Source organism: Staphylococcus durrellii, assembly GCF_015594545.1.
Lineage (GTDB): Bacteria > Bacillota > Bacilli > Staphylococcales > Staphylococcaceae > Staphylococcus > Staphylococcus durrellii.
This window is the reverse complement of record NZ_JADIIO010000001.1, coordinates 2,422,203-2,479,873: the sequence shown is the minus strand read 5'-3', so window position 1 is coordinate 2,479,873 and position 57,671 is coordinate 2,422,203. Positions and strand designations below refer to the sequence as shown.

At 32.5% G+C, this 57,671-nt stretch carries 57 protein-coding genes and 6 pseudogenes (2 of these 63 cut by a window edge); 32 read left to right on the top strand and 31 right to left on the bottom strand.

Translation table 11 applies throughout. From position 1 onward, the window contains the following. The 5 genes and pseudogenes from ISP02_RS12060 to ISP02_RS12040 form a co-directional block, all read right to left on the bottom strand. Positions 1-115, bottom strand: partial view of an Rrf2 family transcriptional regulator gene (locus ISP02_RS12060; RefSeq protein WP_031885498.1) — the beginning only. It extends 314 nt beyond the left edge of the window; the window shows 115 of its 429 coding nt (coding positions 1-115); the start codon lies at positions 113-115; its stop codon lies beyond the left edge, outside the window. Between the two features lie 113 nt (positions 116-228). Next, positions 229-720: pseudogene (gene thyA, locus ISP02_RS12055) on the bottom strand (thymidylate synthase); the annotation flags it as partial. 336 nt (positions 721-1,056) lie between these two features. Next, entirely contained in the window at positions 1,057-1,152 is a 96-nt protein-coding gene (locus ISP02_RS12050) for a type I toxin-antitoxin system Fst family toxin (RefSeq protein ID WP_011276848.1), read from the bottom strand. Positions 1,153-1,317: 165 nt separating this feature from the next. Next, positions 1,318-1,665, bottom strand: coding sequence for an ArsR/SmtB family transcription factor (locus ISP02_RS12045; protein WP_002467551.1), 348 nt, complete (start codon positions 1,663-1,665; stop codon positions 1,318-1,320). An 18-nt stretch (positions 1,666-1,683) separates the two neighbouring features. Next, a complete protein-coding gene (locus tag ISP02_RS12040) occupies positions 1,684-2,301 on the bottom strand; it encodes a CadD family cadmium resistance transporter (RefSeq protein WP_002467537.1) in 618 nt (205 codons plus the stop codon). Positions 2,302-2,789: 488 nt separating this feature from the next. Between ISP02_RS12040 and ISP02_RS13070 the strand changes: the two genes are divergently transcribed. Genes ISP02_RS13070 through ISP02_RS12025 form a run of 3 tightly spaced genes read left to right on the top strand, consistent with a single transcriptional unit; the run spans position 2,790 to position 3,552 of the window. Next, positions 2,790-2,990 carry a hypothetical protein gene (locus ISP02_RS13070; protein ID WP_073346352.1) on the top strand — a complete coding sequence of 67 codons (201 nt, stop codon included), beginning with the start codon at positions 2,790-2,792 and terminating at the stop codon, positions 2,988-2,990. Continuing rightward, positions 2,923-3,354, top strand: a complete 432-nt coding sequence (locus ISP02_RS13315; RefSeq protein WP_224725325.1) for an SHOCT domain-containing protein — start codon at positions 2,923-2,925, stop codon at positions 3,352-3,354. The genes ISP02_RS13070 and ISP02_RS13315 overlap by 68 nt, the downstream gene beginning before the upstream one ends. Positions 3,355-3,405: 51 nt before the next feature. After that, positions 3,406-3,552 carry a hypothetical protein gene (locus ISP02_RS12025; protein ID WP_173020195.1) on the top strand — a complete coding sequence of 49 codons (147 nt, stop codon included), beginning with the start codon at positions 3,406-3,408 and terminating at the stop codon, positions 3,550-3,552. A gap of 73 nt (positions 3,553-3,625) precedes the next feature. Here the strand turns inward: ISP02_RS12025 and ISP02_RS12020 are convergent, their stop codons facing one another. From ISP02_RS12020 to ISP02_RS12005, 4 genes are all read right to left on the bottom strand, one after another. Continuing rightward, positions 3,626-3,763 carry a hypothetical protein gene (locus tag ISP02_RS12020; protein ID WP_021459086.1) on the bottom strand — a complete coding sequence of 46 codons (138 nt, stop codon included), beginning with the start codon at positions 3,761-3,763 and terminating at the stop codon, positions 3,626-3,628. A 277-nt stretch (positions 3,764-4,040) separates the two neighbouring features. After that, positions 4,041-4,892 (bottom strand): SDR family oxidoreductase, encoded by an 852-nt coding sequence (locus ISP02_RS12015; protein WP_040030568.1) that lies wholly within the window; start codon positions 4,890-4,892, stop codon positions 4,041-4,043. Between the two features lie 228 nt (positions 4,893-5,120). Continuing rightward, a complete protein-coding gene (locus tag ISP02_RS12010; RefSeq protein WP_052437230.1) occupies positions 5,121-5,615 on the bottom strand; it encodes a DUF536 domain-containing protein in 495 nt (164 codons plus the stop codon). A gap of 79 nt (positions 5,616-5,694) precedes the next feature. Next, positions 5,695-6,363, bottom strand: coding sequence for a helix-turn-helix domain-containing protein (locus tag ISP02_RS12005; protein WP_052437231.1), 669 nt, complete (start codon positions 6,361-6,363; stop codon positions 5,695-5,697). A gap of 44 nt (positions 6,364-6,407) precedes the next feature. On the opposite strand from ISP02_RS12005, the gene ISP02_RS12000 reads away from it, so the two are divergent. The 4 genes and pseudogenes from ISP02_RS12000 (at position 6,408) to ISP02_RS11985 (ending at position 9,115) form a co-directional block, all read left to right on the top strand. Continuing rightward, positions 6,408-7,082, top strand: a complete 675-nt coding sequence (locus ISP02_RS12000; protein ID WP_195721754.1) for an IS6 family transposase — start codon at positions 6,408-6,410, stop codon at positions 7,080-7,082. 61 nt (positions 7,083-7,143) lie between these two features. Beyond that, positions 7,144-7,677, top strand: a pseudogene (locus ISP02_RS11995) (DUF536 domain-containing protein); the annotation flags it as partial. A 256-nt stretch (positions 7,678-7,933) separates the two neighbouring features. Further along, entirely contained in the window at positions 7,934-8,734 is an 801-nt protein-coding gene (locus ISP02_RS11990) for a hypothetical protein (protein WP_002512571.1), read from the top strand. Then, positions 8,718-9,115: pseudogene (locus ISP02_RS11985) on the top strand (YdhK family protein). The gene ISP02_RS11990 and the pseudogene ISP02_RS11985 overlap by 17 nt, the downstream one beginning before the upstream one ends. A 138-nt stretch (positions 9,116-9,253) precedes the next feature. Here ISP02_RS11985 and ISP02_RS11980 read toward each other — a convergent pair. Further along, positions 9,254-9,421 carry a hypothetical protein gene (locus tag ISP02_RS11980; RefSeq protein ID WP_193014041.1) on the bottom strand — a complete coding sequence of 56 codons (168 nt, stop codon included), beginning with the start codon at positions 9,419-9,421 and terminating at the stop codon, positions 9,254-9,256. A gap of 237 nt (positions 9,422-9,658) precedes the next feature. Here ISP02_RS11980 and ISP02_RS11975 point away from each other — a divergent pair. The 8 genes and pseudogenes from ISP02_RS11975 to ISP02_RS11945 all read left to right on the top strand — a co-directional run. Further along, a pseudogene (locus ISP02_RS11975) lies at positions 9,659-10,828 on the top strand (DDE-type integrase/transposase/recombinase); the annotation flags it as partial. A 255-nt stretch (positions 10,829-11,083) separates the two neighbouring features. Then, a complete protein-coding gene (locus ISP02_RS11970; RefSeq protein WP_195721885.1) occupies positions 11,084-11,920 on the top strand; it encodes an AAA family ATPase in 837 nt (278 codons plus the stop codon). An 18-nt stretch (positions 11,921-11,938) separates the two neighbouring features. Then, the gene (locus tag ISP02_RS11965) at positions 11,939-12,376 is read left to right on the top strand and encodes a recombinase family protein (RefSeq protein WP_328806056.1); all 438 of its coding nucleotides are present in this window, start codon (positions 11,939-11,941) and stop codon (positions 12,374-12,376) included. Next, positions 12,351-12,491, top strand: coding sequence for a helix-turn-helix domain-containing protein (locus tag ISP02_RS13060; protein WP_235980514.1), 141 nt, complete (start codon positions 12,351-12,353; stop codon positions 12,489-12,491). The genes ISP02_RS11965 and ISP02_RS13060 overlap by 26 nt, the downstream gene beginning before the upstream one ends. A gap of 391 nt (positions 12,492-12,882) precedes the next feature. Then, a pseudogene (locus tag ISP02_RS11960) lies at positions 12,883-13,377 on the top strand (recombinase family protein). 132 nt (positions 13,378-13,509) lie between these two features. Further along, positions 13,510-14,511: a LacI family DNA-binding transcriptional regulator gene (locus ISP02_RS11955; protein WP_195721753.1), complete on the top strand. Its 1,002-nt coding sequence runs from the start codon at positions 13,510-13,512 to the stop codon at positions 14,509-14,511. 80 nt (positions 14,512-14,591) lie between these two features. Continuing rightward, positions 14,592-16,271: an alpha-glucosidase gene (locus ISP02_RS11950; protein ID WP_195721752.1), complete on the top strand. Its 1,680-nt coding sequence runs from the start codon at positions 14,592-14,594 to the stop codon at positions 16,269-16,271. Positions 16,272-16,296: 25 nt separating this feature from the next. Further along, positions 16,297-18,216 (top strand): PTS beta-glucoside transporter subunit IIBCA, encoded by a 1,920-nt coding sequence (locus ISP02_RS11945; RefSeq protein ID WP_195721751.1) that lies wholly within the window; start codon positions 16,297-16,299, stop codon positions 18,214-18,216. Positions 18,217-18,347: 131 nt separating this feature from the next. Here ISP02_RS11945 and ISP02_RS11940 read toward each other — a convergent pair whose 3' ends face one another. Continuing rightward, positions 18,348-18,422: a type I toxin-antitoxin system Fst family toxin gene (locus ISP02_RS11940; protein WP_328806065.1), complete on the bottom strand. Its 75-nt coding sequence runs from the start codon at positions 18,420-18,422 to the stop codon at positions 18,348-18,350. A gap of 353 nt (positions 18,423-18,775) precedes the next feature. On the opposite strand from ISP02_RS11940, the gene ISP02_RS11935 reads away from it, so the two are divergent. Continuing rightward, positions 18,776-19,114, top strand: a complete 339-nt coding sequence (locus ISP02_RS11935) for a hypothetical protein (protein ID WP_195721750.1) — start codon at positions 18,776-18,778, stop codon at positions 19,112-19,114. Positions 19,115-19,196: 82 nt separating this feature from the next. On the opposite strand, the gene ISP02_RS11930 is transcribed toward ISP02_RS11935, so the two are convergent. Beyond that, positions 19,197-19,397: a hypothetical protein gene (locus ISP02_RS11930; RefSeq protein ID WP_195721749.1), complete on the bottom strand. Its 201-nt coding sequence runs from the start codon at positions 19,395-19,397 to the stop codon at positions 19,197-19,199. 141 nt (positions 19,398-19,538) lie between these two features. On the opposite strand from ISP02_RS11930, the gene ISP02_RS11925 reads away from it, so the two are divergent. Both ISP02_RS11925 and ISP02_RS11920 read left to right on the top strand, forming a co-directional pair. After that, positions 19,539-19,775, top strand: coding sequence for a hypothetical protein (locus ISP02_RS11925; protein ID WP_195721748.1), 237 nt, complete (start codon positions 19,539-19,541; stop codon positions 19,773-19,775). A gap of 1,043 nt (positions 19,776-20,818) precedes the next feature. Beyond that, a complete protein-coding gene (locus ISP02_RS11920; RefSeq protein WP_195721747.1) occupies positions 20,819-21,676 on the top strand; it encodes an ABC transporter substrate-binding protein in 858 nt (285 codons plus the stop codon). 129 nt (positions 21,677-21,805) lie between these two features. On the opposite strand, the gene ISP02_RS11915 is transcribed toward ISP02_RS11920, so the two are convergent. Continuing rightward, on the bottom strand, positions 21,806-22,351 hold the full coding sequence (locus ISP02_RS11915) for a helix-turn-helix domain-containing protein (protein ID WP_195721746.1): 546 nt from the start codon (positions 22,349-22,351) through the stop codon (positions 21,806-21,808). Between the two features lie 79 nt (positions 22,352-22,430). Between ISP02_RS11915 and ISP02_RS11910 the strand changes: the two genes are divergently transcribed. Further along, positions 22,431-23,618, top strand: a complete 1,188-nt coding sequence (locus tag ISP02_RS11910; RefSeq protein WP_195721745.1) for a CynX/NimT family MFS transporter — start codon at positions 22,431-22,433, stop codon at positions 23,616-23,618. A gap of 231 nt (positions 23,619-23,849) precedes the next feature. Then, positions 23,850-25,304: a carbon starvation CstA family protein gene (locus ISP02_RS11905; protein ID WP_195721744.1), complete on the top strand. Its 1,455-nt coding sequence runs from the start codon at positions 23,850-23,852 to the stop codon at positions 25,302-25,304. Between the two features lie 97 nt (positions 25,305-25,401). On the opposite strand, the gene ISP02_RS11900 is transcribed toward ISP02_RS11905, so the two are convergent. The 6 genes from ISP02_RS11900 to ISP02_RS11875 form a co-directional block, all read right to left on the bottom strand. Continuing rightward, positions 25,402-25,656, bottom strand: a complete 255-nt coding sequence (locus ISP02_RS11900) for a TM2 domain-containing protein (RefSeq protein WP_195721743.1) — start codon at positions 25,654-25,656, stop codon at positions 25,402-25,404. A 207-nt stretch (positions 25,657-25,863) separates the two neighbouring features. Next, complete coding sequence (locus ISP02_RS11895; protein WP_195721742.1) at positions 25,864-26,604, bottom strand: cyclase family protein; 741 nt, start codon at positions 26,602-26,604, stop codon at positions 25,864-25,866. Between the two features lie 26 nt (positions 26,605-26,630). After that, positions 26,631-28,874 (bottom strand): 5-methyltetrahydropteroyltriglutamate--homocysteine S-methyltransferase, encoded by a 2,244-nt coding sequence (metE, locus tag ISP02_RS11890; RefSeq protein ID WP_195721884.1) that lies wholly within the window; start codon positions 28,872-28,874, stop codon positions 26,631-26,633. Beyond that, the gene (locus ISP02_RS11885) at positions 28,868-30,709 is read right to left on the bottom strand and encodes a bifunctional homocysteine S-methyltransferase/methylenetetrahydrofolate reductase (RefSeq protein ID WP_195721741.1); all 1,842 of its coding nucleotides are present in this window, start codon (positions 30,707-30,709) and stop codon (positions 28,868-28,870) included. The genes metE and ISP02_RS11885 overlap by 7 nt, the downstream gene beginning before the upstream one ends. Next, the gene (gene metC / locus ISP02_RS11880; RefSeq protein ID WP_195721740.1) at positions 30,663-31,838 is read right to left on the bottom strand and encodes a cystathionine beta-lyase MetC; all 1,176 of its coding nucleotides are present in this window, start codon (positions 31,836-31,838) and stop codon (positions 30,663-30,665) included. Before metC ends, ISP02_RS11885 begins: the two co-directional genes overlap by 47 nt. Then, positions 31,835-32,938: a PLP-dependent transferase gene (locus ISP02_RS11875; protein ID WP_195721883.1), complete on the bottom strand. Its 1,104-nt coding sequence runs from the start codon at positions 32,936-32,938 to the stop codon at positions 31,835-31,837. Before ISP02_RS11875 ends, metC begins: the two co-directional genes overlap by 4 nt. Before the next feature lie 647 nt (positions 32,939-33,585). On the opposite strand from ISP02_RS11875, the gene ISP02_RS11870 reads away from it, so the two are divergent. From ISP02_RS11870 to ISP02_RS11845, 6 genes are all read left to right on the top strand, one after another. After that, positions 33,586-34,422, top strand: a complete 837-nt coding sequence (locus ISP02_RS11870) for a ParB/RepB/Spo0J family partition protein (protein ID WP_195721882.1) — start codon at positions 33,586-33,588, stop codon at positions 34,420-34,422. Between the two features lie 447 nt (positions 34,423-34,869). Further along, entirely contained in the window at positions 34,870-36,030 is a 1,161-nt protein-coding gene (pgsB, locus tag ISP02_RS11865) for a poly-gamma-glutamate synthase PgsB (RefSeq protein WP_195721739.1), read from the top strand. A gap of 1 nt (position 36,031) precedes the next feature. Then, positions 36,032-36,484: a poly-gamma-glutamate biosynthesis protein PgsC gene (pgsC, locus tag ISP02_RS11860; RefSeq protein ID WP_195717172.1), complete on the top strand. Its 453-nt coding sequence runs from the start codon at positions 36,032-36,034 to the stop codon at positions 36,482-36,484. 14 nt (positions 36,485-36,498) lie between these two features. Further along, the gene (locus ISP02_RS11855; RefSeq protein ID WP_195721738.1) at positions 36,499-37,569 is read left to right on the top strand and encodes a CapA family protein; all 1,071 of its coding nucleotides are present in this window, start codon (positions 36,499-36,501) and stop codon (positions 37,567-37,569) included. After that, the gene (locus ISP02_RS11850) at positions 37,559-37,735 is read left to right on the top strand and encodes a hypothetical protein (RefSeq protein WP_195721737.1); all 177 of its coding nucleotides are present in this window, start codon (positions 37,559-37,561) and stop codon (positions 37,733-37,735) included. The genes ISP02_RS11855 and ISP02_RS11850 overlap by 11 nt, the downstream gene beginning before the upstream one ends. Then, complete coding sequence (locus tag ISP02_RS11845; protein ID WP_195721736.1) at positions 37,719-39,317, top strand: gamma-glutamyltransferase; 1,599 nt, start codon at positions 37,719-37,721, stop codon at positions 39,315-39,317. Before ISP02_RS11850 ends, ISP02_RS11845 begins: the two co-directional genes overlap by 17 nt. Before the next feature lie 67 nt (positions 39,318-39,384). Here ISP02_RS11845 and ISP02_RS11840 read toward each other — a convergent pair whose 3' ends face one another. The 6 genes from ISP02_RS11840 to ISP02_RS11815 form a co-directional block, all read right to left on the bottom strand. Continuing rightward, the gene (locus tag ISP02_RS11840; RefSeq protein WP_235980512.1) at positions 39,385-41,895 is read right to left on the bottom strand and encodes a YfhO family protein; all 2,511 of its coding nucleotides are present in this window, start codon (positions 41,893-41,895) and stop codon (positions 39,385-39,387) included. 472 nt (positions 41,896-42,367) lie between these two features. Further along, positions 42,368-42,964 carry a poly-gamma-glutamate hydrolase family protein gene (locus ISP02_RS11835; RefSeq protein ID WP_208455799.1) on the bottom strand — a complete coding sequence of 199 codons (597 nt, stop codon included), beginning with the start codon at positions 42,962-42,964 and terminating at the stop codon, positions 42,368-42,370. Between the two features lie 482 nt (positions 42,965-43,446). Further along, positions 43,447-44,316: an SDR family oxidoreductase gene (locus tag ISP02_RS11830; protein WP_195721734.1), complete on the bottom strand. Its 870-nt coding sequence runs from the start codon at positions 44,314-44,316 to the stop codon at positions 43,447-43,449. A gap of 448 nt (positions 44,317-44,764) precedes the next feature. After that, entirely contained in the window at positions 44,765-45,451 is a 687-nt protein-coding gene (locus ISP02_RS11825) for an LrgB family protein (protein ID WP_195721733.1), read from the bottom strand. Continuing rightward, positions 45,448-45,825, bottom strand: coding sequence for a CidA/LrgA family protein (locus ISP02_RS11820; protein WP_195721880.1), 378 nt, complete (start codon positions 45,823-45,825; stop codon positions 45,448-45,450). The genes ISP02_RS11825 and ISP02_RS11820 overlap by 4 nt, the downstream gene beginning before the upstream one ends. Before the next feature lie 528 nt (positions 45,826-46,353). Next, positions 46,354-47,454 (bottom strand): glycerol dehydrogenase, encoded by a 1,101-nt coding sequence (locus ISP02_RS11815; RefSeq protein ID WP_195721732.1) that lies wholly within the window; start codon positions 47,452-47,454, stop codon positions 46,354-46,356. Positions 47,455-47,740: 286 nt separating this feature from the next. Here ISP02_RS11815 and ISP02_RS11810 point away from each other — a divergent pair, with 286 nt between their 5' ends. Further along, positions 47,741-48,478, top strand: coding sequence for an SDR family oxidoreductase (locus ISP02_RS11810; protein WP_195721731.1), 738 nt, complete (start codon positions 47,741-47,743; stop codon positions 48,476-48,478). 417 nt (positions 48,479-48,895) lie between these two features. Here the strand turns inward: ISP02_RS11810 and ISP02_RS11805 are convergent, their stop codons facing one another. Both ISP02_RS11805 and aldA read right to left on the bottom strand, forming a co-directional pair. Next, positions 48,896-49,813, bottom strand: coding sequence for an AEC family transporter (locus ISP02_RS11805; RefSeq protein ID WP_195721730.1), 918 nt, complete (start codon positions 49,811-49,813; stop codon positions 48,896-48,898). Between the two features lie 18 nt (positions 49,814-49,831). Then, entirely contained in the window at positions 49,832-51,256 is a 1,425-nt protein-coding gene (gene aldA / locus ISP02_RS11800) for an aldehyde dehydrogenase (RefSeq protein WP_195721729.1), read from the bottom strand. Between the two features lie 113 nt (positions 51,257-51,369). On the opposite strand from aldA, the gene ISP02_RS11795 reads away from it, so the two are divergent. Next, positions 51,370-51,711: a winged helix-turn-helix transcriptional regulator gene (locus ISP02_RS11795; protein WP_235980511.1), complete on the top strand. Its 342-nt coding sequence runs from the start codon at positions 51,370-51,372 to the stop codon at positions 51,709-51,711. A 79-nt stretch (positions 51,712-51,790) separates the two neighbouring features. Continuing rightward, positions 51,791-51,880: a type I toxin-antitoxin system Fst family toxin gene (locus ISP02_RS11790; protein WP_195721879.1), complete on the top strand. Its 90-nt coding sequence runs from the start codon at positions 51,791-51,793 to the stop codon at positions 51,878-51,880. Positions 51,881-52,054: 174 nt separating this feature from the next. Here the strand turns inward: ISP02_RS11790 and ISP02_RS11785 are convergent, their stop codons facing one another. Next, complete coding sequence (locus ISP02_RS11785) at positions 52,055-52,732, bottom strand: SDR family NAD(P)-dependent oxidoreductase (RefSeq protein WP_195721727.1); 678 nt, start codon at positions 52,730-52,732, stop codon at positions 52,055-52,057. A gap of 152 nt (positions 52,733-52,884) precedes the next feature. On the opposite strand from ISP02_RS11785, the gene ISP02_RS11780 reads away from it, so the two are divergent. Continuing rightward, positions 52,885-53,439 carry a TetR/AcrR family transcriptional regulator gene (locus tag ISP02_RS11780; RefSeq protein WP_195721726.1) on the top strand — a complete coding sequence of 185 codons (555 nt, stop codon included), beginning with the start codon at positions 52,885-52,887 and terminating at the stop codon, positions 53,437-53,439. Positions 53,440-53,453: 14 nt separating this feature from the next. Here ISP02_RS11780 and ISP02_RS13055 read toward each other — a convergent pair. The 3 genes and pseudogenes from ISP02_RS13055 to ISP02_RS11770 form a co-directional block, all read right to left on the bottom strand. Then, positions 53,454-53,670: pseudogene (locus ISP02_RS13055) on the bottom strand (recombinase family protein); the annotation flags it as partial. A 440-nt stretch (positions 53,671-54,110) separates the two neighbouring features. Then, positions 54,111-55,316: an MFS transporter gene (locus ISP02_RS11775; protein WP_195721725.1), complete on the bottom strand. Its 1,206-nt coding sequence runs from the start codon at positions 55,314-55,316 to the stop codon at positions 54,111-54,113. A gap of 42 nt (positions 55,317-55,358) precedes the next feature. Beyond that, on the bottom strand, positions 55,359-56,312 hold the full coding sequence (locus ISP02_RS11770; RefSeq protein ID WP_195721724.1) for a sugar phosphate isomerase/epimerase family protein: 954 nt from the start codon (positions 56,310-56,312) through the stop codon (positions 55,359-55,361). Positions 56,313-56,551: 239 nt separating this feature from the next. Here ISP02_RS11770 and ISP02_RS11765 point away from each other — a divergent pair, with 239 nt between their 5' ends. Both ISP02_RS11765 and ISP02_RS11760 read left to right on the top strand, forming a co-directional pair. After that, complete coding sequence (locus ISP02_RS11765) at positions 56,552-57,436, top strand: MurR/RpiR family transcriptional regulator (protein ID WP_195721723.1); 885 nt, start codon at positions 56,552-56,554, stop codon at positions 57,434-57,436. Positions 57,437-57,457: 21 nt separating this feature from the next. After that, positions 57,458-57,671 carry the beginning of a ribokinase gene (locus ISP02_RS11760; RefSeq protein WP_195721722.1) on the top strand. Its footprint extends 704 nt past the window's final position, so only the first 214 of its 918 coding nucleotides appear in the window; it begins with the start codon at positions 57,458-57,460; the stop codon falls past the right edge of the window.

The following is a 57,671-nucleotide window of genomic DNA, read 5'->3' as shown; positions in this document are numbered from 1 at the left end:
CAGGATTAGTATTCACACTTTCTGCAATTTGATTCGATGTTAAAGCATAATTTTTTTCGATTTTTATTAAAGCCAATATATGAACAGCGACCGTAAAACGACTACTTATTTTCAAATCAAGCACCTCATTGTAACTATTTTAGTTACAACGAGGAATATTGTCAAATCTTTTTTATCTTATTTATAAAAATGAATGTGATAGCTTTATAAAATCCCTTACTTTCATTATCATTCCGCTATATCATATTTAAAAATTCCATTATGTTTATAATTATTCAACTGTACTTCAGATAGTCTACGTTCAAAAAAAGATTTAAGATTACCCTTCTCATCATATTTACTAGGTAGACTTATTGTTGGTTTAGATTGATTAATAGGATTGGATAGTTGCTTCTTTAATGTATCTATATGTTTAAGATATACATGGGCATCATCTATACACCAATACAAATTTCCTAACTCATAACCACATTGGTCTGCTATTAACCTGTGTAAAACCGCATATTGAAATACATTAAATGGATGACCTAGAGCCATATCTGCCGAACGTTGTTTCACATGTAAATTTAAAGCACCGTAACTCACTTTCCAATTTGTAGCCCAAACACACGGTTCTAATGACATTTCATCTAAATCATCTACATCCCATAAACTTGTCATAATTCTACGTGATGCTGGATTTTGATTTAATTGGTGTAAAATGTACTCAACTTGATTTAATTTTTTACCTTCACCTAATAATGAAGTTTATGAACGTACAAGGTTCGAAGCAACTATAAAATCGATAAGACAAGATATTGCAAAATATGCTGATATTACTTCAGGTATAACAGTTGAAATGCACGAACCTAAACAAGTACTTAAACGTTGGAACATTGTATTACATGAATTATTAAATATTTAACATGTATAAAATACAATCATATAAAATTTTAGTTTTGCATTCCTATCTACTATGGTGTTATAATGCACTTAACAAGGAATCCAGCATGGATACACCAATCCCCTCACTACCGCAAATAGTGAGGGGATTTTTGTAGGTGTGGCTATTGTCGCCTATTTGTCTTTGCGATTACGCAGCCAATGCGTAAATAACGCAATAATACAACCACTGATGACTGTGGTCGTGATGTGAACAAGGATTTCCAACATGAATAACACCTCCTCCCTACGTCAAATTGACGCCTGAGAGATAGGCGACTCCATTATTATACCATCTGTATCTTTTGAAGCATATGTACTTCCGATAAGTCATTTTATGTTATATCTTTGCTTATTTTATAGTATCAAGACAAGAAGAAACTCGTTTCACTCGTTTCAAAAACCCTCCTGATTTTTAGAGAAAAACTCTCTTATTTCATCGTCTTTAATAAAATAATATGCCATCTTTCCCTTTTTATAAAAATCAAGCACATCATTTTTATATAAAAGTCTTAAATGATGTGAAGTTGAAGCAACACTCATTTTCAATATCAAAGAAATATCACAAACACACAACTCATCTTCTTTAATCAAAGATAATATAATTTTCAATTTCTTCTCATCACAAATCTTTTCTAAAATGTTAAGTAATTTCTTAGATTTATCATCTTCTAAAAAACTTAAGGCATTGTTAACTTTATCCTCATGTACACAGATCACATCACAAGCATTTTTATAGCTCATATAAAATCACACCCTAAATTAAAATATAAATCCTAAAATTGTTTGAATAGTGTCATTTTCTATAATGATAAATAAACCTAAAGCTATATAAATAACAGCCATAATCCAACGACCAAATTTCTCAACAATTTCTCCAACTCCTGGAATATTAGCTAATTTTTGTGCAGTAAATACCAAGAAGAAAATTAAAATTAAAAAGACAAACAAAGTAATTAATAAATTAGTAACACTTAATGTCACAAAATAGGGAACAAATACACCAATATTATCAGCGCCACAACTTGCTATCGTAATAATTGCAATCGTACCAACTAGTTTAGACAATCCTTTTTCATTCAATTCTTTTTTAGCTCTCTCTTCTCCGTCACTATCACCATAAATAGCCACTTTAATTCCTAAATAAATCGGTATTAACCCTAATAATCCTAATATCCATTTTTCAGGAACATAATTTAAGACAAAGGCAAAGAATAAACTTATGACAATCAATGCCACAGATCCTACATATTGACCAATATAAATATCTCGATATTCTTTCCTAGTCTTTGCTCTAGCAAAGAACATTAATAAAATCACTAATAAGTCTAATGCTGTCACAATATAAAGAATAGCAGCAGTTACAATAGTCTGAATCATAATTACACCTCATTCAAAAATATTTTTGAATATATTATAACTTATTTTTTTTAATAATCATAGGTGCTTTATTCCAATTGCTTTATTGACGTTGAGCCTCGGAACTTTTAACAAACTCAAAAAATAGTCGAATGGTTGGCATATAATCATGAATTTTAAATGTTTTCTTTAAACCAAAGATAATATGGAATCAATATGTTCACTCCTTTGGTATATTCGCTGATATTTTATGCGTGCCTTGAGTGGAGATTTTTTGAGTGGCTTTTTCAAAAAATACTACCCGTCCCTTGATGATTTCCAAACGGTTTTCAAGTGCCCCTTGCTGAGATGGCAGGAGGTTTGTTTAAATTCAAATGTTCTTATTTTGAATTTTAAGGGGGTATTTTAAAGAATTAGGTATAAATCATATAGTTTTTAACCTAAAAACATACATAAGCTCTTAAAACGCAAATATGAGCCAAATAAAGATATTGATTTGGAGCGTTCCCATGAAAATATTACGCTCAAAAATTGTGAAACCAAAAAATAAGCATAAGTCAGATATTCAATCTCCCGTTGATGAAACGGCAAAATATCCAATAAAAGATACAGATTATATGACAGATGATGAGGAAAAAGCAGATGAGGAAGCTTTTAGTATTATTGCTTTCTGGAATTGGGAACGTAGGAATTATTTTATTAAAAAATAGTTCAATAATCGGGCCATTTTGCGGTACAATGAATTGCCTTCTGCTACTAATATTAAAAACACTTTTTTGGGATACTAATACCCCATATGGTATAATTGTAAAACAAGAAAGAAGGAAAGGACTGACAAATTGTATGGGTATAGGAAATATGATGGGCGGAATGGGGTTCATTGGCATGATTTTTTGGATTATCATTCTTGGCTTGTTATTTTATGGTGTATATATATTAATTGCAAAAGCTTCAGAAAAACCAAAAGGTGTAAGATCAGATGATTCTTTACAAATTTTAAAGGAAAGGCTGGCCAAAGGGGAAATTAATGAAGATGAATATGAAAAATTAAAGAAAGTGTTAAAAAAAGATTAGGGATACTTTGAATGAAAGGGGAAATAAGCGATGAAAAAGAAGTTACCTTTAGTGCTGTCGTTTGTACTAGCTGGTTTAATCGTCATTGGACAAACTGGTTTTACCCAAGGTTCTGATTATGACCAGAGAATGGATAATATGATAAATGCATGCACGAACTTCATGCAGTCCTTTGATGATAACAAAGAAAATAAGTAGTAAAGTATATAAAAACACAATAACTACAAGGCACTGAACCCTTAAAATGGGAACTTAATAAAAACACTATGTTCTAGGCTGCTAATTCTCTGTATTTTACAGGGGATAAGTAGCCTAGTTTTTGTTTAATTTGTTTTGTTGTTTCCATATGTTCCATCATCATTTGTTGCATCTGCTGCATTTGCTCCATATTCATTTCGGGCATGTTCATTTCAGAACGTCCCATGTAGTAATAAGGGTAACATATTAAAACAACTGTTATGACAAACTTAAAAAACAAAACACAAAAAGGATAGAGTATAAAACTAACTCTATCCTTATGATTCTAATCTATTCAACTATTTTTAACAGTTTTACATAATTAGCATTAAGACAAACTAAAGCTTTCTAATTTACAAATCACTTAGCGACGCATTTTATAAAAGATACGACGGAACTGAATATAAAATCAAGTTACATCAGCCCTACAAATACATTGAAATATATTACTAGATGTTTCTGCTAACAAACTGATGCAATGTATGTGGATCTCGTCTCAGAATCTGCGATAACACAACACTGTTTCCACGGAAACTGTGTTCATTGTAATGCCGAAACATAGTTAGTAGCGTCTGTGCCTGATAGCTAGATGCATCGATTTTCATCTGCCCGATAAAAGCTTCATCTGTTATATATGCAGATTTGACTTCTCTGCCTGCCACCTCGGAAAAAACTGCTTCCATATTCTGTAGTGAATAACTGCCTTTTCCACACAATTCAAAAGTTCCATTCGCATAGTCTTTGTTACTTAAAATCACAGCAGCTGCCTCCGCAAAATCCTCCATATCCACAAGACTCATCTGCGTCTCATCCGAGGTAAAAAACTTCTGAAGCATGGGACCACCGCTCTGAACGGATTTGACAGCTGGCATCAGCATCTGCATAAAGACAGCTGGTTGAATAATGGCAAAGTCCAGACCAGAATCTACCACCAACTGTTCTGTATGCAACTTTCTTTTATGATGCGGCATATCCTGAAGCACTGAATGTAGCACGGAATGGTAAACGAAATATATGTTTCCCACTTTCTTGGCGATTTGTATCATCTGTTCGCCGATTTCATCTTCTTTAGGATTTGCAGCAGAGCAAATATAGTACACGGTGTCCACTCCATGAAGAGCTTCTCTCAAATCTTTTTCTTCCGACATATCACCGACGAATACTTCCGTTGCACCAGCTTCTTTTACCTTTTCTATATTGGAGGCGCTGTGAATAAACGCCTTTGTCTCGATTCCCACCTTACTTAATGCACGAATGACTGCACATCCGACCTGTCCGCTTGCACCTGTTATCAATATCATAATATACCTCTCTTTCTATCTCATCAATAAATTTTTTCTTCGTAATTTAATACTAAGCAACTTGATAAATCACTATTTATTAATTTATTTACATCATTCATATGTCGTCATATTCTACTGTTGTTCACTAACTTATTTAAAATTATATCATAAACTATAATCAAGTAGTTTATTTAAGAAAGATGAGTATAAAAGCATTTTAACTTCGCTTAAATCTACTTATGTTCACTAACTTTGTCTTTTTCTCTTAAAGATATCATACCACTTAGATTTTTTAGTATCTTCTTCTTTTTCTTCCTGTACTTTTAATTCTTCAACTTCTAATTTTAATAATTTAAATTTTTTATTAGAAATCAAAGTTAATTGTTGTTGTTGATCTAAAAGTTTTTCTAAGTTTGCTCTTGATTTATTCGCTTCTTCCAACTGCTTTTCTAGTACCTTTATTAGCTTATCTTTGCTTGTTTCTTCTGCTGTACGGTGCTGTTCATTCGTTGTACGCTGTTGTACACTTGCTGTACACTCTTTATTGTCAATTCGTACATCAAATTCTTCTGCTAATTTCAAAAAAGCTTGGTGATCATACTCCAGAGGTTCATTTTCATAAGTTCTTGTATCTTCATTAATAGCTTTAATTTCAAGCTTTTCAAGTCTTCTTCTTATCTTTTGTCTTGGCTGATTTAATTCATCACATAAGTTTTTTATTGTATAAATTTTCTCCTTCATATGCCACCTCACTTAAAAACCATTGTATCATAATGCTGTACAAATCGTTGTACGCTTTATTACAGTGCTGTACACTCCACTAAATATATTTATAAACTGTTGTACGACTAATTTTTAAATTTTTAGCTATTTCTGTTGGCGTATGATCAGGATTTTCTTCTAAATATTCCCTAACAAGACTCTCTTTTGAAGGTCTACCTTCTTGATTTCTCCAATTACCTTCTGGATCATTTATTTCCTGTATTGCTCTTGCGCCTTTTAAATGTATCTCTTGTTTTCTGTAATTTCTTTTATTTTTTTCAATAGGGATATCTGTTAATTTTACAATGTCATCAATAGTAAAATTGTAATATTGTCTATCATAAGTTTCTAAAGCCGATTTAATATCATCTTCTTCTAAAGGATTGGAATGTTCTATTTCTTTTAATTCATCAAATATTTTATACATATCCTCTCTAACTTCATTTTTTGAAATATTACACTTTACAGCATAAATTGCCATACACATTAAATAAAAATAACGATGTCCACCCTTAACTTTATAAGACTGTCTTAACCACCAATCATAAAGATCTCTCTTTATATCCCATCTTTTAGCTCTCTTATCTCCTTGAACAATTACTCTCTCATACCACTCAGGAAACTTCTCTTCTGCTTCTTCTAAACTATATTGAGTTGGTCTAAATCGCTTATTTATATCTACTCTATTTTTTTCTTCATCTGCATAAGAATTAAGGTTCTGTTGCAAAGTTAATTTTATAGTATAATTTTAACAAAAAAGGAGCGTTCTCTATGAATTATTTTAGATATAAGCAATTTAATAAAGATGTAATAACTGTAGCCGTTGGCTATTACTTAAGATACGCGCTTAGTTATCGTGATATATCTGAAATACTAAGAGAACGCGGCGTTAACGTTCATCATTCAACGATCTACCGTTGGGTTCAAGAATATGCTCCTATTTTGTATCAAATTTGGAAGAAAAAGCATAAAAAAGCTTATTATAAATGGCGCGTTGATGAGACATACATTAAAATAAAAGGAAAATGGTGCTATTTATATCGTGCCATTGATGCAGATGGTCATACATTGGATATTTGGTTACGTAAGAAACGAGATAATCATTCAGCATATGCGTTTATTAAGCGATTTATTAAACAATTTGGTAAACCTCAAATGATAATTACAGACCAGTCACCTTCGACGAAGGTGGCAATGTCTAAGTTGATTAAAGATTTTAAACTTAATCCCGACTGTCATTGTACATCTAAATATCTTAATAACCTCATTGAGCAGGATCACCGTCATATTAAAGTGAGAAAGACGAGATATCAAAGCGTCAATACGGCAAAGAATACACTCAAAGGTATTGAATGTATTTATGGTCTATATAAAAAGAACCGTAGGTCTCTTCAGATCTACGGATTTTCGCCGTGCTACGAAATTAATCACATGTTGGCCAGTTAAGGGAATACTACCATGTTAAAATGATAATTAGTTATATTTTTTCTGACTTTGCAACAGAACCCAAAAAAAAGAGTCAGATAATATTAATGTTGAATCCAAAAGTGATACTCAAATAGTAGAAATCCTTAAAAATCAGATTGATACTTTGAATGATCAAATTGAGAAACAAGAAAATCGTCATGAAACAACAATTGAATTCTACAGAAAAGAGTTGCAGGAAAGATCAAAATTACTTGAGAATCAGCAAGTATTGGCATTAGAGAGTAATAAGAAGATTCAAAAATTGGAGAATCAATTAGAGGAAGAAAGACAGCTTAATTATTCCTTTGATACATCTGTTAATGATAGACAAAACGTTAATGGGCAAGAAGCAACATTTACCGAAGAATCTAAAGATATTAATCAAGAAGAAGAAGATGAACAGCCAACAGAAGTACAACATAAAGATGTAGCTGAAGAGAAAAAAGATGACAGTACAAACGAAAAAGTATTAGCAAAAGATGATAAACCATCTGAAGAAATAGAGAGTGAGAATGAGGATAGGGGAAAACAGCCCCCTAAAAAAGGGTTTTGGAGTCGTTTATTTGGTAACTAATTGTAATTAAAAAGGCACGACAAGTTTATGAACTTGTCGTGCTTTTTTATGTGAATCGAACTTCTGATAATCATTGTTTATGTTAACTTTAAATTAACTTTTGATACGTTTTATAATGTTCAACTTTATTTGTACACTTTGCAACAGAACCTTTATTTGTGTATTGGTATTCATTAAGTTAATAAGTAAAAATAATATAGATTTAATTTCACAGTTTGATAAAATGGATATTAATAATGTTTTAGGAGATATAATAATGAAGAAATTATTTTTCGCAACAACAATTTCAAGTGCTTTAATTTTAGGGGCTTGTGGTAATAGCTTTATCGAAAATGATAAAGAAGATGACAAAACAGATAATAAACAAACAGCTAAAAAAAACAAAGATGAACAACAAAAAAATACTTCAAATCAGGAAAGTAAGAATCAAATTTCTGAAAGTGAAGCTCTTAAAAGAGCCGAAAATGTTTTTTCTTCTGGTTCGTATCATGATTTTAAAATCGATCAGAATAGAACCAATAATTCTGAATATTTTATAACGTTTTTACTTAATGATGCTGTAGGTACGCCCCAAAAATCAGCAACTACAGTTAATAAACAAAGTGGTGAGGTTGGTGATTATTTAGATGATAGAACAGAAGAAGACATAGAAAATTATATCCAGTTTATAAGGGAAAGCCCTAAATATAAAGGTTCTAGTGAAAAACTCGAAGAACAAGCAAGAAAAGACCATACAAGACCTAATGATAATGAAAGAGAATCTAATGAACAAAAACCTAAAAAGGAACCTAATGAGCAATCTAACGAAGAAGCACAACAACCACGTAACGAAGGTGGAACGGCAAAAATAGCACCACCTGAAACAAAAGAAGAAGAATCAGACGAACGACAAAGTAATGACGAAAATGATGCAAATGAACCTAAATTTAAAGAGCAAAAACAAGAACAACAAACTCAACAAGTACCAAAAGCACAAAAGCAGCAAAATGAACAAGAAGAAAAAGATAAAGAAACAAAAGAAATGAGAGAGGAACAAGAATATGAAGGCCACGGATGATGGTAAGTTTAAAAAAGTGAGGATATTACTATTACAGCAGGGCACATGCCTGGTATGAAAAACGCTGAAGCTACTGTGAAAGGTGCCTATAAAACATACGCCTATGTTGTAAGTTATACACCTACAAATGGAGATAAAAAAGTTAATAATCATAAATGGGTCATTAATGAAGAGGTTGCTGACGCTTCTGAAAATGGGTTCGAAAAAGGCGATACGGTTAAGTTAGAAGGTGATCATATGGCTGGTATGAAAGGCGCAAAAGCTAAAATAGATGATGTAAAAAACACAACCGTTTACATGGTAGATTATAAATCAACGGAAAGTGACAAGATGGTTAAAAACCATAAATGGATGACAAGTGACGAACTAAAATCTCGTTAAACGTATTATTAACATCTATAAACCTTCGTTATTGGTTCTTTGAAATTTATATAAATATGGGACTAATATATAATATAATTAAAGTTACTAATCCCATTAATAAAACTATTTTTGAAAAAATACCCAACCAAATTAATTTTAATGAATAACCAATTTACCTTCTTTTTCCATTTCTTTTACAATCTTATCTTTAGGATATTTTGAACTATAATGAGGTGTACCATATTCAACTTTTGTTTTAAAAAACTTGCTTGCTACCTCATTTAATACATAACCTGCTAATAAACCCATTATAAATTTTTTCATATTTTATGAACTCCTTTTCTTTAATCTTCGTTTTTTACTTTTGTTACACCCTAATCATGTAATTAAAACCTTAAAAAAACCACTTTGCCTACTGACTGATTAAGGCTTACCCTAATAATACATAATATTAGCGTGTGTCTTTTGTTGTAATTTTACCATTTTGTTATATGATGATTTAAAAGGAGGCTATGTATAAAATCTTTGGAATCAAAAAGTTGAAATTATGGAGGTGCTAAAATGGATAAGAATTTGGCCGACTACACACATTTTCAACGCCAAGAAGCTATGAAAAAATATAAAATCATTGAACCCTATATAAAAAAACAGAAGTCAGTTCAAGATATTAGTAATAATAAACAAATACCTCAAAGAACAATTTATTCTTGGGTAAAAAGCTACGACAATAAGGGATTAATAGGATTAATAAACAAAAGACGAAAGGACTTAGATAAAGTTAAATTAAACAAAGATACGATCAATTATATTAAAAATGAATATCTATCTAACAAAGGTATATCTATAGCATCAATACACCGTAAAACTATAGATTGGTGTAATCAAATGAATTACCCTTTACCTAGTTATAAACAAGTTTATGCAAGTATTAAAAAAATATCTAATCATTTAAAATCCTACTCTGATTTAAATAGTAAAAAATATGCTGAAAAGTACGACGCTATTTACCTTAGAGAATGTAATTATCCTAATGAAATATGGCAAGCCGATCATACTATGCTAGATATAGAGGTTTTAAACGAAAAAAACAAACTTGAAAGACCATGGTTAACTGTAGTTTTAGATGATTTTAGTAGAGCAATTGCAGGCTATAGAATAGAATTCGGAACTCCAGATACTATTAGAACTGCACTAGTACTTAGACAAGTAATTTGGAAAAAGGGAAATCCAAATTGGCCAATTTGTGGTATTCCTGAAAAATTTTATACAGATCATGGTAAAGATTATACTTCTGACTATATGCAACAAGTTTCAGCAAACCTAAAAATGGAACTTATTTTTTCTAAAGTTGGTATACCAAAAGGACGTGGAAAAATTGAACGTTTTTTTCAAACTGTTAATTTGATGTTCTTAGAAGTTTTGCCAGGATATATTAAAAACAAGAAATCTAAGAAACATCTAACTTTAGAAGAATTAAATGAAAGGTTTGAAAAATTCATTTTAAATAATTACCATTATCGTCCTCATGGAACTACAAAAGAGTCACCTATAAAAAGATGGAATCAACCTAACTTTTTACCTAATTTACCAACTTCACGTGAGAGTTTAGATTTATTGTTGCTAACAACGAGTAAACCACGAAAAATTAGAAGAGAAGGGATTTATTTTAAAGGGTTAAGATATTTTTCAACTACTTTAATTGCTTATATTACTGAAGATGTATTTATACGTTATGACCCAAATGATATTTCTGAAGTAAGAGTCTACCTAAATAACGAATTCTTGTGCGTAGCTTATTGTAATGAATTAGAAAACCAAAGTGTAGGGATTAAGGAAATAGAGAGACAACGTGCCAATAATAAAAGAATTTTAGGTAAATCGATAGTCAATACAAAGCAAGTGGTTAGAAATATACAAGCTGAAAGATTAGATAAACGAGACAACCAAAGTAATCAACAAAAGAAGTCAAAATTAAAGAGGTATAAAATGACTAATAAAATTTTTGTTGAAACGAAACAATATCGTCGTTTTGAAGAATTTTGTGATAATTGTGCAAAGTATAAATACATGGGCGTTTGTTATGGGAATCCAGGGGTAGGCAAAACTTTTTCTGCACAGTACTATGCTAATTGGGACTATGTAAACCCAATCATTACTGAGTTTCAAAAAGCTGATGATAAAGGAAGTAATGTAGATGATGATCAATTTTTAAATTGTAAAACGATTTTTTATACAGCACCTCCTGTTAGACCTTCAAGAATTTATAAAGAACTATTGAACCTAGCTAGTGAATTAACATTAGGAAAAATTGGGTATCGATCATTGAAAAAACAAGAGGAGTTTAATGGATTAGAAGAACTTGTTAGATTGCAACCAGGTAATTATGAAATTGATTTGATTATTATTGATGAGATAGACCGGTTAAACTACAAAACATTAGAAATAATAAGAGATATTTATGACCAACTTGATATAGGTATGATTTTAATAGGTATGCCTGGAATTGAAAAACGTTTATCAAGATACCCTCAATTGTACTCTCGTATAGGGTTCAGCCATCAATTTGATAAATTAACAAATGATGAGTTAAAACATATTTTAGAATATAAATGGGAAGAGCTATCTCTTCCCGTTAGCTACGAAGACTTTGAGGATTATGAAGCAATTAATACGGTTATAAAGATCACAAATGGTAATTTCAGACTTGTTCAAAGACTGTTTTCACAAATAATACGTATTATGGAAATTAATGAACTTAGTAAGATAACAGTAGATGTTATCGAAACAGCACGTGAAGGTTTATTAATAGGAGAAAACGAATAAATTAGGAGGGATCATAAAGTGCGAAAAATTGGTTATGCACGTGTAGCGTATCCTGATCAAAATCTAGATACTCAAATAACTAAACTCTTAATGAATAGGTGTAATTTAGTTTATTCTGAACAAGTGAATGTTTATTACAAAGAACAACTAGAACTTGAACATTGTTTAGACGAGTTGCAAACTAACGATACTTTGGTAATAGAAAAATTGGAAGTACTAGGATTCACTCCAAAAAGACTAATAGAATTTTTTGAAAATAGAATATTACCATATGATATCTATTTAGAAGTGCTTGATTTAAGCATAAATACTAATACTGAAGAAGGTCAATTATTTATTGAAGTATTTAAAATGTTATCAGAAACAGAAAACATATTATTAAAAGAAAGAACAACGAACGGATTAGAAGCTGCAAAAGAACGTAGTAGATATGGGGGGGCGTCCTCAAATTTCTGAAGATAAACGAAATTATATCAAACAATTATACGCAAGTCGGACGTACACACCAAGTGAAATTTCAAAAATGGTAGGTTTGAGTAGGACAACAATATATAGAATATTAAAGAAATAAGTACGAAAGGACGTATTAATACGTCCTTTTTTGCAATTTAATAAGGGAAATCACTGCAATATAAAAAGGAAAATGACATATTTGCCAATCGTAAAAATCTATTATATTTTATGTCCAGAAAACGTTCGTTTTTGACACAAAACCTCTTACTATAAAAGTGAGAGGTTTTTCTTACATATTTTAGTTTCTAAACCTGTATTATGAAAATGGCAAAAAATATGACTTCTTAGACGCTGTCAGAATCTCTCATTTGTAGCGAGAATTAGATTTCATTAATAAGTATATAAGTGTCTTACCAAGTAGCGATAAAGTGATTAAAAGAGGTAGTATTTAAACGGCTACAATTGATTAAGCACGTGTATTCACATAAGATCAAAGTCTTGATGGACAAATTGCTACACTGGAAGAATGTAGTGTGAACGCATTTTTAATGAAAAAGCGAGTGGTCGTAAAACCAAAAGAGCAACATTTGATAAGTGTTTAGATTATTTACATGAGGAAAATATTCTCGTTATATAAACTAGGTCACCTTGGACGTACGACGAAACAGTTAATTGAGTTATCTCAGTTGTTAAATGAAAACAGCATTGATTTACATATTATCAATATGAACATATCAACGAAAGATGCGATGGGTAAGATGTTTTTTATCAGGATGATTGCATTCACTGAACTTGCAGCAACTTATTAAGCGAATGAACTAAAAAAGGACTGGAAGCTGTGAGAGCAAGAGGACGAAAAGACGACAGGCCTTCATTACCTGTCCAAAAAAAGAGAAATTAAATTATTATATGATGAACAAAAGATTACAGGTGTAGAGATTGCTAAACAAACAGGAGTGAGCCAACCTACGGTATATAGAATTATTAAAGAATTAAAATTTTAATATGAAACCTATAATGAGCAGTCTTACTTCGTGAAAACTACAACACTATATATATTTGATTTAGACATTGACAAATTATTAAGAAGCATGTAAAATTTTATGAAATCGTTTTCATATATTTAGGAGGGTTTTATGGCTACAATTAAAGATGTTGCGAATCATGCTGGATTGTCAGTAACTACCGTTTCACGTTATTTAAATAATCATCCTTATATTTCTGATGATAAAAAGGCAAAAATAAAAGATGCAATGTCTGAATTAGATTATATGCCTAATTCTTCAGCAACTCAATTACGTGCTAATAAAACATTTACGATTGGTGTAATTGTTTCTAGAATAACGAATCCATTTTTCTCTTACCTTATAGACGCTATTGATAAAGTAGTTAAACAAACACCTTATCATACATTAATAATGCAATCTTATGATGATGTGGATGAAGAATTGCGTTTATTAGATATGTTAAAGCAAAAAAATATTGATGGTATCATTATGGCCTCTTTGGAAAACGATGTATCAGTGATTAAGCAATATCAAAAATATGGACAAATTGTGTTAATCGGTGACAAATCATTGGCACACTCTAATATACCTACCATCGGTACTGAACAGGAGCAAGCAACGTACCATGCGATTCAATTTTTATTGAATAAGGGGTATACGGATATTGCTTACTGTACGGGAGGACATTTTTCCAAAACAAAACATGGATCTTCCCGAGATAAAGGCTATATCAAGGCATTAGAAGATAATCATATTGAATTAAATACTGAGCGTATTTATACAAATATACACACAATTGATGATGGAAAGCATATAGCTTCTACTGTCATTGCGATGTCCCAGAAGAGTAGACCGAGTGCTATTTTTGCAGGAAGTGATGAAGTCGCGGCAGGTATAATTCAAACATTTGAAGCTAATGGTTTAAATGTACCGATTGACGTTGCTGTAATGGGATATGACGATCAACCTTTTTCTTCAATGATAAGTGTACCTATTACAACTGTAGCTCAACCAGTGGAAGCGATTGGACAAGAAGCAACGCACTTACTCATGAGTTTATTAGATGGTAAAAAATATGATATTGATATAGATAAATTGAAACTGAAAATAGTGGAAAGAGCATCAGTATAAACAAAAGAACAGCTTAAATATCTATAGCTGTTCTAAATATTTTACAATATATGGTATCGATACCATAGAGGAGGATAACAATGAACGTACAATGGTGGCAAAAAGAAGTAATCTATCAAATTTATCCAAGGAGTTTTAAAGATACAAATAATGATGGTGTCGGCGATATAAACGGTATTATAGAAAAATTACCTTATTTAAATAGTTTAGGAATCACAATGATTTGGATATGTCCGATTTTCAAATCACCTATGGTGGATAACGGGTATGATATTTCTGATTATAAAGATATTAACAGTGAATTTGGCAGTTTAAATGATTTGGAAACGTTACTAAATAAAGCAAAACAATACGACATAAAAATCATGTTAGATTTGGTAGTAAATCACACTTCGGATGAACATGAATGGTTTGAGGCCGCCCTCAATGATCCAGCAAGTCCTTATAGGGATTATTATATTTTCAAAGAAGGTGTAAATGGCGCGCCGCCTAATAATTGGAGATCCATATTTGGAGGAAGTGTCTGGGAAAAAGTAGTAGGTGAAGATATGTATTATATGCATGTTTTTGATAAAAAACAACCAGACTTAAATTTTGAAAATCCAAAATTAAGAGAAGAAATATATCATATGATTAATTGGTGGTTAAGGAAAGGATTAGCTGGTTTTCGTATTGATTCAATTACATTTTTGAAAAAGGATCAAGATTTTGAAAGTCTAACAGCAGATGGTAATGACGGTTTAGTAACGTGTAAACATAAGACAAGAAATAGACCAGGTATTGAATTATTTTTAAAAGAACTTAAACAACAAACCTTCGAAAAATTTGATTGTATTACCGTTGGTGAGGCACCTGGTGTCAATTATGATGAATTAACCGATTTTATTGGTGAAGATGGGTATTTTTCAATGATATTTGATTTTAAATATACAGATATTGATGTCGAATCTGGTAGTGATTGGTTTAAACGCACAAACTGGACAACTGAAGAATATAAAAAGCTTTTATTTGAAAGTCAAGAAGCTATCCAAAAAGTTGGATGGGGAGCCAATTTCATAGAGAATCACGATCAACCTCGTGCACTATCCAAATTAGTAAAAGACCCATCATATCAAAATTTCGTGGGTGGTAGCGCAATTGCCATGTTGTACTTTTTCTTAAGAGGTACACCATTTATATATCAAGGGCAAGAGCTAGGAATGACTAATTTCGAACGCCAATCTATAGATCAGTTTAATGATATATCAAGTATCGATAATTTCCACCGTTCTATAGAAGAGGGGTTTACCGAAGAACAAGCAATGGAATTTGTTAATTTACGTAGTCGTGATAACACTAGAACACCATTACCATGGAATGATCAAAAATTTGGTGGGTTTTCTAAAACGAAGCCTTGGATTGATCTCATCGAAAACTATAAAACAATCAATGTTCAAATTGAAGAAAATACTTCAAGCTCATTATTGAATTTTTATAGAGAACTTATTCAACTCAGAAATCATTCTAAATATAGTCAAACATTGATATATGGCAATTTTACAGCTCATAGAGAAACAAACGAAAATATTATCAGTTATTTTAGAAATGACCAGACGACAAAATTACAGATAATTGTAAACTTATCAAATAAACATAATGATATTGATATTAAAAATACGAATTATGAGTTGATTCTTGATAATTATGGAGCAGTCGAAAAAACAGAAAATAAGATTAAATTAAGACCATATGAAGCATTAATAATAGAAATAAAGATTTAGTCTTCTTTTCATAGGGGTGAAAGTAATGGGAAATACAAATGATAAATATAAAAAAATAGCCGAAGAAATTGTGGATGTCATTGGTGAGGATAACATTGATAGTGCAACGCATTGTGCAACGAGATTAAGGTTATCTGTGATAGATCGTAAAAAAATAGATGATGAAAAAATAGAAGAGATTGATGAAGTCAAAGGGGTATTTTATACAGGTGGACAATATCAAATTATTTTAGGTACAGGTATAGTTAATAATGTGCATGATGAAATGGCAAAAATGTATGAATTTGAAAATGTTACGAAAGAAAAAATGAAAGAAAAGAAACAAGGCAGGCTCCAAAACGCGATTCGATTGTTAGCTGATGTCTTTGTACCTATTATCCCAGTACTTGGTGCTACAGGGTTGTTTCTAGGGTTAAAAGGAGTTATTTTTAATGAATCCGTATTGTCGTTATTTGGATTGACGCCTGACATGATTCCGAGTGTGATTCAAACGTTAATAACTGTATTGACAGATACAGCTTTTAGTTTTTTACCAGCATTTATTGCGTGGAGTGCATTTAAGACATTTGGTGGAACACCGATTATTGGCTTTCTCATAGGATTAATGTTGGTGTCTCCGGCATTGCCGAATGCTTATGAAGTAGCAAGTGGGGATGCAAAACCTATTATGGTGGCAGGCGTTGTCCCAATTGTTGGTTATCAAGGAAGTATATTGACTGCATTATTTGCGGGTATTGTCGGAGCAAAAGTAGAAAAACGACTAAGAAAAGTAATGCCAAATGCTCTAGATTTAATATTTACACCTTTCTTTGTTATTTTAATTATCATGGCATTTTCATTATTTGTAATGGGACCCATCGTCCACATTATAGAAAGTGGAGGCATATCCGTTGTTAAAACGTTTATCGGTTTACCATTTGGTATTGGTGGACTCTTAATTGGATTCTTTTACCCATTAGCAGTTATGACAGGCTTACATCACATGTTCATTATTGTAGAGACTTCATTGCTAGCATCAACAGGATTTAATCCATTAATCACTTTATGTGCGATGTATGGCTTCTCCAATGCAGGTGTTACCTTAGCGTTATCATTACGAAGTAAAAAAAGTGCATTTAAAACAGCTGGTATCAGTGCAACGATTACCCAATTGTTAGGCGTAAGTGAGCCTGCGCTATTTGGTATCGTATTAAGATCAGGCATTAAAGCTTTAGGTATTATGCTACTATGTTCATCGGTTGGTGGAGGTATATTAGCTTTACTTAATATTCAAGCAAATTCATATGGGTTAGCTGTTATACTTTCACCATTAATGTACATTTATGATTTCAGCCAACTATTAACATATATTATTTTAGGCGTTTTTGTATTAGTATTAGGATTTGTACTCACACAACTTTTCGGTATTCCAAAAGATGGAGACGTTGCCACAGTAAATGTCAGTGCAACTTCTGTTGAAGATGAGAAAGGTATGAGTGAAGAAAAAGCAAATACATTAAATGCAGTAACTGAAGGTGAGCTCATTGCGCTTTCTTCTGTAAATGATCCAGTGTTTTCTCAAAGAATGATGGGTGAAGGATTTGCTATCTTACCATCTTCAGATGAGATGAGCGCGCCTATATCTGGTACAATTACATTGGTTTCTGATTCGAATCATGCAATTGGTTTGGAAACAGAAGGTGGTTTAGAGATTCTAGTTCATATGGGTATTGATACGGTAAATATTAAAGAAAAAGTATTTGAAGTATTTGTAGAACAAGGTCAACGAATCAAGCAAGGTCAAAAAATTGCGACAATGAATCGTTCAAAAGTGAGTGATTTAAATAAAGACACTACAGTTATTGTAGTAATTACTAATAGCAGAGAAAAAGTCAATAAGCTTTCGTTAGAAAAAGAAGGCAGAGTGATATACAATCAAAAGGCTGCCAGAGTTAATCATAAATAAATGTAAGAACATAGTTTTGAATTCCTCTATAATTATGGTGTTATAATTTAATAAACAAAAATGTCATGCATTTATGCATCAAATCCCCTTACTATTGCGAGTAGTAAGGGGATTTTGATGTGGCTAGTCGCCTATTTATCATCGCGCTTGCGTAACCAATGAGTAAATAACGCGATGATACAACTATTGATGACTGTGATAGTGATCTAAACAAGGATTTCTAGCATGGATTAACATCTCCTCTCTACGTCAATTGACGTCTAAGAGATAGACGACTCCGCTGTTATATCACTTGAAAATTGTTAAGCATGGACGATTCTGGTACGTTGAAATATGTTACCTTAAAATGATTAACCTACTTTATCTCTATTTTCTTGTGTTTTTCAAATTCTTTACTACATACAAATCCCATATGGACAATTCGATTATTGTTTGTTTTTCTTTTTTTCAATTATTTGTGCATTGTTGAGAAAAAGTTTAACTGACTCTTTCCAAGGATTGATTCAAGGGTTTTTAATTACTTTAATAGTATTTACAATTTTTTTTGATATCTAGAGTCATGAAGTCGAAAGCATCAACTCAAGCTATAAGGGCTGCTTCAGTATCGTATATGATTGTTACATTAAATATTGAATCTATAGTTTTAGTAATACAAAAAATGTTTGGCTTAACTTTAACATCAGTAAAAATAACTACTTTAAATATATTTAAATCAGGAGATTTATATTTGGGGGTAATAGATTTACAATTATTTTTCAAAGTATTATTAATAGGGATTGTATATTATTATACTAGTAAACTATCTAAAAGATCTGCTTTTATTTGGTCATTTGTAGCGCTTATCATATTGTTATTATACGGTTTTTTAGGAGCTTATATATCGAATATTTTAAAATGAATAAAAATTATTATTTAATAAACTTATTGTATATGTTTTAGTTTGTTAATAAGACTTAGTAATAAACCAAATGAATATAATATTAATTAATGAAGTATAAAACTAATAGTAATATTATAGAAACAGGAAGAACTATTCTCTCTGATTTCATCATAGATTCAGAAAGATTTTTGAATTCTTTATCTGATGCTTTATTTTTCTTTAAGCTAAAATATTTTTTTCCATAATATAGAGCCGGTAATCCGTTAATAAATAAAAATATTATTAATATAGTTAACATCATAGAACCTCCTTAAGACGAATAATAGCACAATAATGTTCTTTAGAAATAATTGATATAACATTCTATTATTTTTATATAAAGTTGAGGGGATGAATAAGGGGAGTATAACATGACAACACTAAAAGTTTAATTAAGTACGGTGTGTTTTTTGTAGTAGCTAGCTTATTAGTAGTTTTATTTGGAACATTGATTGGAGACATCTCTAGAGATTCTTCAAGTTCTATGGAATTTGCAAATTTTGTAACTAAAGTTGGAGTAACAGATGTAACTGCCGGTAGAGTAATAGAGTTTGTTAGTGCAGAATCTACAGTTGCTTCAATTGTAATTGCAATAGCTGGTGTTACAGGTGCAGGACGAATTGCATCAGGTGGTATTTAGACAATTAAATATATGATTAAAAAAAGGTAATGATAAAGCACCACCATGGTAATATAAATTATCAATCTTGTCCCCAACTTTTAATACATATAAAATACATAAAAGGGATTTGAGAATATATGTTTCAAAAATTCATAAGTATACATAAAATTAAGTCTGATAAATGCATATAACAAGGAAGTATCTGATTGGAAGATTAATATTTATCTATGGCCTAAAATAAGATTTATTTTAAATTGTATTTTGCCTATATCTTTATTATTAAAAATTATAATTCAATTAGCAATATACTCTCCAAAGCAAAAAACGCAATGATGAGTATAGCAATAGTAAAAATAATTAATATCAAAGCACCAAGAAAAACCTTAATTACGTAAAATCATCTTTTAAATAAAATTATTGTATGGCAAAAAATTCATAACAAAGGATTGATGGTTTTGAAGTGGCTAAGGTTTTTGACTTATTGATTATGGCAATCATAATGTTTGTTTTTATAGCCCATGATATAAATCAAAGTTACTTAAGTACTTGGTTTATCATTTATTTTTAATTCTATTCTTCTGTAATACTTTTCTGGAAACCAACAGATAACCAATGTTAAAACATGCAATTATGCAGAGAAAATTGAGAATTGGAATTGGTATTGAGTTAGCTAACTAAATTGGCGTGTTACTTACAAACCATAAGGAAATTGGAATGATGAAATTATGTTATTGTTGAGCAAAAAAGAGAATGTTTTTGAAGAGATTGTAACTTAAATTTTAGATGCAGTCATGTCTCCGCATATGATGTTTGATTGGCACTTACACTGGTATTTTTAGAAGATATTCCATATATGATAATCACACTATTCATATTGATGTTTGTTTCTTCAGTATCATCAGAAATGATTAAGGACAATTATCAAAAGAACAAAGGACGTGATTTGGAGTGATTAAACACTGAGAACATGCGATTTAACAACGTTTTATGATTATCAACTATGTTTGACTTACACACATCGTGGAATAATAATTATGTAACCAATCAAAGGAGGTAATACAATGACTTTCGAATTTAAGCATGATGCAGGAACTACTGAATTACCAGAAAATATTAATTCAGCAGTTGCGTTAGAATTTTCATTCGTTGACGCATTAGTTGCTTTAGATATAAACGTTAAAGGTATTGCTGATGATAATGACAGTACGAATTTAATATCACCAATCCAAGAAGAAGTTGGTGACTATGTATCAGTTGGTACTCGTATCGATCCAGATTTTGAATCAATTCGTTCTGCAGCTCCACAAGTAATTATTGGAGATGCTGAGCGTCATAAAGATATATATGATGAATTAAGTGAAATTGCACCTACGATTTTATTTAGCAGTTTTGATGCAGGATATCAAGAAACATTAGAAGTATTCCAACGTATAGGTACTGCTGTTTCTAAATCTAAAGAGGCTAAAGAACGTTTAGACAGCCATCAAGACTTAGTAAATAACTATAATAATCAAATTTCTATTGATAAGAATAAAGAAACATTAGCTGTCGTAGTATCTGAACAAGGTGTGACTGCGCATTCGGCAAAAACGTATGTAGGTGAATTTTTAGGTAAATTAGGTTTTAAAAATGCACTTAATGACAAAATCGCAGATAAATTGCCAGCGTATAGAGAAGCGGATTATTTAGAAATGTCATATGAACAATTAGCTGACGTTAATCCAGAAAGATTAATTGTCATGGTTGAAGATAGTGATGACGATGACTTGAATAAACTTCAAAATAGTAACCAATGGGATGACATTGATGCTGTGAAAAATAATAGAGTTCACTTTGTAAACAGAGATGAATGGGCTAAATTACGTGGCTTAGTGGCTTCTGAAGATATTATCGAAACATTAGCTAACCTAAAAGAATAGTTTTTAATATATAAATAATGAAGTGGTTGATTAGTTGTAGAATAAGCTAATCAACCATTTTTATATGTATATACAAATTAGCATCCTCATTATTATAAACAGGGTGCTTTTTACAATTTTGAAGCCTAGTTATTGATAATAAACTGTCGCAGTAAAGGTAATTAATTCAGTGGTATTATTTTGATAAGTGTGGGGGATATCGCTATTAAAACGTAAAGCCTGTGTTTCATCAATATTATATACCTCATCATTTACAATAATGGTTAACATGCCTTTATTTACAATGATAAATTCTTCGGAGTTTAAATGATGACCTTCCGAAGCCTTCTCACAACCAGGCTGTATTTCCATCTTAAACATTTCGAATTGTCTGGATTTATCATATGGAAAATAAGGGTAGACAACGACATTATCATCTTCAATAGGCAAGATATCTGTACTATCGATAAAGTTAACGTTATCTTGCTGTTGAGTAGTCAGTTCTGAAAGGGATAGATGTAAACCGTTAGCAATCTTCCATAAAGTTGTTATTGTAGGATTAGATTCTCCTCTTTCGATCTGGCTTAACATATTTTTACTCACATTGGTAAGCTTTGACATCTTATCCAAACTTAATTGATTTTTCTTGCGATAGGCCATTAAATTACATGCAATGACATTTTGAATATTACTCATAAAAATCAGTCCTTTACTTCATATCGAACATATTGTACCATTTAGTGTGTTGTTTTTGAACTAGTAGGAGGACATTTATATGAAACAAGATACAGCTCACACTAAAATGAATTGGTTGTTATTTATAGCTATATTACTTGTAGCGGCTAATTTAAGGGCGCCTATCACATCAATAGGCATAGCATTACCTCATATAAAAGACGAATTAATGTTATCTAATACGGCAGTCAGCTTTATAACTATTGTACCGTTGTTGGCATTCTCTATCGTTTCATTATTTGCGGCTAAAACGAGTCGACATTTAGGTTTAGAGAAGACGATATTCATTGCGTTGATTCTTATTTTTATCGGCATCGTTGTTAGATCAATTACGCATGTTTCATGGTTATATATTGGTACAGTATTACTAGGCATTGGTATCGCATTTGGGAACGTCTTGGCACCAGCTTTTATCAAAGCTAAATTTCCACTACGTATCGGTATTATGACAGGATATTACACGGTAGTTATGAACGTCTTTGGTAGCGCGTCTACTTATACAACGGCCCCGCTTGTGAAGCATTTTCACTATAATATAGCTTTAGGCATAATCGGCATAGTTACATTAATAGCATTGATTGTTTGGGTATTTCAATTAAAAAATAAACCGGAAGAAACATCTCAAGTTGCTTCTACTGATGTAAACGTGTGGAAATCCTCGTTATCATGGCAAATTACGCTCGTTATGGGTGGGCAATCGCTATTATTCTACACATTAGTAAACTGGTTACCGGAATATTTAAAAAGCCAAGGTTTCTCACTCGACAAGGCGGGTCTATATTTATCAATCTTACAATTAGCCATTATACCACTAACATTCATAACACCTATTATCGCTACAAAAATGAAATCACAATACGCATTAACGTTTGGTACAGGCGCATTGTTCGTGATTGGTGTTATTATTATGATGTTTGAGCCAACTTGGGCATTATTAGCGGCTATCTTAATTGGTATTGCTAGCGGGTTAGCCTTCGGTCTTGTGAATACATTTTTCAGTTTAAGAGCAGAGCACGGTACGACGGCTGCTAAACTATCTGGCATGTCTCAATCGGTAGGCTACTTATTTGCGGCCATAGGGCCATTGTTCTTCGGTATCTTACACGATATTTCAGGCAGTTGGATACTCTCACTAAGTATATTATTAATTACTGCACTTGCTATTATGATATTTGGTGCTGGCGCTGGTAAAAATAAAACGATAGAACAGACATTAAATGTAAAATAATACTTGATGATTTTAAGAAGCTTATTTCACGACATATGAGATAAGCTTTTTTGTTGTTCAATGAACTTTTCATACATTATAACTACGTAATCACCATGTTACAGCTAATAAAAATACAGTTTTATTATATAAAATAGCATAAAATATGCCCAGGCATATTGTGATAAGTAAAAAGTTATGGTTAAATTAAGAAAACGCTTACATTAATATGACATTAGGGGGATTAGTTATATGATTACTTTTATTGTATCAATTATCTTACTTGTCGTTGGCTATTTTACATATGGTAAGTATATTGATAAGATGTTCGGTCCTAAATCGGAGCGACCGACGCCTGCATACAACCAACGTGATAACGTAGACTATTTGCCGATGAAGACTTCGTCTAACTCGTTAATACAGTTGTTGAATATCGCCGGTGTGGGACCTATTTTTGGACCGATTATGGGTGCATTATATGGCCCGGTTGCATTTATATGGATAGTAGTCGGTTGTATTTTTGCTGGAGGGGTACATGATTATTTAACAGGTATGATTTCAATTCGTAACAAAGGTGCACATTTACCTGAATTAGCAGGGAAATTTTTAGGTAATGTGATGAAACATTTCGTTAATATTTTTTCTATTTTATTATTATTACTTACTGGGACGGTCTTCGTTACAAGTCCAGCCTTATTATTATATAACTTAATGGATGGCCGTATTGCGCTAGGTATTATTATTTTCGTAATTTTTGTGTACTATATTTTATCTACAATTCTACCAATAGATAAAATTATTGGACGTATTTATCCAATATTTGGTGCGTTATTATTAATCAGTGCGCTAGGTATTGGGTTTAGATTAATTCAAACGGGTGCACCCATTCCCGAACTGAAATTAAAAAATATGCATCCTTCTGGCGCACCAATTTTCCCATTACTCTTCTTTACGATTACATGTGGTGCCTTATCTGGATTCCATGCGACGCAAACGCCTATCATTTCTAGAACGACAAATAAAGAGAAAAATGCGCGTTTTATTTTCTATGGCATGATGATCGCTGAAGGTATTATCGCTATGATATGGGCGGCTGCAGGTATGAGTTTATTCCATGGTTATAGCGGATTACAAGACGTATTGAATCGTGGCGAAGCAGCGTTAGTAGTAAGTAAGGCTTCTAATTTATTACTTGGTTCAGTCATTGGTACGATAGCGGTCATTGGAGTAATCATTTTACCGATTACGAGCGGAGATACTTCATTTAGAAGTGCACGTATGATTATCGCCGACTACTTAAACGTTGGTCAACGCAGCATGATGAAAAGAATTATCGTCGCAGCACCTTTATTTATTATCAGCTTTGGGTTAACTCAAGTTAATTTCACAGTATTATGGCGCTATTTCTCTTGGGCTAACCAAACGACAGCTGTTGTAGCATTATGGGTAGGTGCAATGTATTTACTAATAGCTAAAAAGAACTTTTGGGTGGCAGCGATTCCAGCAGTCTTTATGACATGGAATATCTTTGTCTATATATTAAGCCAGAAGATAGGTTTAGGATTAGATTTAACGCTTAGCTATTATATTGGTTTTGCATTGACGTTGCTATGGATTATTTATTTTAATTACCAATATAAAAAGATGGTTTCTGCTAAATCATTTAAACTGGACTATCCAATATCGAATACACAACAAATTGGTTAAGCAGTATATATGTAAAAAAAGAGACTCCTTACACTAAGGAGTCTCTTTTTGTGCTTTTTAATATAATGTTTAACGTGAAACATTAGCTTATATCTTATTAATTTGGGTGCTTACACATGCTTGGCACTAAGAATATGTCGATAAAAAGCCATAGACCTAATAAGATTAAGAAAAGGTAACCAATGAAAATTGCTACGGTAGCCCAACCAATGACGGCTAGAATGAGTTGGAAAATACCTGAAGTGGTTTTACCACAATAAAAACGGTGTACACCGAGTTGTCCTAAAAAGAACCATAAAATATAAGCGATAACGATACTACGTTGTTGTGGTGCATAGTTGTTCGATGTCATGCTCTTCACTCCTTATATCTATTTAAAGCGTTAGGGACATCTTAACTTAAAGTAAAATAAAAAAACAAGTAGGCGGCGACCTACTTGTTATATATCATAATTGAAAAAGAGAGCTTATTACTAAACGAGGGCTCAAGTCGCTTAATAACAAATTTATTACGGATGTACATAATGGCTAGAGTACATCTTTAATGTGCAAAAATCTATTTACGGTTTTATAGCAAACGCACGTACCGGAAAACCGGGTGCATCGTTAGCTTTAGGGCATATCGTGAATATAATAGCACCACGGGCTGGTAATAGATCTAAATTGGTAAGCAGTTCAATTTGAAAAATGTCTTGTCCGAGTACATAACGTTGGCTGACAAAATCTTCGTTACGTGTTGCATCGATAGCAGCATCTGTATCGAAAGTTTCGTGACCGACTGCTTTTACTTGACGCTCTTCGATTAAAAACTGTAATGCATCTTTGCTCCAACCCGGGGTATGAGGTTGGCCATACTTATCTTTGTTTACAAATTTTGTTGTATCGGGCCAACGTTTGGACCAATCTGTTCTTAAGGCGACAAACGTGTGTGGTTCGACTTTACCGTTAGTACGTTCCCATTGAAGTAAATGTTCCTTAGTGATGATAAAGTCTGCATTATGTGCGACTTCTGACGCATAGTCTAAGACAATCAACGGTAGCGCAAATTCTGTTAAATCAAAGTCATTTAGACTGCGGGCATGATTCACAAAATGATTCGGTGCATCGAGATGTGTACCGTATTGAGTAACGAGATTCCAACGTTGAACATAGTAACCATCATCTTTCACAGTTGCTAATGGTTGTACACTTGCACGCTCGTCTTCGCTGAAGCATGGAATGGAGTCGTCAAACTTGTGTGTAAGATCGACCCATTCTGTACTTTTTAGTTGTTCAAGTTGGTTCCATAATGGATAACTCATTGATAACATCACCTACAATTTATTATTTAGACAGTAGCTGACTTTGTTTTACGTAGTTTATCTACTGAGTTAACTAATACAGTTAATGCTTCACGTACTTCGTCTTCTTTACGTGTTTTTAAACCGCAATCTGGATTAACCCAGAATAATGAACGGTCAATTTGTTGTAAGGCACGGTCAATCGCCGTTGTAATTTCTTCTTCAGTAGGGATACGTGGACTATGAATATCATATACACCAAGTCCAATACCTAAATCATACGTAATGTCTTCAAAGTCTTGAATTAAATCACCATGGCTACGTGATGTTTCGATTGAAATAACATCAGCATCTAAATCATAGATAGCATGAATGATTTGTCCAAATTGAGAATAACACATATGTGTATGAATTTGTGTAGCATCTGCCACTGAAGATGTAGCAAGTTTGAATGAATGTACTGCTTTATTTAAGTAATCAGCATGGTATTCAGAACGTAATGGTAAACCTTCACGTAATGCTGGCTCGTCTACTTGGATAATTTTGATGCCAGCGTCTTCTAAAGCTAATACTTCTTCGTTAATTGCTAAAGCGATTTGGTTTTGAACTTCTTCGCGAGGTAAGTCTACACGTTCGAATGACCAGTTCAAGATTGTAACAGGGCCAGTTAACATACCTTTAACTGGTTTGTCTGTTAAACCTTGCGCATACAATGTTTCTTTTACTGTTAATGGTTCGTTCCATTTAACGTCTCCGTAAATGATCGGTGGCTTAACAGCACGAGAACCGTAAGATTGAACCCAACCGAACTTAGTCACTAAGAAACCTTGTAATTTTTCGCCGAAGAATTCAACCATGTCGTTACGTTCGAATTCACCATGAACAAGTACGTCTAAGCCAATGTCTTCTTGAATTTTAATCCAACGAGCAATTTCACTTTCTAAGAACTCATTGTATTCAGCATCTGTAATACGGTTGTTTTTCCATGCAGCACGTTGTTTACGAACCTCTTGTGATTGAGGGAATGAACCGATAGTTGTAGTTGGCAAATCAGGTAAATTTAATTGTGCATCTTGTTCTTTACGACGTTCAGCAAATGGTGATTTACGAGAAGAACGAACACTATCAAAGTCATATTCAAGGTTTTTGAATGATTGGTTTTGGAAACGTGCATAACGCGCTTTTAGATCATTAAACTTACTACTGTCATCTTCATTAAATAAACGTCTTAACGCGTCTAATTCGTCTAATTTTTCAGTAGCGAAGCTTAGACCTTCAGCAATAGATTCGTCTAAAGTTTCATCATCTAAAGAAACTGGTACGTGCAGTAATGATGATGAAGGTTGGATGACTAGCTCAGATGTATAATTTTGAAGTTTTTCGATTAATGATTGTTTAGCTTCAATGTCAGCTGCCCAGACGTTACGTCCATCGATAATACCAGCATATAATGTTTTATCTTTAGATAAAGCGCCAGCTTCAATTTGTGATAAGTTATAGCCATTATCATGTACGAAGTCTAAACCGAATCCTTTTACGGGTAAGCTGTTTAAGAATTTTAAGTTTACACGTTCAAAGTATGTTTGAATAACTAGCTTTTTACCTAAGTCAGCTTGGGCAAAGTAGTCGTAAGCGTGACGTGTAATGTCTTCAAAGTCTTCGCTTGTATCAGTTACTAAAACGGGCTCGTCGATCTGTATATATTCAGCACCAGCGTCTACGAGCGATTGTAAAACTTCTTTATATAATGGTAGTAATGTTTCTACTTTTTCTTCAAATGTTTGGTTACCACCTTTAGAAAGTTGGACAAAAGTGATCGGACCTACAATAACAGGATGAGCATTAACGTTTAACGAGCGTGCATAGTTAAAGCGTTCTAATAAAACATTATGGTTTAATTTTGGTTCTGCATTATCCCATTCTGGAACGATGTAATGATAGTTTGTATTAAACCATTTGATTAATGCACTAGCTACGTGTTCTTTGTTACCTCGTGCGATATCAAATAATAAGTCATTATTTACTTCGCGACCTTGGAAACGTTCTGGAATGATGTTGAATAATAATGAAGTATCAAGAATATGGTCATAAAGAGAAAAGTCACCAACTGGAATACTGTCTAAATTATAATTCTTTTGTAGTAATAGATTTTCTTTGTGCAAATCAGATAACTGTTGGTTTAATTCATCTGCAGTAATTTTGTTTGACCAATAATTTTCGATTGTTTTTTTCCATTCTCTTTTTCTACCTAATCTTGGGAAACCTAAATTTGATGTTTTAATTGTCATAATATTGCCTCCTGTGAATTTGAAGTAATCGATTTAGAATATGCTGCGAGTTCAAGAGATAAGTCTGCACGCTGGAAAGGAGTGATGAGATACAAGCCATTAAAATATTCATGAACTGTAGCGATAAGCTCTTTACATATTTCAATGCTGAGCTCTCTCGTCTTATCTCTATCGTCTTTAACTGCTTCGAAGCGCGTAAGTATATCTTCTGAAAGCTTAATGCCGGGTACTTCATTGTGTAAAAATAATGCATTGTTATAACTAGTAATTGGCATAATGCCAATAAAGAATGGTACGCCTAAATGTTTTGTTGCTTCATAAACTGTTTTGATTTTTTCTTTACTATAAACAGGCTGTGTAATGAAATAATCCATACCGCTGTCTATTTTCTTTTCTAGACGCCTAATTGCGCCATCTAATTTTCTTACATTTGGATCAAATGCTCCTGCGATGTTGAAGTTTGTCTTTTTCTTCAGCGCATCACCGTCAGTATTGATACCTTGGTTAAAACGTTTGGCAATTTCTGTTAAACCTTTAGAATTTACATCGAATACGTTCATGGCGCCTGGTAAATTACCTACTTTTGAAGGATCGCCTGTAATAGTTAATATTTCATTAACGCCTATGAGAGATAAGCCTAAAAGGTGCGATTGTAAGCCGATTAAATTGCGATCGCGACAAGTGATGTGAACGAGTGGTTCGATGTTATAGTTCTGTTTAATAATACTTGCAGCGGCAACATTGCTAATACGTACGGTTGCTAATGAATTATCGGCAAGGGTCACTGCATCAATTTCAGCATCGTCTAGTTTTTGAATGTTTTCGAAGAACTTTTCTGTATCTAAATGTTTTGGCGTATCTAGCTCAACGATAATCGTTGCGCCGCGTTTAACTTTTGCCGTCAAGTTTTCTGTAGGTACCGCAGACTTTGTTGAAGTGTCTTGTTTCGTAATAGGTATCACTTTTTTGTTGTGTACAGGCGTTAAATCTTCAATTGATGATTTAATATAATGAATATGTTCTGGCGTCGTGCCACAACAACCACCAATTAGACGGACACCTTCGTTTATCAATTTTTGAGCAACTTGACCAAAGTATTCTGCGTTATCGCTATATTTAAATTCACTATTGTTTAAATCAAGCAAGCTCGCATTTGGATAACATGATAAATATGCATGGTCTGGCAATTCGATATGTGAAAATGATTGCTGCATATGGTGAGGACCATGGTGACAATTTAGTCCGACTACATCTGCACCACTGTCGACAACCTGTTGTAAAGCGTTATTGATTTTTGAGCCATCTCGTAAATAATTGGTATTTGATGCTGTTAATTGTGCGATTATAGGAATGTCGTATTTATTCCGTGTTGCTTGAATAACATTTGTTAGTTCTTCTAAATCATAATATGTTTCGAAAAGTAAGGCGTCGACACCTTCTTCAATTAAAGTATTAACTTGAATTTCAGTGTGATACAGTATCGCAGATAGACTTAATTCTTCTTGTCTAACTCCTCGAAACCCACCGACTGTACCTAAAATAAATGTGTCATCTAAAGCGGCTTTTTTGGCAATATTTACTGCCGCCTTATGGATATCTTTTACTTTATGTTCTAAACCAAAAGCTTTGAGTTTTTCAAAGTTTGCTCCGTAAGTGTTAGTTTGAATAACGTCTGCACCGGCTTCTATATAAGTACGATGTATACGCTCTACTCTTTCGGGATGACTTAAATTATAAGCCTCTGGGCATGTATCTAGTCCTTCAGAATAAAGTATCGTACCCATCGCGCCATCAGCGACTAGTATGTTGTTCTTGAGTTTGTCTAATAGTTGAGCCATTAAAAGCCTCCTTCAATGCATAATTCAAGTCAGCAATCAGTTCATCAGGATCTTCTAAACCAACACTTAATCTAAATAGACCAAAAGTGATGTTACGTTCATCTCGAACTTCTTTAGGCACCGCGGCGTGTGACATTGTCGCGGGGTGTGACAGAATAGTTTCTACACCACCAAGGCTTACTGATACTAAAGGTAATGTTAAGGCGTCGACAAAAGCTTGAGCTTTATTTTCGTCTTTCAAACGAAAGCCTAAAACAGCGCCACCATGTTGTGCTTGAGATAAATGTAATTTGTCATTTCCTGGGTAATAAACTTCAGCAATTTCATCACGTTGTTGTAAAAATGCTTCAAGTTTTTGTGCGTTATCTACAGATTGCTTAAATCTTACTGGTAATGTTTTTAAATGTTTTGCTAATGTCCAACTATCTTGTGCGGAAAGGGCAGTACCTGTACCGTTTTGTAATAGATAGAGTGCATCTGCCAATGTTTTATCATTAGTAATTGCAGCGCCAGCAATAATATCACTGTGACCGCCTAGAAACTTAGTAGCGCTGTGTACAACGACATCCGCACCAAGTTCTAACGGTGATTGACCAAGAGGAGTCATAAACGTATTATCTACGGCTAATAATAAATCGTGATCATGTGCAACTTTTGCAGTGACACGAACATCTGTGATTTTAAATAAAGGGTTAGAAGGTGTTTCTATATACACTAATTTAGTGTTATCTTCGATAGCTTGTTCGATTTGTGAAATATCCGTTGTGTCTACAGTTGTGAAGTGAATATTAAAGCGCGTTAATATTTGTTCAGTTAATCGGAACGTACCTCCGTAAACATCGTCAGGTAAAATGACGTGGTCGTCAGCTTTAAGTGTGAGTAACACTGCTGAAATAGCTGCGATGCCTGAAGCGTAGGCAAATGCATAACTACCACCTTCAAGTTTGGCTAATTTTTCTTCTAATAATTTACGGTTAGGATTACCACTTCTGGCATAGTCGTATTCTGCGCCACCACCTAGAACCTTTTGGTGGAATGTTGAAGAATCATATAATGGCGGATTTGCTGAATCGTAATCGTGTCCTCTATGTGAATCGAAAATCACTTCTGTATCTTTGGATAAACTCATGAAATCACTCCTACTTTCGCTTTGTCTAATGCTTGAATAAGGTCTGCTTCAATATCTTCATAGTCTTCAACGCCGATAGATAATCTGATTAATTGTGAATCAATGCCACGTTTGTCTTTTTCTTCATCTGGCATATCGACGTGTGTTTGTGTATAGGGGAAAGTTATTAATGTTTCAGTACCGCCTAAACTCTCGGCAAAGATACAAACTTCAATGTTTTCTAATAATTTCTCAACGCTAAATGCTTTATTAAGTCTTAAGCTCAGCATGCCTGTACGACCGCTATATAATACTTCATCAATAGCATCTAAGTTACTACATCGTTCTGCGAGTAATTTAGCATTGTATTCAGAACGATCAATACGTAAATGCAATGTCTTTAAACCACGTTGGAGTAAATAGCTATCGATTGGTGATAACGTTGCGCCAGTCATGTTATGCAATGCTGCCAATTCTTCAGCGATTGCTTCGTCCTTTACAGTTACTACGCCGGCTAATACATCGTTATGACCACCAATATATTTTGTGCCTGAATGTAAGACGATATCAGCGCCATTTTCTAATGGTGTTGATAAATAAGGAGTTAAAAAAGTATTATCGATTATTGTTAATAAATCGTGTTGTTTACTTAATACATAATAAGGTTCTACATCGACTTCAATCATTAGTGGATTAGATATTGGTTCTATAAATAAAGCACGTGTGTTGTCGTTAATATTGCTTTCGACTTCTTCATAATTTAGAAAATCTACATATTTAAAATGAATACCGTATTGTTTTTCATAAAAGTCAAATAGTCTAAATGTGCCTCCGTATAAATCAAAGGACACTAAAATCTCATCGCCCGGTTTGAAAATATTACAAATAAGTTGGATTGCAGCCATGCCACTCGCGGTTGCAAATGATGCAAGACCTCTTTCTAACTTTGCAAATGATTCTTCAAAGGCTGAGCGTGTCGGATTTTTAGTACGTGTGTAATCGTAACCAGTTGATTGTCCTAAGTGTGGATGTTGGTAAGCCGTTGCTAAATAAATAGGGTTAGCTAACGATCCAGTGTGATCTTCTGTCAATGCGATTTGAGCAAGTTCTGTATTTTTCATCATCGATAACCTCCTTGTTAAAATAAAAAAGCTTCCGTCCTTTAAACCCGAATAAATCGGATATAAAGGACGAAAGCTTGCTTCGTGGTACCACCTTAATTTGTTATTTTATTGCTAAAATAACCTTATCCAGTACGCTATCTGTTAAATAAAAATGATAATAGGAATGTATTCGAGAAATGTAAAATCGTATAAAAAAGCTCACTTTATAAAATTATAAAATGAGTATTAACGAAATTAACGACGTATCGAATGATTCCAGTACGGCATTTAACAAATGTTAATACTGTAGCGCTATAACGGGCGCGCCCGGTGACACCTCATATTGGCATCAACACTCAAAGGCCATTTTCAAACTCTCTTTCTGTGTCTTCTTTCAGCATGTAAAGACTCTCTGTGTCAGCAGTGTAAGTTCTACTTTCCTTATTACTGTGTTTAACTCGTATGAATTTCTTAATTGATATACCATAGATTACACATTATAAAAAGCTTTGTCAATAATTTTTCTGAAAATTATGATTAAACTAAATTATCTAACTATAAGAACCCGTTATTGGACGCTTTGATAACACTATTTATATTACTTGTTCTCAAGTTATAATTTACTTAAAATAAAATGAAGACATTTTGTAAAGTAGGTGACGAACATCGTAAAATCTTCAGACAAAAGATTGCAACTAGATGATGATTCTGTAATTCAACATATAGCAATAGACCAAATTAAACCAAATCCATATCAACCGCGAAAAACTTTCGACGATGCTAAACTGGATGATTTATCCCGCTCAATTGAGCAGCATGGTATATTACAGCCTATCGTATTACGTATGACAATAACTGGTTATCATATCGTAGTAGGGGAAAGACGTTTCCGAGCAGCGAAACGCGCTAAATTAACCCATGTTCCAGCAATTGTAAAATCATTATCTGATGAGGATATGATGGAACTTGCTATTATAGAAAATTTACAACGTGAAGATTTAAATGCAATAGAAGAAGCAGAAAGTTACCGCAAACTTATGGATGATTTAGAACTCACACAGCAACAAGTCGCACAGAGATTAAGTAAATCACGTCCATATATTGCTAATATGTTGCGTTTGCTGCAGTTACCACCTATGGTAATGCGCATGATTCAGCAAGGAGAATTATCAGGTGCCCATGGACGAACTCTATTAGCATTAAAAAACACTACAGAAATAACAAAATTGGCTAAACAAGCGCATCATGAAGCATGGAGTGTTAGATACTTAGAACAATATATTGGTGATAATAAAGTACAAAAACAAAGTCATAAGCAGACAGACGTTAAGGCGAAACCTAAGTTTATTAAGCAACAAGAACGCCAATTAAAAGAGCAATATGGGACTAATGTAGCTATCTCTACTAAAAACAACAAAGGACAAATTATCTTTGAATTTTCATCTGAGGAAGAGTTTAAAAGATTAGTACAGCACCTAAATGAAAAGTACAAAAATGAATAACTATGTATTCTTTAATTGCAATAAAGTTATGTTCAAATTAAATTAAAGCGTTATTTAAAGAGTAGGTAGACAGTCGTGAGGCTGTCTACCTTTTTTATGTTGAGTAACACTTTTTGTATTATTGTTTCATTGTTAACAAAAAAATATAAAAGTTAACGCTGTATTTTACTTGTATTGAACAACTATATCTTGCCAAATTAATAATATAAATGACCTAATTTCCAACAACTATATTTGATGGAACATATGATGCTATTGGCTTTATGGCTGAATGAAAGCGTTATTTTTCTGAATTAAAGAAATGTTTAGAAAGATTACGATTTAATAACGCGACAGAAGTTAAATTGTAATAATATTTCAGAAAATAACAATTATGTAATATTCATTTAAATGTATATCCGTTATGATAGCATGTCCTGGTGACAAAAATTTGCTGAGGTGAAATCATTGTTTTTAATAATACTCTTTGCTGCTTTAATCCTAATTTTAGGAATCAGAGAAATGTATATTCATAAAAAACGTATAAACAAAATTCCTATCCGTATCAACATTAATGGTATACGAGGAAAATCAACGATTACGCGTTTGATTTATGGAATTCTACGTGAAGACGACTATAAAGTTGTTGGTAAGACCACTGGTACTGACGCAAGTATGTTGTATTGGTTCTCAGAGGAAGAACATCCTGTTATTCGTAAACCACAAGGTCCCAATATTGGTGAACAAAAAGATATTTTAAGTAACGTAATTGCTAATGGTGGAGAAGCTATAGTTAACGAGTGTATGGCTGTTAATCCTGATTATCAAATTGTGTTTCAAAACCAACTATTGAAAGCGAATGTTGGCGTAATAGTCAATGTTTTGGAAGATCATATGGAAACGTTAGGTCCCACTTTAGATGAAGTTGCAGAAGCATTTACAGCAACGATTCCTTATAACGGCAAACTTGTAGTGATGAAGGACGATTACACTGAGTTTTTCAAAAAAGTCGCAGCGTCAAGAAATACAGAAACAATCGTTGTTGATAAAGAAAAAGTAGAGGAATCATTATTAAGAAAATTTGACTATATCGTCTTCCCAGATAACGTTGCAATTGCTATGGGCGTTGCAGAAGCAGTAGGAGCAAATAAAGATACTGCATTACAAGGCATGTTAAATGCACCACCAGATAGTGGCGCAGTACAAGTGCATTATTATCATAAAAATAATACGAAAAATATTTTTGTTAATGCCTTTGCTGCGAATGAACCTCAATCCACAAAAGCGATTTTACAAAAAGTGATCGATTATAAATATCCATTTGAGAAAAAAGTCATCATTTTAAATTGCCGTGCAGATAGATTAGATAGAACGAAATTATTTGCCGAAGATTTCATTACTAAAGTCGATTACGACACATTAATTTGCGTAGGTAAAAGTACGCAGTTAGTTACTGAAGTAATGAAAACACAACAACCGGATAAAAAGTATTTAAATTTTGAAGGTAAATCATTCAGTGAAGTAGAGGAAGCAATTTTTGCAGAATCTAAATCGGCACTAGTATTTTGTGTTGGAAACATACATGGAAACGGCAAAAAAGTCGTTAATTTATTGGAAGGGATGAATTAATTTGGTAGGTTCAGAGTTGTATTTTTCACTATTCGTAGGAATAGTATTAAGTTTAATATTTGCTGAAAAATTTGGTATTACACCTGCTGGTCTAGTAGTACCGGGATATTTAGCTTTAGTATTTGATCAACCGGTCATGTTGCTTTCTGTGTTGATTATTAGTTGTTTAACGTATTTCATTGTTACACACGGTATTAGTAAAGTGGCAATTTTATATGGACGTAGAAAATTCGCTGCAATGATATTAACCGGTATGATATTGAAGTTCCTCTTTGATTTGATATATCCATTAACACCGTTTGAAGTAGTTCAAATATCAGGTATAGGTATTGTTATTCCAGGTATCATTGCGAATACAATCCAAAAACAAGGTACTGTAACGACCTTGGCATCATGTATGTTATTAACTTGTATTACATATGTCGTGTTATTTGCTTACAGCTTTATCAAGTAAGAAGGAGATAAATTATGTCGAATAAGAAAAAATTCAATATTGAGGATTGGATATTGAAAAAGTCCAAAAATCAAAAGAAGCATAACTCAATATACATGTTAGTCGTATTAGTCGTCGCCGTAATACTATTAGTCATTCTTATGGCTACTTTTAAAACTGATAAAGTTAATGTTTTAGCAAAGAACAAAGATGACATACATTTATCGTATTTCGGTAACGTCACGTTAAATAAACACATTAGACAAAATGATTTAAATGGCATGTTTGCTGCTGTTTCAAACATCATTAAATCAAGTGATTTTTCAACAGCCAGTCTGAACGTGAATAATTTTGCTGAAAAACCAAATAGAAATATTGAGAAAAATTATAAAAATATAGCATTTCTAAAAAGTTTAGGTTTCTCAAGTATTAATTTAACAAATAATTCCGTAGATTTAGATCAAATTAAGCAAATTGAGAAAAAATCTAATTCTAAGCTTGGCTATGACTTTACTACTGGAAATGGTTCTAACTCAATAAATAGTAAAGTGACACATAGAACTATCAAAGGTAAGAAAATTGCTTATGCTTCATTTACGGACGTGAGCTCAAAATATATGGATGCAAGAAAAGCAACGACGTCCATCACACTAGATCCTAAAATCTTTATTCCGCTTGTTAAGAAAATGAAGGAAGATAATGACATGGTCGTCGTAAACGTTGATTGGGGTATCCCAGATGAACCTAACGTCACAAGTAGACAAAAAGAATATGGTCATGCGTTAGCAGAAGCGGGTGCCGATGTCATTCTCGGTCACAACACAGTGACTCAAAAGATTGAAAAATATAAAGGTGCTAACATCTTCTACAGTCTAGGTAACGTTACTTCTGATGATTTCCTTTCTGAGAAGAAAAAAAGTATAGCCGTACAACAATCCTGGAATGGTGATAAAAGTGATTTCTTAATCACTCCAATTAAAACTTCAGGTGACAAAATAACGAAAGATAATATGAGTTATATGGAGAAGAAAAAATTCTATAATCGTATTTCTGACTCATCTATCAAACTAAAAGAAACAAAAGGAGGTTACACATATGAAAATTAAAAATTACATTTTATACGGAGTTATAGTAGTGATTATCGTATCTATTTTCTTATTGATAATTACGAGCAATGCTGACGACAGTTTAGATAAATATGAAATGCATGACCTTAAAACTGAAAAACATGTTTCTGTAGATGGAGGTCAATCTCATGAGCATTTACAGTAAAAAAGTTTTAACTATTATCTTTATCATTACGTTATTAATTTCGACGGGTTTTTATTTTCTGAATAAAGAAGATAAAGTGGATAAAGATCAATTGTATGAAAACAAGCTTGCTTCACATAATAAGAACAATGCCCAAAAGAAATATGGTGTGTCTACGAACAATAGAATTGCCCGGGAAATAGGCAACAAAATCATTCAAGAAGGCGGTAACTCCGCAGACGCAGCATATGGTGTGGCTTATGCACTAGCAGTGACGGAACCATTTGCTGGTGGCTTAGGTGGAGAAGGAACGACTTTAACTTATTCTGGTGGCAAAAAAGATACGCCTAACGTTTATGATTATAATGCTGTTTCTTCTCATAACTATAAACAAGGTGACGAGTCGGGTGTGCCTGGTTTTGTCAAAGGTATGCATGACATGCATGCCAAAGAAGGAAAGATGAGCGAAAAGAAAATTTTAAACAATGTCATTCCTTTAGCTGAGGATGGTTTCCAAGTTAATGCCGATTTAGAAAAATTATTACTAAAATATAGTGGGAATATTGATAAAAATTCACCATTTTTCAATAAAGATCATCAGGTAGTGAAAAATGGTGATGTCGTAAAACAAGAACATTTAGCCAGCACATTAAAATACATTCGTGATCACGGTGCAGATAATTTTTATAAAAAAATGGGACCTAAAATTGCGAAACAGAGTAATGGGGATTTAACTAGTAAAGATTTTGAAAAGTATTCAACTAAAATGAAAAAGCCAATTGCAACAAATTATTTAAATAATAAAGTTTATACTTCGCCAAATCCAACTGGCGGTATGTTAACATTACAAAGTTTAAAAATTGACCAGTCAGTTAATGGACAACTAGGCGAAGATACACGTAAAGACTTTATCGACAGCACTTTGAAAGCACGTAATGTGACGTCTAAAGTTAAGTATATAGTTAATGATGAAAAATCGACTGATAGTAAAGATTTATCGGATGAACATTTATTAAAGCGTGTAGACAAGTATAAAAACACTGCAAATAAATATAATAAACAACAACGTATTAATACTGCAGGTTCACATTTTGTAGTTGTAGATAAACAAGGTAAGATGACTAGTTCAACCAATTCATTAAATAATTTCTTTGGTACAGGTAAATATACCAAACAAGGATTCTTTTTAAATAATTCACTGAAAAGATTTTCTAAATCACCTACAAGCGATAATTATGGTCAAGCCAATAAATCGCCACGTTCATTTATTTCACCATCAATAGTAGTGGGTGACAATTATTACGTAGGTGCAGGTACTTCAGGCGGTAATAAAGTACCGACGATTATGCAACAAACATTGTCTAACTATTTAAGAGGTAAAGGCTCATTAAACCAAGTAATTGATAAGCCACGCTTCTATAATGACGGCAAAAAGGTTTATTATGAAGACGGCATGAAAGATAAAGACATCAAAACATTTAAAGATTTAGGATATAAAACAATAAACAGTTCAGATAACCCTAATTTCGGTAGCTTTGAAGCCGCAACCTATTTCAAAAAAGATAAAAAAGTTGAAACTGGTAATGACGTAGAAGTACGTTAATACTAGAAATAAAAAATGCTGGGTCCATCAGTTAAGATGGACCCAGCATTTTTTATTATGTTTAATATTAGTCGTTTTTAAATCGTCGACGCAAATAGAATGTATAGACGATTGATGATAGTACTCCGATAAGCGTGATTGTAATTAATAATTTACTATGCGGTGGCGTATACCACAACGCTATATGACGGTCTCCTTTGTTTACAGGAATGATTGTCTGTATACCGTTTCCTTTCTGCACTTTAGTTTCTTTGCCGTCCACTTTTGCTTGTAAGCCATCCGAATAAGGTATAGGAAGTACTAAATAGCCATGCGCTTGTTTGTCTTTCGTAATCGTATATCCGTGGTTATTATTTTTAATGTGCACTTTTTTAACTTCTTTGGATGCTTTTTTAAGTGCTCCATAGTTTTCACCATAAACCCCTTTTAATTTGTAACGATAACGTCCTTTAGAAAGTTTTAAATTAACATCTTTATTAGCTTTCACGCGTATTGTCGTTGGATTTACGACACGTCGATATGAATAACTTAATGAGTTTCTCTTTTGCGTAAAGTCATTTAATTGCACTTTATGACGTTTATCTGGGGCCTTTAACTCTAATTCCACTTCAAAATATAAATCTTTATACTTTTTAGTTATATTTTGGGGCACTTTGTAATGAATTCCACCGTCTTTTTCATGAACTGTCAACATATGCTTTTGTTCGTTCAAGTGTGCCTTTTTAGTGGATTCTTTGATGTCATTTGCATAATTGATATTATGTTGGATTTTTGAATTTGTAGATGTCGTATTGTTTAATACGACGCCTTTTAACATTGCATGTTCTCGCTCAATGGGAGATTGCAGTGATTTGTTGTCATATACTTTATTAGTTATATGCGCACTTGGATATGTCGTTTGATTAACAGAATGTTGATATTTGTGTGCTTTTCCTTTAATGACTTCAGATGTTTTAAAACCATAAGGAATATTGTCGTCGTTTGGATTTTTGAAGCGGTCTTGTACATCCCATAATGCCATCAAATTTGCACGATTACCTAATAAACGATAGGTACTATTTTTATCGATAGGTTGAGTGATCTGCATCGTTTTATCGTAATACTTTAAGATACTACCATCGAATAAACTTGAGTATAATGAAATGCCTTTAAAGCCATAAATAATTGGAGAATTTAAAGCTGAAAACGACAAGTAATCTATTCTACTAAATGGATCTTGCGAATGTTGAATTTGGTTGAATTTTTTTTGCAACTTAGCGCTATGATAGTTATCTTTATCCATAGATTGTAAAGTGCGTTCGTAAATATGCATATGTGTATCGTGGTAATTTTTTATCATTACAAGTTGTTGAATAAAGATAAGCGCAATAAAACCAAATTGAATTGTCTTTTTATTGAATAAAGCGTTACGCCAAATGACAATAAACATTAAAACCATGATGATTAGCGTGATCCACATCCATGACATATGACCATTGTATGAAAAATACATATAAAACATGATTAATATACACGGACACGCAGTATATAAATATTGTTTTATGGAAACTTCAGCCAAATGTTGAATAAATAGAGCAATTAATATGCTTGATGTTAAGCATAAAATATATACCCATCTTCGTGCAGGTAATGAAAAACCATTAAAGAAACTATCAAAATAAGGCGTCAATGACCCAATGAGTAGAATCCATGTTAATACCGCAAACAAGCGGTAAAAGTAATACTTATACAAATTAAACGCGCATAATGCGATAAAAGTAACAAGCGAAATCGTAATATAGAATCCATTAGAAAAGATATGATATTTTTCTTGAAAATCTATCAACATAGACATCTTTAAATGAGGATTTATTTGCCTATCATTACTCATAACTGACGATACGCCTGTATAAAACCCTATAATACCCGTCATTAAACTGAAGATAACGGCGGTAATTAATAAATAAACCTTTTGTAAACGATTAACGATATTCTGTTGGTATGTAAATATAATACGATAACTAAAATAAAACCCTAAAATAATACATTCGTAATAACTAAAATAAAAATTTGAAAATAGCGTTAATGTTATAGCGATGATAAAAAGTCCAACTTTGCCTTCTCTGAAAAAGCGTTCCATTCCTAAAATAGATAATGGCAATAAAATTAAGACGTCACCATAAAATGACCAAGTGAAATTATAATATATAGTCACGGTAGATAGTGCATACATCAATGTAGCTAATATTGCGAAAAGATATTTAGGATTTAAATATTTAAACAAGTAATAACTTGTAATAGTAGTCAGTAACACTCTAATATAGGCGATAATAAGCTGGCTGATGCCCCAAAATTTAATATTATCTGTTGAGAAATGAAAGATTTGTGAGCTAACTCTAATAATGAAGAAGTAACAAATCATTAAAGGTGAAGTTGAGTAATAATAAGACAAACCTTTAGAATAATCTCCACCTAAGCCAAATGCTACATCATAAAAACTTTTGAAATGTGTATATTGATGATATAAATATTTTTGGAAAGGTATTAATTGAGTGAAACCGTCTCCTTTACCACTAAATACAATACCGTTCTTTAACATATTTATTAAAAAAGGAACAAATACAATAGCAGTAATAATGAGGCTTATTATAAAAACCAACGAAAGTTGTTTGATGAATTGCTTAAATTTTTTAATGTCTAAGATACCTCCTGAATCGTGATGTTAGCGTTAGGAAAATTTTGCCTAACGTTAAAAATGATACTATAAATCAGTGGGAGAGACATTAAAATAAATAATTCGTAATACGATTTTAAGATTGTCATTAAAACACAATAAAAAGCTCGCCTTAAAGGGGTTGACCTCTTTAACGGTTAGATAAAATTTAAGTTTTTAGTGTATTCTAAGCGTTTATCTTCCTAGATTCTTAGATTTTAAATGGTGGTGTTTAGTTGGCGTCGTCATCATATATAGGAATAAAAATAAACCAAATGCTATATAGCATTTGGTTTAGCTATGTTCTGGGAGTATAGGATAAGTACTAGTGCGCTATCGAAAGGAAAATTATAGCGCGTTATTTTTCTAGTCCATTGCTAACAGCACTTGTGAATGAATCCATAGTATCTGTCCAATTATTTGAGTTTTCTCTTGAAGTACGGTTAACGTTACCGCTTTCAAAAAAGCGTTGAACAAAATGATTAGATAACTCTATTTGCACACCGGCGTTATTTTTATTTTGGTTTGCAATATTATGTATGCTGTTTCCTGAGATGTTTTGACTGGCTGTAGTAACGCTAAAACCTTTATTTTGTAGAGCTTCTTTAATGTTACTTTTTAATTGATCATCTCTACCACCTATGTAAACGTCATTAGCTGAATTATTTGTTTTATGTATTGTTACTGTGTGACGAGATTGTTGTACCATTTCTTGAGCTTTAGGTTCATCATAATTGGTTGAAGTTACGTGTAATTGGCTATTATTACTAGGACGTATACCTGAAAATGAATAAAAGCCAGATGAACTTTTATCAGCAATGTTACGGGCGATTTCGGTAGTTCCAGGTTCAATACCACCACCATGTGGCGCTACAATAATTGTAGAATTACTTTCATCATATGTATGTATTTTCCAGTCGTGACCTTCTTCAGTATCTTGTTGTAAATCTGTCATTGAATTATAGCAGTCGGCATATGAACAACGTGACCAGAAAATCCCGCAGAACAGTAAAAAAATAAAAAAAAGACTTACACAAAATATAATTGGATATATAACTTTTCTCATAACTCAACACTCCAGTTTTATTAACTTTTAAACTTACTCGATAATCATCTCTCCTACCTCCCTAATATTGTATAAATTTAAAATAGAACGTGGATTATATAATACCAACGCTCAATAAAATATATTGTTACTATTATTATATACAAAAATAGATAGTTTAATCATAATTATTAAAAATAATATAAATTTTCATTAGTAAAACACTTTTTTATTAATGAAAATATAGCTCTAGATAAGGGTGTAAATAAGCATTAGCTGTATTTAACAATATTTTATACAAGTAATTGAAGTTAAATAGTCTAATTTAAAAATAAAAAGTGACAAACAGTATTAGCAATGTTTGTCACATATATTGAAATGAACTTTTCCATTTAGCTAGTAATATAATCGCCACCATTAATATGAATTACTTGGCCAGTTATATAAGAACTATCTGCATTGCTAGCTAAAAACACATATACTGGTGCTAGCTCAGCTGGTTGGCCACGGCGACCCATCGGTGTTTCAGCACCTTGATTTTCAACTTTATCAGCGGTAAAGGTAGACGGAATAAGTGGTGTATAAATAGGACCGGGTGCGACTGCATTTACACGAATACCTTTATTATTTAAAGATGTCGCGATTGAGCGAGTGAAAGAAACGATGGCTCCTTTTGTAGCAGAATAGTCAATTAAGTGTCCTGATCCACGATAAGCTGTGACACTCGTAGTGTTGACTATAGCATCTCCATTAGAAAGGTGTGGTTCTGCAGCTTGTGTTAAAAACATCATACCGAAAATATTTGTTTCGAAAGTCTTTTTAACTTGCTCAGGCGTTATGTCAGTAAAGTTATCTTGTAGGAATTGTACGCCTCCATTATTTACTAATATATTTAATTGTCCGAAATCAGCTATAACATCTTTAATTAATTGTTGTGAATCCGCTACTTCTTTTAAATCATGGGAGTATGCTTTTGCTTTTACGCCAAATGATTCAACGCGTTCTACAACATTATTAGCATCTTGATGTTCATCGTAATAGCCAATGGCAACGTTAGCGCCTTCTTTAGCGAATAATACTGCAACGGCACGTCCAATACCAGAATCGCCACCTGTAACTAAAGCAACTTTGCCTTTTAATTTGCCACCGGCAGCATAGTCATCTAATTCCGTTACAGGTTTGGGTTTCATATCTTTCTCAATACCAGGTTGTCTATCTTGAGTGTATCCTTTAATTTCTTTATGAAAATCTAATAAATTCATGGACGTTCCTCCTTGAATTGTTATTTAATTACATGATTCTATTAATAAGTTGAGAAATATATTGTCATTTGTTTATCTGAAAAATTAACATAAATATTTAACTGTGCAATTAACAAAATAGTGATTTTGTCATATTAATGTTATTACCGTTAAAATTATATTTAAACGATAAGATTTTGTAATATTTAATAATTATGATGTTTTTATCGAGTCAGGCAAACGAATATTACTTTGACAAAGCAATGTTTTAAGACGTCGGGATGAGTGAGGTTATTAAGACGGGAGCCTAACCTAGAGGTTTGAAGTGCATAAATTAAGCGAATAATTCTTTTATCAAAATCATGGTAAAAGAATTATTCGCTTAATATGTATGTTATGAATTAGACGTTTGAAAATAACAACTTTAGCGTGTGTTTTAAGTCTAGAACATTAAAAATAATGAGGCAACTTAATACAACAATAAGATAAATAAAGGGATAATGATTGAACTTAGAATAGCAGTTAATATCATGCCAATTGAACTATATGCTCCAGATTCAAAGTCATATTCTAATGCTTTAGCTGTGCCAAATCCGTGAGCTGCGTTTCCATATGATAATCCTCTAGCAATAGAAGATTTAAATTTAGCGATACTTATTAAATATTCACCGATGATGCTGCCTAATAAGCCAGTAGCCATAATAAATAATACAGTTAACGTTTCATTACCGCCAAGTTGTTGAGAAACTTGAATACCAACGGCAGCAGTTATGGATCTTGGCAACATTGTAATTATAGTAATTTTAGAAAAACCTAATAATTTTAATGCACCAAAAACGATAAAAAAGTTAATGACTACAGCCGTAAATACACTAGTAAATATAACCGGCGCGTTTTTCATAATTTTATGACGATGTTGATATAGTGGTAAAGCTAAACTTACGACAGAACAACTAAGTAAATAGTTTATCCATTTACCGCCAAGCATATAGTCATTATAATTTTGGCCAAATAATAGTAGCACAATAATGATTACTAAAGCCGTTACTAAAGCTGGATTAAGTAATGGATTTTTAAAACGAGCTTGTAGTTTCGTTGATAAAAAGAAAACTATAATCGTTAATATAATCATTAATATTGTTTTCAAGAGTATCATTTATTTTCATCTCCATCATCAGTTTTTGCAATCATCTTTTCTGCGATATAGCCAGAAACTAGGGCGATACAACAAGTACCAACAACGATAACAATTATGAAAGCCACAAATTTTATATTTATACTAGAGCCAATATTCATAGCCCCTACGACTGAAGGTACGAAGAAAAATATCATTGTCGAAAGTAAGAAACTAGCTGCATCTTCAACTAAACGAACAGGAATGATTTTAAATTGTAACAGTAAAAAGAATAAAATTAATCCAACGATACTACTCGCTATAGGAATATGTAATACCTTTTGTATGATATTACCTATATATGTAATAACAATGATGAGTATGAGTTGTAACAAAATTATCAGCGCTTTATGTATATATTTCATAAACAAGCCTCCTACAAAACGTGCGCTACCATGTGTCATTTATTACTAATGATAGCAAACATTAAAGTAGTGTAGTGGATTGGTGATTAGAAATTTCAAAATTTTTTAACTTCTATCTATTTCTCAGGAAATAAATTGAGTAGTAATAACCGTTAATTTAACAAGTACGTTACTCTGTTTATAGCAAATACATGGAGGTAGAAATATATACAGTTATAAACTTTTTAATGTTTTATGCGTTGTTATTTATAGTCTTATTTTTAATAGCTGCTTTCTGTATCTTCTAAGCGACTTAGCTAATCGTATAACTAAACACAAGAGAGAGAATAACTGTAATTAAAACGAGGTTACTGTATGTATATTCAGAAGGCAATCGTTATAAAAAAATTTTTATAGTATTTAGCTTCAGTCCCGAATAGTAGGCGACTATCCACACCGAAAAATCCCCTCACTACTCGCAGTAGTGAGGGGAAATGCAAAATAAGAATAAATATATACATAGTTTAAATAACGACCAACTTATTCAGTTTTGCCTTCACTTAATTCATTCACTGCTAGTATAGCTTGCGCTACGTCTTCAGCAGTAAATTCGTCACTTAAATTAGAGAAAGTGTCATTAGGATCTTTTGCTAATTCTCCTACTTTTATTAAATCCTCAAAAGAAGCATCTTGTAAATGCATATCATTTAAATTTGTTGGCATTTCTAAGAATTTATAAAAATCAAGATATTTTTTAATCTCTTCATAAGGTCTATTTTCTAAAACCATTTGAACCAGAGTTCCATATGCCACTTTTTCGCCGTGTCCAAGTTTATGAATATCTCCTGATAAAGCTGTAAACCCATTGTGTATTGCGTGAGCTGCAGCAAGGCCCCCATTTTCAAAACCAAGACCTGAAAGTAAAGTGTTTGCTTCGATAATAGATTCCACTTGAGGTGTTACAATACCTTGTGCTGCAGCAAAATAGGCGCTTTTACCATATTTAAATATAGTTTCTTCTGCTTTTTCAGCAATGGCTAAAGAAGCTAGTGTTGGTTTTCCATCTACCATAGTTTTTCCTCTACGATTTAAAGTTGCTTTAACTTCTACTAAAGTAGCTAAAGCATCACTTATGCCCGCTGCAAACAATTTAACTGGTGCTTGGACTATAATTTGTGAATCTGCTAATACTACATTTGGGTTTTTATAGTAAAATCTATAACCAGTAAAAACACCTTCATCTGAATAAATAACTGATAAAGCACTTGTAGGGGCATCTGTAGAAGCAGTTGTTGGGACAATAATAACAGGAGAATTAAGATCATCAGAAATTGCTTTTGCCGTATCTAATGTCTTTCCTCCTCCAACGCCCACAATTACATTTATGTTATTGTTTTTAGCTATTTGGCTAAGTCTTGCTATTTCATTTTCAGAGGCTTCTCCATTAAATTCTTCGTATTTGTAACTAATTTCGCTAGATTTAAAACTCTCATTTATGTCTTTATTTGTTAGTGACCAAACAAAACTATCTGAAATAATCAAGGGTGCGTCACCTAATTTATCAACCTCATCAGCTAAACTGTTTATTACTCCTTTTCCTTGTATATATCTACTTGGCGATTGAAAAATGTATCTTGACATAAGAACTCCTCCTTGTTATTTAATATACACTTATTTTATCCCCTATATTTTTAGGTATAAATCATAAATCTTTGTAAATATGAAAAGTTATACTCAAAAAATTTTATTTATTCGAATGATTTAATTTCTTTGTTTGTTGAGAAAGTCGTATTCGTGATGTGAGTATTTTTCTTATTATTTATAAATAAGCTTTTACTTCAGTCGAAATTAGTTTGAGAATATCAACGATGTTTTGATAACGATAGTATGGTGAATATACAATTGTAGTAACGAAGGAGGCAAAATAATGAATAATGTAAAAGATAAAGTAGTCGTTATAACTGGTGCGTCTAGTGGCATTGGCGAGGAAACAGCAAGTTTGCTATCTGACAATGGGGCAAAGCTTGTTTTAGGAGCAAGACGTGTAGATCGATTAGAAAAAATACAACAAAAAATAGGCAACAATGTAAGCATTCAAAAAACTGATGTAACGAAGCCAGATGAAGTAAATGCGTTAATTGAAACAGCGTATAATGATTTTGGACGTGTAGATGTTTTAATTAATAATGCTGGTCTTATGCCTCAATCTTTTTTAGAAAAGAATAAGCAAGATGAATGGAATCAAATGATTGATGTTAATATTAAAGGTGTACTATACGGCATCGGTGCAGTATTGCCTTATATGAGAGAACAAAAATCAGGGCACATTATTAATTTAGCTTCTGTAGCAGGACATGTTGTTTTTCCAGGTAGTGCTGTTTATAGTGGTACCAAATATGCAGTTAGAGCGATAACTGAAGGATTAAGACAAGAAGAAGCTTCGGTGGGTTCAAATATTAGAACAACAATCCTTTCTCCAGGCGCTATTGATACTGAGTTGACAGATCATATTAGCGATAAGGAAATGAAACAAGGTATAGATGAAGTATATAAAGATGCGATTAAACCAGATGCTATTGCAAGAGCTATTAATTATGCAATTAACGAACCCGAGGAATCATCTGTAAATGAATTTATAATTCGTCCTAGTAGTCAAAATCTATAATTGAGAGATGATAAATCACGGAAAATCTTTTTTAAAATTATAGCTAATTATAAAAGTTGAAACATTCGGTTTACTAAGGCATTACGATAATAAAATCAAAGGCGATATTAGTGATTTTAGTGTTACTAATATTGTTGAAGAATTGAAATAAGACTAAATTGAGAGAACGGATAAAAATATTATTGATATTGTAGTTAAATATAACGAAGAAGAGCAATTTACAAATTTATATCTTTATTTAAATTAAATAGGTTTTATCGTATTTAGTTTCTTATTGTGTTAGTTAACAATAGCCATATTATCACATCAAAAACCCTCTCACTATATAAGTAGTGAGAGGGTTTAATGCATATATGCACGACATATTTGTTAATTACTTTATTACATCATAATAGAGAGGAACGCAAAGTAGTAAAATTACAACGTCAATATATACATTAATATTGGTAATGTTATGATGCATAATATCGAAGACATAACGACATATTGAGAAGTTTCAGGCCCTTTATCAGAATATATAGTTGCTAAAGATGTATTGGTAGCACCAGCAGGCATACCTGCTGAAAGAACTATGACGCCTAAAATCAATTTATCTGTTATAAATGAATTTAAGATTACAAATACAAGCCCAGGTATCACGATAAGACGTACAAAACAAAAGAGATAGATATTTTTAGAGACTATAAATTTCTTGATATTGATTAATCCAAATAAAGCACCGGTAATAATCATAGATAAAGGTGCGGTCATATTACCTAATTCCTTTAGTGCAGTAGCTAATGTCTTAGGAAGTGAAATGTCTAATATCAGTAATAGTATTCCTAGAAAAGAAGCTAAAAGCGCAGGACTCAATAATGATAATCCAATAGATTTAAAGTTGACATTGTTTTTATATAATTTAATACCCAATGTAAATAAAAATAAATTTGATATTGTATTATAAATAACTAGGATAAATAAGCCTTTTTCACCGTATAGTGTCCCAATGATAGGTATCCCTATAAATAGTATATTTGAATACGTACAACAGCCAACCCATACCTTTTTCAGTGCTATTTCCATGTGCGTGAAGGAAACAAGCAACTTAGAAAGGAAAAAGGGGAAAGCTACTAAGAATAAACTGATAAAAATGATTGTAACAAAGAAGTTTAAATCATAATCAGCTACATTAACATTAAAACTAGATAATATAGCTGAAGGTAAGACAATATTCGTTAATAAATTCGATAGACTGCTCATATGATTTTTATGAATCCAAATCTTTCTAGTGCATACAAAACCAACAATTAGGAATAGTAATAATATTAAACATTGGTCTATAACTGTTGTTATCATATTAATAAATAACCTAATTTACTCATAACGAATATAAGTTACAGTTGTATTTAAATATTCGTCAAAACCATTTACGCCATCTGCACCACCAAGTCCTGATTGACGCCAGCCCGCATGATAGCCAACAATAGCTTCTTCAGCTTCACAGTTAACGTAAACTTCGCCAAATTTTAGTCTTTCACTGGCTAACATGGCTTCTTTTAGACTTTCTGTAAATATATAAGAAGAAAGTCCATAGTCGGAAGTATTTGCTTCATCTAATACTTCTTCAAAGTCTTCAAAACTTACGATAGGAAGTACAGGACCAAAAATTTCTTCTTTCATAACTATAGAATCTTTTGAAAGGTTGGTTAAAATTGTTGGTTCATAGAAGAAACCTTGTCTGTTCATTATGTGCCCGCCTAATTCTATTGTGGCACCTTCTCGGACTGCATTTTGTACTTTTTCATTTATAGATTCTAGTTGTTTTTGATTTATAATAGGGCCCATTGTTGTTGTTTCATCATATGGATCTCCAGGCTGGATATGATTCATTTTATTTTTAACAGCTGTTACAAATTCATCAAAGATATCTTTAGCTACATAGATACGCTCAGGACATGTACACACTTGCCCACTATTATTAATTCTTGCTTGTACAATATAACTAGCTGCTTTTTCAATATCAGCATTTTTTGTAACAATCGCAGGAGCTTTACCACCAAGTTCTAAGTTTACGCCTTTTACATTATGTGCTGCGCTTTCCATAACTGATTTGCCTGCACCAGTGCTTCCTGTGATTGAGATTAGGTCGATGTCTTCATTTTGTGATAATAAGTTACCTACTTCTGATCCAGTGCCTGTTATGATTTGGACTAAACCATTAGGTATTGTTGTTTCTTGGATATATTCAGCAATCTTAAATGCACCAAATGGTGTTTCTTCACTTGGTTTAATAACAATGGAGCAACCTGTAACCAAAGCTGGAATTAATTTTCTTATTAGTACAAAAATAGGTGCGTTCCAAGGAATTATACCAGCAGTCGTACCTACCGGTTTTTTAGTTAATATAATTGTCTCGTTTTCCACTTCGCTTTGTAAAACTTCTCCGTTATTTTTTCTAGCTAAACTGGACATATAGTTAATATATTCAATAGATTTTTCTATTTCACCTATGGCTGCATACAGTGGCTTACCTTGTTCTTCAACGTAAATTTCAGCTAAGTCATTCTTATTTTTTTCTAATTGCTCAGCTAAGCCTTGAACAATTTTTGCCCTTTTTACAATATTTACTTGTTCCCATTTTAACTGTGCTTCTTTAGCACCTTTAATTGCATTTTTAGTATCATGTTCGTTTGCTAATGTAACTGTATCAATGATTTCTTCTGTAACTGGATTAATGACTGCTAATTGATTTGTAGAATTGCTTTTTACAAATTGACCATTTATAAATAATTTATTCATATAATGACCTCCTTTTGTTATAATATAGTCCTTACGTAATATTAAGTAAATACAGCGTAAAAATTGACATACTGTTTAATTTAACAGTGTTAATTATGAGAGGATTGAATAAATTGATAGAATTTAAAAACCAAAGTTTTAATTGTGAAAAGGAACTTGCATTAAATATTATTGGTGGAAAGTGGAAACTTATGATTGTATGGGAATTATTAAGAGAAGAACCGCTTCGCTTAAATCAAATTGAAAAAGCTATCCCCAACGCACATCAACGTGTGTTAATCAACCAACTAAAAGAATTGGAAAAGGATAGACTTGTTACACGTACCATTCACCCAGTTATGCCACCCAAAGTAGATTATAAACTCACTGAATTAGGAAAATCTTTACAACCATTGGTAGAAGAATTATATAAATGGGGAATACACTTGTATAATTATGAAGAAAACGAGGCATAATATAATGGGAGATGTGAGCGTAAGAGAAGATGTAAAAAGTAGCTTAGAAGCGGTATTTTCGACGGAATGATATGCTTATATCTCCGTTCACATCATTGCGCCAGTCGTTAGCGACTGTGCAGTTGCATATTTTAATAACTGGCTTAGTAGTACACCTAATAATAAATAGCAGGCGACGTTAAGTCGCATCAAAAACCCCCTGACTACTCGCAATAGTGAGGGGGTTGGTGCATATATGCTTATAAATTTCGTTAGATGTATTAGGACATCACAATGGAGAGGAATGGAAAATCATTTAATTAATATATTAATAATACTTTATCAATTATGTGCGTTACACTAATTAGAACATATCAGATTGTTTAAGCCCCTGTGGAAATGTTTCTTCAAACTTTTCTTTTTTGTTGTATAAATTGTACCAGGCTTCTGCAATAAAATCTGGATCACCCTTTGTTCCTGGTTCTATGACCGTTCCTATTGAAAGATGTCTGATAAATATGCCTTTTTCTTCCATTTCATTGTAGAGGTTTTCAGCATAATTACGCAAACCAGCTCCTATAATTCCAGCATTTCCAGCAAAAGGTAAAGGGAATATTGTAGATACGCCTGTTGTAAATAGAATTGATCCACTTCCTTTATTAATCATATCTGGTAAAACTTCGTTAACTAACTGAATTGATGGAAATAGATAAGTCCCCAACATTTCTGATACACTCTCCGGCGTAGTTTCTAATACATTTGTAAATTTATCTTCTTGTGCGTAAGGACTAAACTCTATGACATCAATCGAATCAAACTCAACTTTAATTGCTTGGATAGATTGTTTTAATGATTGCAAGTTTGCAATATCAGCTATAAAAGTCTTTGCTTCAATGTTTAAGTTACTTAGTTCTTTTTGAATAACTTTTAATTTCTCGGCATTTCGAGAAATCGCTGCTACTTTAAACCCTTCAGCACCAAACTTCTTAGCTATAGATAGTCCTAAACCAGTACCTGCGCCTACAATAACAATTGTTTTCATTTTTAAGTAGCTCCTTGTTTATGATATATTAAAACAACAAAGTGTTGCTTTAAATAAAATATACAGTTAATAAAATAATATAACAATCAACAAACCATGCTTATATGTTGCTATAGCAACAAAAACCTTAAATTGTTGGGGAGGTGATGCAAATGGCAGAAAAAGTAAAAAATTTGAGAATGACACATACGAAACAATCATTAGTTAATGCCTTTTTTAGTTTGGTTAATAAAAAAGATTTTGAGAAAATAACAATAGCGGATATCACAAAAAGCGCTAGAGTAAACAGAGCTACGTTTTATGCGCACTTTGAAGATAAATATGATTTAATAGACTATATTATGGAAAGTTTTGCTACAGTTTCTATTGAGAACTATATTTCAGATGGTATGATTTTCAATCAAGAAAGTATAAGTCAACTCATTTTAGCAGTTCATGATTTTTATCAAGAACCTAATATTGAATGCCGAAGTAGCTATGCTGGTATAGCATTACCTCAAATGAGAGAAAAAATATTAACCGAGTTGAACATTGTTTTAGCAAAAAGTTTGAAAGGCGTTTACGCAGATAATGAAAAAGAAATATTTGTTCCTATTTTTGCACAAATGATTCATGAAGGTGCATTACAGTTAGTGGATAATAATAGAGCGATAGAGAATGAAGCATTAGCTAAGAAAATTGCATTATTTATAATTGGGAGACTTTAATTATAGAAAATATATTATTTTAGTATGCTATAAACAGTGGATCGACTAACACCCGTTTGTTTAGTAATTACTGGACCTGTAAGTTTTTGTTTATCGTATAAGAATTTAGTCTCTCTTTTTTATGATTTAGTATCGAAGGGGCCCTCATACCGTTCTCTGGCACGAGCTGCTTCTAACCCTTTTTTTAGTAAGTTCACTTAATAAGTTAGTTTCAGGTTTAGCGAATGCACTCCTTATTACACAAATTTGATAACACATGTGTTACTTGTATTGTTACTATAATATTGAGCACTGGGGAACGTACTTACTAACATAATTCAACTTACCTGAAGTGGATATGCTTCAAAAGATACAGATGGTTAATATAAAAGTCGATGTTTTACTTCTGTGTTTCAACTAACATGGAAAGAAGTGACGCCATGTTAAACATTCTATTTGTATCACTTGTAGGTCCTATCATAGAGTCATAATCACGTTATTATCACATTAGTCAAACAAGCGTGATAAATAAGCCGTTGATGAATAATCAGTACACCAAACAAGAGCCCGATAACTACTACTGACATAGTTATCGGGCTCGGCGTTTAACGTGTAGACACTCTATTTGTCACTCACCTTACAATATCATAATGAGTGAGAACACAAAATTACAAACAGACAGAATTAAATTATTAATTTAATTCTTGGGGTGTCTTTAAGAAAGGTGTAAGAACCGCACTTAAAATATAAAAACCTGAATAAATAAATAGTACGACGCCAGCACCAAACGGTTCAAAGAATAAAGTTACAATAGCTGGTGCTATAAATGTACTAAGGCCTGCTCCCAAGTTTAATACTGACATAGCAGCACCTTTATTGTCTGGCGCGAGCAGTGGAAATAGTGCTGACAATGGTACATACCCAGCCATACCTATACCACAGAGACTTAATATTAGACTCATTAACCAATAATTATGACCGATTGTCATAGGTGCAAAATATATTAAAAGCATAACAACGGCATAAAATACGCCACCAACCCATTGTATCGTTTTACGCCAACCCCATTTATCTCCAATATATCCAAAGAATAAGTTGGCGAAAATGGCTACTGTAAATATTGTAGACCACATTCTTAACCACTCTGTGTCAGTATAACCAAATTCTCTTAAATACAATGGTAAAAATAGTAATAGACCATATTGTGCAAATCCATTAATTGATTTTACTATAAGTCCCATTGCGATAATTGGGCGTTTAATAATTGTAACTGCTTTAATTAACTCTGAAAATTTGAAAGCAGTAATTTCTGATTGTGGAACACGATCTTTATTAACAATAATGGCTAAAAATGAACCAACTATAGTAAAAATAATACCTGTCCACATAGCGTTTATATGTCCCATTATTGGTATCACTAGTGAAGCATAGAATGGACCGAAAACACTTAGTCCTAATGAAAACATAAACCAAAACCAACCAGCGGCAGTACTCCTTTTATCTAATGGGGCACTGTAATTTATCCATACTAAAAATGAATAAGCGAACATAGGATAACCAAAACCTCTGACGGCATAAAACGGGGCCATAATATAATAATTTAAACTATACATACCTAATCCAATAAAGCCTATACTACCTATTAGAAAGGCTATAGTTCCTAATAACATCGCTTTTCTTGGTCCTAACGTTTGAACAAAAACTCCGGATAACCAAGCAGATATAGTAACAGTAACACCATAGATTGTTATAAGAAATGATGCAGCTGTAGCAGGCATATTTTCGTCTACTAAATATGGAACTAACCAAGCTTGTTCAATTCCATCACCAATCATAAACAATACTAGGCCAATATATCCCCAAAGTAGATTTTTAGGAAGACCTATTTTTCTAAACACATAAAACATCCCCTTTGAAATTAAACTTTCATGGTATAATCATTAACTTAAAAGTGAGTACAAAAATTCTTGGGTTTCTGTCGCATCTTTGGAACGAATTAAACTTTCAATATTTTCCAAACCATAAGCATGTATAATGCTTTCGATTTTTTTATACATTTTTATATTTTTTTCACACTCTTTAACTGGGTCTTCTCGAATAGGAAAAGTATCAAAGTAAATTAGACCATCATATTTATATTTTATGGCATAGTATATAAATTCTATTGTTTGTAATAGATGAACGCTACCTAGCATGAGACCATCATCATTATCCTTATAACCGTCATTTAAATGAAATCCCATTAAGCGATTTTTCTTGGCAGCAAGTGCTAAAGAATAGGCTGGATTTTCTTTCTTCATTAGCATATGGCAAAAATCTAGAGTCACACCAAAATTAGGTAAATTCACATCATCCAATAATAAAAGTGTTAATCCAATATCTCCCACTAATGAAAAGGATCTTGGCTGGTATGGTTTATATTCAAAACTAATATTCATGTCCGGATATTGTTCACCAATTTCACGTAAAGCTGAAACAGTCTTATCCCAAGCAATTTCATAGTCTACTTGGAACGCATAATCAAACCCGTCATTAGCAAGCCAAATTGTTGTCGTCGACCCACCTAGCTCTTCGCAAGTTTCAATAGCTTCTTTTGTGGTTGTAATTGCTTTATTACGAATAATTTCATTGGGATTTGTAAACTCCCCATCATCATATATTTCACTAAATCTAAGCGCCACGCCACTAACATTTAAATGATGTTTCTCTAATGCCGTTTTGATTTCAGAAACAGTATTCTTTTGGAAATGCTCTGGATAATTGAGCTCTACATGTGTTAATCCTTCTACCTCAGCCATTCTTTTTATTAATGAAACAGTATTGATTATTTCCTCACTTTCAAAAAATAATTTCGGCTTATTTTTAAACGAATTTAATCTTGTTGAAAATTTCATTTATAATCATCCCTTCAAATTGTTAACGTATCCAATTAATGTTCACTGGTTATTGAAAATAATAAGTATATTTCATTAAAAAGTAAAATATAATAAAATAATTTACCGAAAATATTTTATTGTAGGTTATTAACGCTATGATATTTTACTTTTGTAAAATGAAAAGTAAAATATATAGATGGAAACTATAATCTTGTGATAACATAAATAAAACGTATCCAATGAAAGGGAAATTCTATATGGAAAATAAAATATTCACTGGTAAAGAAATTATTTTATACGCAAGAAGCATTTCACCTTCTCTAGCAAATAAGGAACGTAGGGTTGCACAATTTATTGCGAATAACTATGAAACTTTAGCTGATAGTACGATTAGTGACGTTGCGCTTCACTTAAAAATAAGTGAAGCCACGATTACCAAAGTTTGTAAAAAACTACAGTGTGATGGGTATTTACAATTAAAGAGATTAATTAAAGCATACATTGACAGTACTCATAATGTAGAAGCCTATGAAGAAGGTTCTGAATTTAAGAAGGGAGATTCTAATGATTTAATCGCAGAAAAAGTATTACTTAATGCGATATTAGCACTTCAAGAGACATTAGATATTTTTAATTACAATGCTTTCAATAAAGCATGCGAGATTTTTAAAGAAAAAGACGAAAATAATAAAATTATACTAGTCGGTAGCGGTGGTTCTTCAGTTATATGTGAAGACTTTCAACATAAGTTACTAAAAATTGGTATTGTCTCACACGTGTACAAAGACTCCCATATGCAACTTATGTTTACTTCACTAATAAATGACGGAGATATTGTCTTGGGGGTGTCTCACTCTGGAACAACACAACATATTGTAAATGTGATACAAGCTGCAAGAAATAGAGGCGCTCATACGATTAGTGTTACGAATTATATGAATAGCGAAATTACTAAAGCAGCTGAAATAAATTTAGTTTCAACAGCCCAAAATGCACCTATAACAGGTGAAAATGCAGCTGCACGCGTTGTACAATTAACAATTTTAGATGCGCTTTATACAAATCTAGCTATTAAAGGCTCGGAAAATTATGCAGAAAGCCTAACTAAAACAAGTGATGTTGTGAAAGACTACCGCTATTGAATAAAAGGGGCTTATATTCAAATGAAAAATATAAAAGTTGTAGTAGTAGGAAGTCTGAATTATGACTTGATTTTAACGCAAGAACGTTTGCCTTATAAAGGCGAAACATTATATGCAGATGATATAATACAAGGTCCAGGTGGCAAAGGTGCTAACCAAGCTGTACAATGTGCTAAGCTTGGATTAGAAACGACACTCATTGGTAAAGTTGGAAGTGATAGATTCGGTGATGCAC

Excerpts from the sequence above, each read along its gene's own strand:
- ISP02_RS11785 (WP_195721727.1), bottom strand. The coding sequence starts at position 52,732 with ATGAAAACAATTGTTATTGTAGGCGCAGGTACTGGTTTAGGACTATCT.
- ISP02_RS13070 (WP_073346352.1), top strand. The coding sequence starts at position 2,790 with ATGAAAATATTACGCTCAAAAATTGTGAAACCAAAAAATAAGCATAAG.
- ISP02_RS11910 (WP_195721745.1), top strand. The coding sequence starts at position 22,431 with ATGAAACAAGATACAGCTCACACTAAAATGAATTGGTTGTTATTTATA.
- ISP02_RS11825 (WP_195721733.1), bottom strand. The coding sequence starts at position 45,451 with ATGATACTCTTGAAAACAATATTAATGATTATATTAACGATTATAGTT.
- ISP02_RS13315 (WP_224725325.1), top strand. The coding sequence starts at position 2,923 with ATGAGGAAGCTTTTAGTATTATTGCTTTCTGGAATTGGGAACGTAGGA.
- ISP02_RS11915 (WP_195721746.1), bottom strand. The coding sequence starts at position 22,351 with ATGAGTAATATTCAAAATGTCATTGCATGTAATTTAATGGCCTATCGC.
- ISP02_RS11850 (WP_195721737.1), top strand. The coding sequence starts at position 37,559 with ATGAAAATTAAAAATTACATTTTATACGGAGTTATAGTAGTGATTATC.
- ISP02_RS11780 (WP_195721726.1), top strand. The coding sequence starts at position 52,885 with ATGGCAGAAAAAGTAAAAAATTTGAGAATGACACATACGAAACAATCA.
- ISP02_RS12010 (WP_052437230.1), bottom strand. The coding sequence starts at position 5,615 with ATGAAGGAGAAAATTTATACAATAAAAAACTTATGTGATGAATTAAAT.
- ISP02_RS11810 (WP_195721731.1), top strand. The coding sequence starts at position 47,741 with ATGAATAATGTAAAAGATAAAGTAGTCGTTATAACTGGTGCGTCTAGT.
- ISP02_RS11830 (WP_195721734.1), bottom strand. The coding sequence starts at position 44,316 with ATGAATTTATTAGATTTTCATAAAGAAATTAAAGGATACACTCAAGAT.
- ISP02_RS12045 (WP_002467551.1), bottom strand. The coding sequence starts at position 1,665 with ATGAGCTATAAAAATGCTTGTGATGTGATCTGTGTACATGAGGATAAA.
- ISP02_RS11955 (WP_195721753.1), top strand. The coding sequence starts at position 13,510 with ATGGCTACAATTAAAGATGTTGCGAATCATGCTGGATTGTCAGTAACT.
- ISP02_RS11935 (WP_195721750.1), top strand. The coding sequence starts at position 18,776 with ATGAAGTCGAAAGCATCAACTCAAGCTATAAGGGCTGCTTCAGTATCG.
- aldA (WP_195721729.1), bottom strand. The coding sequence starts at position 51,256 with ATGAATAAATTATTTATAAATGGTCAATTTGTAAAAAGCAATTCTACA.
- ISP02_RS11875 (WP_195721883.1), bottom strand. The coding sequence starts at position 32,938 with ATGAAAAATACAGAACTTGCTCAAATCGCATTGACAGAAGATCACACT.
- ISP02_RS12015 (WP_040030568.1), bottom strand. The coding sequence starts at position 4,892 with ATGATATTGATAACAGGTGCAAGCGGACAGGTCGGATGTGCAGTCATT.
- ISP02_RS11840 (WP_235980512.1), bottom strand. The coding sequence starts at position 41,895 with ATGTTAAAGAACGGTATTGTATTTAGTGGTAAAGGAGACGGTTTCACT.
- ISP02_RS11805 (WP_195721730.1), bottom strand. The coding sequence starts at position 49,813 with ATGATAACAACAGTTATAGACCAATGTTTAATATTATTACTATTCCTA.
- ISP02_RS11920 (WP_195721747.1), top strand. The coding sequence starts at position 20,819 with ATGACTTTCGAATTTAAGCATGATGCAGGAACTACTGAATTACCAGAA.
- ISP02_RS11855 (WP_195721738.1), top strand. The coding sequence starts at position 36,499 with ATGTCGAATAAGAAAAAATTCAATATTGAGGATTGGATATTGAAAAAG.
- ISP02_RS11885 (WP_195721741.1), bottom strand. The coding sequence starts at position 30,709 with ATGGCTCAACTATTAGACAAACTCAAGAACAACATACTAGTCGCTGAT.
- ISP02_RS11900 (WP_195721743.1), bottom strand. The coding sequence starts at position 25,656 with ATGACATCGAACAACTATGCACCACAACAACGTAGTATCGTTATCGCT.
- ISP02_RS12040 (WP_002467537.1), bottom strand. The coding sequence starts at position 2,301 with ATGATTCAGACTATTGTAACTGCTGCTATTCTTTATATTGTGACAGCA.
- ISP02_RS11770 (WP_195721724.1), bottom strand. The coding sequence starts at position 56,312 with ATGAAATTTTCAACAAGATTAAATTCGTTTAAAAATAAGCCGAAATTA.
- ISP02_RS11765 (WP_195721723.1), top strand. The coding sequence starts at position 56,552 with ATGGAAAATAAAATATTCACTGGTAAAGAAATTATTTTATACGCAAGA.
- ISP02_RS11895 (WP_195721742.1), bottom strand. The coding sequence starts at position 26,604 with ATGAGTTATCCATTATGGAACCAACTTGAACAACTAAAAAGTACAGAA.
- ISP02_RS12020 (WP_021459086.1), bottom strand. The coding sequence starts at position 3,763 with ATGAACATGCCCGAAATGAATATGGAGCAAATGCAGCAGATGCAACAA.
- ISP02_RS11815 (WP_195721732.1), bottom strand. The coding sequence starts at position 47,454 with ATGTCAAGATACATTTTTCAATCGCCAAGTAGATATATACAAGGAAAA.
- ISP02_RS11950 (WP_195721752.1), top strand. The coding sequence starts at position 14,592 with ATGAACGTACAATGGTGGCAAAAAGAAGTAATCTATCAAATTTATCCA.
- ISP02_RS11990 (WP_002512571.1), top strand. The coding sequence starts at position 7,934 with ATGAAGAAATTATTTTTCGCAACAACAATTTCAAGTGCTTTAATTTTA.
- ISP02_RS11845 (WP_195721736.1), top strand. The coding sequence starts at position 37,719 with ATGAGCATTTACAGTAAAAAAGTTTTAACTATTATCTTTATCATTACG.
- ISP02_RS11905 (WP_195721744.1), top strand. The coding sequence starts at position 23,850 with ATGATTACTTTTATTGTATCAATTATCTTACTTGTCGTTGGCTATTTT.
- ISP02_RS11970 (WP_195721885.1), top strand. The coding sequence starts at position 11,084 with ATGACTAATAAAATTTTTGTTGAAACGAAACAATATCGTCGTTTTGAA.
- ISP02_RS12000 (WP_195721754.1), top strand. The coding sequence starts at position 6,408 with ATGAATTATTTTAGATATAAGCAATTTAATAAAGATGTAATAACTGTA.
- ISP02_RS11835 (WP_208455799.1), bottom strand. The coding sequence starts at position 42,964 with ATGACAGATTTACAACAAGATACTGAAGAAGGTCACGACTGGAAAATA.
- metC (WP_195721740.1), bottom strand. The coding sequence starts at position 31,838 with ATGAGTTTATCCAAAGATACAGAAGTGATTTTCGATTCACATAGAGGA.
- ISP02_RS11930 (WP_195721749.1), bottom strand. The coding sequence starts at position 19,397 with ATGATGTTAACTATATTAATAATATTTTTATTTATTAACGGATTACCG.
- ISP02_RS13060 (WP_235980514.1), top strand. The coding sequence starts at position 12,351 with ATGGGGGGGCGTCCTCAAATTTCTGAAGATAAACGAAATTATATCAAA.
- ISP02_RS11945 (WP_195721751.1), top strand. The coding sequence starts at position 16,297 with ATGGGAAATACAAATGATAAATATAAAAAAATAGCCGAAGAAATTGTG.
- ISP02_RS12050 (WP_011276848.1), bottom strand. The coding sequence starts at position 1,152 with ATGTTGGAAATCCTTGTTCACATCACGACCACAGTCATCAGTGGTTGT.
- ISP02_RS11980 (WP_193014041.1), bottom strand. The coding sequence starts at position 9,421 with ATGAAAAAATTTATAATGGGTTTATTAGCAGGTTATGTATTAAATGAG.